Annotated in this window: 49 protein-coding genes and 2 rRNA genes (2 of these 51 only partly in view); 22 read left to right on the top strand and 29 right to left on the bottom strand. The window is 66.2% G+C overall.

From position 1 onward, the window contains the following. From AC23D6_RS01950 to AC23D6_RS01940, 3 genes are all read right to left on the bottom strand, one after another. Nucleotides 1-574: the 5' portion of a hypothetical protein gene (locus tag AC23D6_RS01950; RefSeq protein WP_487751165.1), read on the bottom strand. It extends 767 nt beyond the left edge of the window; only the first 574 of its 1,341 coding nucleotides appear in the window; the start codon lies at nt 572-574; the stop codon falls past the left edge of the window. Nucleotides 575-622: 48 nt separating this feature from the next. Continuing rightward, entirely contained in the window at nt 623-2,923 is a 2,301-nt protein-coding gene (locus AC23D6_RS01945) for a CHAT domain-containing protein (RefSeq protein ID WP_487751164.1), read from the bottom strand. A gap of 975 nt (nt 2,924-3,898) precedes the next feature. After that, nucleotides 3,899-4,852, bottom strand: a complete 954-nt coding sequence (locus AC23D6_RS01940) for a caspase family protein (protein ID WP_487751163.1) — start codon at nt 4,850-4,852, stop codon at nt 3,899-3,901. A 908-nt stretch (nt 4,853-5,760) separates the two neighbouring features. Here AC23D6_RS01940 and AC23D6_RS01935 point away from each other — a divergent pair. The 3 genes from AC23D6_RS01935 to AC23D6_RS01925 all read left to right on the top strand — a co-directional run bounded on the left by AC23D6_RS01935 (nt 5,761) and on the right by AC23D6_RS01925 (nt 8,340). Then, a complete protein-coding gene (locus AC23D6_RS01935) occupies nt 5,761-6,732 on the top strand; it encodes a hypothetical protein (protein WP_487751162.1) in 972 nt (323 codons plus the stop codon). Nucleotides 6,733-6,789: 57 nt separating this feature from the next. Continuing rightward, complete coding sequence (locus AC23D6_RS01930; RefSeq protein WP_487751161.1) at nt 6,790-7,695, top strand: hypothetical protein; 906 nt, start codon at nt 6,790-6,792, stop codon at nt 7,693-7,695. Between the two features lie 153 nt (nt 7,696-7,848). Beyond that, on the top strand, nt 7,849-8,340 hold the full coding sequence (locus tag AC23D6_RS01925) for a hypothetical protein (RefSeq protein ID WP_487751160.1): 492 nt from the start codon (nt 7,849-7,851) through the stop codon (nt 8,338-8,340). Nucleotides 8,341-8,522: 182 nt separating this feature from the next. Here the strand turns inward: AC23D6_RS01925 and mdoH are convergent, their stop codons facing one another. The 4 genes from mdoH to dtd form a co-directional block, all read right to left on the bottom strand. Further along, complete coding sequence (gene mdoH / locus AC23D6_RS01920) at nt 8,523-10,490, bottom strand: glucans biosynthesis glucosyltransferase MdoH (RefSeq protein WP_487751159.1); 1,968 nt, start codon at nt 10,488-10,490, stop codon at nt 8,523-8,525. A gap of 2 nt (nt 10,491-10,492) precedes the next feature. Next, nucleotides 10,493-12,037, bottom strand: a complete 1,545-nt coding sequence (locus AC23D6_RS01915) for an OpgD/OpgG family glucan biosynthesis protein (RefSeq protein WP_487751158.1) — start codon at nt 12,035-12,037, stop codon at nt 10,493-10,495. A 140-nt stretch (nt 12,038-12,177) separates the two neighbouring features. Further along, a complete protein-coding gene (gene rpoD, locus AC23D6_RS01910) occupies nt 12,178-14,031 on the bottom strand; it encodes an RNA polymerase sigma factor RpoD (protein WP_487751157.1) in 1,854 nt (617 codons plus the stop codon). 99 nt (nt 14,032-14,130) lie between these two features. Then, the gene (gene dtd / locus AC23D6_RS01905; protein WP_487751156.1) at nt 14,131-14,571 is read right to left on the bottom strand and encodes a D-aminoacyl-tRNA deacylase; all 441 of its coding nucleotides are present in this window, start codon (nt 14,569-14,571) and stop codon (nt 14,131-14,133) included. Nucleotides 14,572-14,665: 94 nt separating this feature from the next. Here dtd and AC23D6_RS01900 point away from each other — a divergent pair, with 94 nt between their 5' ends. From AC23D6_RS01900 to AC23D6_RS01885, 4 genes are read left to right on the top strand one after another with little or no spacing between them, the layout of a single operon-like run. Continuing rightward, nucleotides 14,666-15,565, top strand: coding sequence for a lauroyl acyltransferase (locus AC23D6_RS01900; RefSeq protein ID WP_487751155.1), 900 nt, complete (start codon nt 14,666-14,668; stop codon nt 15,563-15,565). A 30-nt stretch (nt 15,566-15,595) separates the two neighbouring features. Further along, nucleotides 15,596-17,047, top strand: coding sequence for an SEL1-like repeat protein (locus AC23D6_RS01895; protein WP_487751154.1), 1,452 nt, complete (start codon nt 15,596-15,598; stop codon nt 17,045-17,047). After that, entirely contained in the window at nt 17,047-17,547 is a 501-nt protein-coding gene (locus AC23D6_RS01890) for a PH domain-containing protein (RefSeq protein ID WP_487751153.1), read from the top strand. Before AC23D6_RS01895 ends, AC23D6_RS01890 begins: the two co-directional genes overlap by 1 nt. Beyond that, nucleotides 17,547-19,076 carry a PH domain-containing protein gene (locus tag AC23D6_RS01885; protein ID WP_487751152.1) on the top strand — a complete coding sequence of 510 codons (1,530 nt, stop codon included), beginning with the start codon at nt 17,547-17,549 and terminating at the stop codon, nt 19,074-19,076. Before AC23D6_RS01890 ends, AC23D6_RS01885 begins: the two co-directional genes overlap by 1 nt. A 40-nt stretch (nt 19,077-19,116) precedes the next feature. Here AC23D6_RS01885 and AC23D6_RS01880 read toward each other — a convergent pair whose 3' ends face one another. The 7 genes from AC23D6_RS01880 to def form a co-directional block, all read right to left on the bottom strand. Then, nucleotides 19,117-20,145 (bottom strand): CDP-glycerol glycerophosphotransferase family protein, encoded by a 1,029-nt coding sequence (locus tag AC23D6_RS01880; protein WP_487751151.1) that lies wholly within the window; start codon nt 20,143-20,145, stop codon nt 19,117-19,119. Continuing rightward, nucleotides 20,145-20,960 (bottom strand): glycosyltransferase family 2 protein, encoded by an 816-nt coding sequence (locus tag AC23D6_RS01875; RefSeq protein WP_487751150.1) that lies wholly within the window; start codon nt 20,958-20,960, stop codon nt 20,145-20,147. Before AC23D6_RS01875 ends, AC23D6_RS01880 begins: the two co-directional genes overlap by 1 nt. 66 nt (nt 20,961-21,026) lie before the next feature. Then, a complete protein-coding gene (locus AC23D6_RS01870; protein ID WP_487751149.1) occupies nt 21,027-22,094 on the bottom strand; it encodes a glycosyltransferase in 1,068 nt (355 codons plus the stop codon). A gap of 116 nt (nt 22,095-22,210) precedes the next feature. After that, a complete protein-coding gene (locus AC23D6_RS01865) occupies nt 22,211-23,494 on the bottom strand; it encodes an O-antigen ligase family protein (RefSeq protein ID WP_487751148.1) in 1,284 nt (427 codons plus the stop codon). A 180-nt stretch (nt 23,495-23,674) separates the two neighbouring features. Beyond that, complete coding sequence (gene rsmB / locus AC23D6_RS01860) at nt 23,675-24,970, bottom strand: 16S rRNA (cytosine(967)-C(5))-methyltransferase RsmB (RefSeq protein ID WP_487751147.1); 1,296 nt, start codon at nt 24,968-24,970, stop codon at nt 23,675-23,677. Beyond that, nucleotides 24,967-25,887 (bottom strand): methionyl-tRNA formyltransferase, encoded by a 921-nt coding sequence (gene fmt / locus AC23D6_RS01855; RefSeq protein ID WP_487751146.1) that lies wholly within the window; start codon nt 25,885-25,887, stop codon nt 24,967-24,969. Before fmt ends, rsmB begins: the two co-directional genes overlap by 4 nt. Nucleotides 25,888-25,958: 71 nt before the next feature. Continuing rightward, nucleotides 25,959-26,471, bottom strand: coding sequence for a peptide deformylase (gene def / locus AC23D6_RS01850; RefSeq protein ID WP_487751145.1), 513 nt, complete (start codon nt 26,469-26,471; stop codon nt 25,959-25,961). Between the two features lie 132 nt (nt 26,472-26,603). On the opposite strand from def, the gene AC23D6_RS01845 reads away from it, so the two are divergent. The 10 genes from AC23D6_RS01845 (at nt 26,604) to AC23D6_RS01800 (ending at nt 36,988) form a co-directional block, all read left to right on the top strand. Further along, nucleotides 26,604-27,728: a LysM peptidoglycan-binding domain-containing protein gene (locus tag AC23D6_RS01845; protein WP_487751144.1), complete on the top strand. Its 1,125-nt coding sequence runs from the start codon at nt 26,604-26,606 to the stop codon at nt 27,726-27,728. A gap of 78 nt (nt 27,729-27,806) precedes the next feature. After that, complete coding sequence (dprA, locus tag AC23D6_RS01840) at nt 27,807-28,982, top strand: DNA-processing protein DprA (RefSeq protein ID WP_487751143.1); 1,176 nt, start codon at nt 27,807-27,809, stop codon at nt 28,980-28,982. Next, complete coding sequence (locus AC23D6_RS01835; RefSeq protein WP_093488439.1) at nt 28,979-29,452, top strand: DUF494 family protein; 474 nt, start codon at nt 28,979-28,981, stop codon at nt 29,450-29,452. Before dprA ends, AC23D6_RS01835 begins: the two co-directional genes overlap by 4 nt. A gap of 27 nt (nt 29,453-29,479) precedes the next feature. Further along, nucleotides 29,480-30,205, top strand: coding sequence for a GYF domain-containing protein (locus tag AC23D6_RS01830; RefSeq protein ID WP_487751142.1), 726 nt, complete (start codon nt 29,480-29,482; stop codon nt 30,203-30,205). 50 nt (nt 30,206-30,255) lie between these two features. Then, entirely contained in the window at nt 30,256-31,158 is a 903-nt protein-coding gene (locus AC23D6_RS01825) for an RDD family protein (RefSeq protein ID WP_487751141.1), read from the top strand. 61 nt (nt 31,159-31,219) lie between these two features. Beyond that, nucleotides 31,220-32,251 carry an RDD family protein gene (locus tag AC23D6_RS01820; RefSeq protein ID WP_487751140.1) on the top strand — a complete coding sequence of 344 codons (1,032 nt, stop codon included), beginning with the start codon at nt 31,220-31,222 and terminating at the stop codon, nt 32,249-32,251. Nucleotides 32,252-32,460: 209 nt separating this feature from the next. Next, entirely contained in the window at nt 32,461-34,974 is a 2,514-nt protein-coding gene (locus AC23D6_RS01815) for a DNA topoisomerase I (RefSeq protein WP_487751139.1), read from the top strand. 20 nt (nt 34,975-34,994) lie between these two features. After that, entirely contained in the window at nt 34,995-35,558 is a 564-nt protein-coding gene (gene tsaC / locus AC23D6_RS01810) for an L-threonylcarbamoyladenylate synthase type 1 TsaC (RefSeq protein ID WP_487751138.1), read from the top strand. 60 nt (nt 35,559-35,618) lie between these two features. Then, nucleotides 35,619-36,350 carry a DUF4124 domain-containing protein gene (locus tag AC23D6_RS01805; protein WP_487751137.1) on the top strand — a complete coding sequence of 244 codons (732 nt, stop codon included), beginning with the start codon at nt 35,619-35,621 and terminating at the stop codon, nt 36,348-36,350. Continuing rightward, complete coding sequence (locus AC23D6_RS01800; RefSeq protein WP_487751136.1) at nt 36,347-36,988, top strand: DUF4124 domain-containing protein; 642 nt, start codon at nt 36,347-36,349, stop codon at nt 36,986-36,988. Before AC23D6_RS01805 ends, AC23D6_RS01800 begins: the two co-directional genes overlap by 4 nt. An 11-nt stretch (nt 36,989-36,999) precedes the next feature. On the opposite strand, the gene AC23D6_RS01795 is transcribed toward AC23D6_RS01800, so the two are convergent. Continuing rightward, nucleotides 37,000-38,055 carry a type 1 glutamine amidotransferase domain-containing protein gene (locus AC23D6_RS01795; RefSeq protein ID WP_487751135.1) on the bottom strand — a complete coding sequence of 352 codons (1,056 nt, stop codon included), beginning with the start codon at nt 38,053-38,055 and terminating at the stop codon, nt 37,000-37,002. A 62-nt stretch (nt 38,056-38,117) separates the two neighbouring features. Next, complete coding sequence (locus AC23D6_RS01790; protein WP_487751134.1) at nt 38,118-38,894, bottom strand: SDR family oxidoreductase; 777 nt, start codon at nt 38,892-38,894, stop codon at nt 38,118-38,120. A gap of 58 nt (nt 38,895-38,952) precedes the next feature. Between AC23D6_RS01790 and AC23D6_RS01785 the strand changes: the two genes are divergently transcribed. Continuing rightward, the gene (locus tag AC23D6_RS01785; RefSeq protein WP_487751133.1) at nt 38,953-39,213 is read left to right on the top strand and encodes a hypothetical protein; all 261 of its coding nucleotides are present in this window, start codon (nt 38,953-38,955) and stop codon (nt 39,211-39,213) included. Nucleotides 39,214-39,216: 3 nt separating this feature from the next. Here the strand turns inward: AC23D6_RS01785 and AC23D6_RS01780 are convergent, their stop codons facing one another. From AC23D6_RS01780 to AC23D6_RS01765, 4 genes are all read right to left on the bottom strand, one after another. Then, entirely contained in the window at nt 39,217-39,603 is a 387-nt protein-coding gene (locus tag AC23D6_RS01780; RefSeq protein WP_487751132.1) for a hypothetical protein, read from the bottom strand. A 33-nt stretch (nt 39,604-39,636) separates the two neighbouring features. Next, complete coding sequence (locus AC23D6_RS01775; RefSeq protein ID WP_487751131.1) at nt 39,637-40,077, bottom strand: hypothetical protein; 441 nt, start codon at nt 40,075-40,077, stop codon at nt 39,637-39,639. A gap of 129 nt (nt 40,078-40,206) precedes the next feature. Further along, entirely contained in the window at nt 40,207-42,111 is a 1,905-nt protein-coding gene (gene sppA, locus AC23D6_RS01770; RefSeq protein WP_487751130.1) for a signal peptide peptidase SppA, read from the bottom strand. A gap of 63 nt (nt 42,112-42,174) precedes the next feature. After that, entirely contained in the window at nt 42,175-43,560 is a 1,386-nt protein-coding gene (locus tag AC23D6_RS01765) for an MATE family efflux transporter (protein ID WP_487751129.1), read from the bottom strand. A 102-nt stretch (nt 43,561-43,662) separates the two neighbouring features. Here AC23D6_RS01765 and AC23D6_RS01760 point away from each other — a divergent pair, with 102 nt between their 5' ends. Beyond that, a complete protein-coding gene (locus tag AC23D6_RS01760; protein WP_487751128.1) occupies nt 43,663-44,892 on the top strand; it encodes a DUF3667 domain-containing protein in 1,230 nt (409 codons plus the stop codon). Nucleotides 44,893-44,896: 4 nt separating this feature from the next. On the opposite strand, the gene AC23D6_RS01755 is transcribed toward AC23D6_RS01760, so the two are convergent. Both AC23D6_RS01755 and AC23D6_RS01750 read right to left on the bottom strand, forming a co-directional pair. Beyond that, complete coding sequence (locus tag AC23D6_RS01755) at nt 44,897-46,363, bottom strand: hypothetical protein (RefSeq protein WP_487751127.1); 1,467 nt, start codon at nt 46,361-46,363, stop codon at nt 44,897-44,899. A gap of 139 nt (nt 46,364-46,502) precedes the next feature. After that, nucleotides 46,503-46,661, bottom strand: a complete 159-nt coding sequence (locus AC23D6_RS01750) for a hypothetical protein (protein WP_487751126.1) — start codon at nt 46,659-46,661, stop codon at nt 46,503-46,505. Nucleotides 46,662-46,810: 149 nt separating this feature from the next. Here AC23D6_RS01750 and AC23D6_RS01745 point away from each other — a divergent pair, with 149 nt between their 5' ends. Genes AC23D6_RS01745 through AC23D6_RS01735 form a run of 3 tightly spaced genes read left to right on the top strand, consistent with a single transcriptional unit; the run spans nt 46,811 to nt 51,637 of the window. Next, nucleotides 46,811-48,994, top strand: a complete 2,184-nt coding sequence (locus tag AC23D6_RS01745; protein ID WP_487751125.1) for a primosomal protein N' — start codon at nt 46,811-46,813, stop codon at nt 48,992-48,994. Next, nucleotides 48,994-50,313 carry an MFS transporter gene (locus AC23D6_RS01740; RefSeq protein ID WP_487751124.1) on the top strand — a complete coding sequence of 440 codons (1,320 nt, stop codon included), beginning with the start codon at nt 48,994-48,996 and terminating at the stop codon, nt 50,311-50,313. Before AC23D6_RS01745 ends, AC23D6_RS01740 begins: the two co-directional genes overlap by 1 nt. 4 nt (nt 50,314-50,317) lie before the next feature. Beyond that, nucleotides 50,318-51,637, top strand: a complete 1,320-nt coding sequence (locus AC23D6_RS01735) for an NAD(P)/FAD-dependent oxidoreductase (protein ID WP_487751123.1) — start codon at nt 50,318-50,320, stop codon at nt 51,635-51,637. Here AC23D6_RS01735 and AC23D6_RS01730 read toward each other — a convergent pair. The 7 genes from AC23D6_RS01730 to AC23D6_RS01700 all read right to left on the bottom strand — a co-directional run. Beyond that, on the bottom strand, nt 51,610-52,083 hold the full coding sequence (locus AC23D6_RS01730) for a DUF1203 domain-containing protein (RefSeq protein ID WP_487751122.1): 474 nt from the start codon (nt 52,081-52,083) through the stop codon (nt 51,610-51,612). The genes AC23D6_RS01735 and AC23D6_RS01730 overlap by 28 nt on opposite strands. 72 nt (nt 52,084-52,155) lie before the next feature. Further along, nucleotides 52,156-53,547: a hypothetical protein gene (locus AC23D6_RS01725; protein WP_487751121.1), complete on the bottom strand. Its 1,392-nt coding sequence runs from the start codon at nt 53,545-53,547 to the stop codon at nt 52,156-52,158. 175 nt (nt 53,548-53,722) lie between these two features. After that, nucleotides 53,723-54,601: an RNA polymerase sigma factor RpoH gene (rpoH, locus tag AC23D6_RS01720; RefSeq protein WP_487751120.1), complete on the bottom strand. Its 879-nt coding sequence runs from the start codon at nt 54,599-54,601 to the stop codon at nt 53,723-53,725. Between the two features lie 176 nt (nt 54,602-54,777). Continuing rightward, the gene (locus AC23D6_RS01715; RefSeq protein WP_487751119.1) at nt 54,778-55,620 is read right to left on the bottom strand and encodes a metal-dependent hydrolase; all 843 of its coding nucleotides are present in this window, start codon (nt 55,618-55,620) and stop codon (nt 54,778-54,780) included. A gap of 102 nt (nt 55,621-55,722) precedes the next feature. Further along, entirely contained in the window at nt 55,723-56,955 is a 1,233-nt protein-coding gene (locus tag AC23D6_RS01710) for a dipeptidase (RefSeq protein WP_487751118.1), read from the bottom strand. Between the two features lie 92 nt (nt 56,956-57,047). Then, nucleotides 57,048-57,162: ribosomal RNA gene (rrf, locus tag AC23D6_RS01705) — 5S ribosomal RNA — on the bottom strand. A 126-nt stretch (nt 57,163-57,288) separates the two neighbouring features. Further along, nucleotides 57,289-57,428: ribosomal RNA gene (locus tag AC23D6_RS01700) — 23S ribosomal RNA — on the bottom strand (it continues 2,739 nt past the right edge of the window).

The raw sequence follows: 57,428 nt of genomic DNA, 5'->3' as shown, positions 1-57,428 counted from the left end.
CCTCCTCGGACCATCTACCCGCGGCCTTAGCAAGCTTCTCATAGGCCGCGACTACGAGTGGATCAAGCTCTGGGGGCAACTTGGTCGCCTCAGACGCTGAGTTCACAATCTCCGTGACGGCGTCACGCATGTCTTCGCCTTCAACGCCGAGCGCGTTGACGTACCAATCGATGGTTGTTTTGGCATCATCACCGTCGGGCGCTCCGCCCAACAGCCCGGCATCCGCTTCGTCCTCGCCTTCGCTTTCGTCACCCCACGCCTGACTAGGCCAGTGCAAGCCGACGAGAAGTGGCTTATAGCCCGGCACGAGCGCCCTGACCTTATCTCGGTTCGGGGCACTGGAAGCAGCAATCCAGAGCCAATTCTCACTCTGCTTTATTCCCGCCTTCCTATCGCCTTTCCAGCCATGGCATACCAGATATACATCAGTGACAGGATCAGCCTCTTCCTTCAGCGCATCCAGAACCGTCGCAATTCCATTACCGTCATCTTGTTTGCGCTCTTTTCCTTCTTCATCAAAGCAAATGAAGTGATACTCGATCTCCACCCCGTCCTTATCGAACTTTTTCAGCATGCTCCTTCTCCTTGGTGTTTCGATTAGTCAACCAGGTTGAGTGCTTGCCTATGCAGCCTCTTCTCGTGCCACCAACGTGTCTGCATTGCAGTGAAGTCCGTACAACAAACCTAAGCCGTTGCCGTGATTGTTGACGAAGTGTTGTCGCATCTTGAGCATCACGGTACCGATATCATCGTTTCCGGTCAGAAAGTCGGTAAAGAATCGCTTAGCCCATTCCTCCGCAAACATCGCCGGCACTTTGCACTCGGTGCCAATCACACCGCGCGCCCCCTTGCCGATGAAGTAGGAGACGAAGCCACCATAGAATCCAGAGCTAATTGCGCCTGACTCACACGCATTGATGAACACCAGCGGCGCGCCCGTGAACTGAAACTTCGAAGGGGCGTATCGATTCAGATGATTCAGCGATACGGACTTGTCACCGGTGAAGGTGAAAGTTGAAGCTCCTGGGCCCGACACCGTGTTCAGTCCTACCGTATCGGCGTGGCAGTACATGTAGAAGATCTGGTCATCACCTGGTGCGCCCAGCGCCGTCACCACGTCTGTATCCGAACCACGCTGGACAAAGCGCATCTTCGGCGCTTGCTTCGCTATCGCGTCAAGATGAGCAATTTGACGCGTGACGGCTCCGTTCTTGTCCAGATCCCAGTTGACATTTAGGCTCATCGAAAGTCCCGTGGGTCCCTCGAGAATGTCCGGGTCGCAGCGGAATCCGGAGTTCTTCAATGGTGTTTGCTCGATGACGCAACGCATGCCAAGGAACCGCTCCCAACTGAAGCTCGCTGGATCAAGAGGATCCTGCGGATAGAGCATTCCCCAGGGAACTGTGAATAGCTCCGCGTTCACCTGGACGCGCACGCTTCGGCCTCTGTTAGCTTCCTCGATGAGCCAGTTCCCGAATGCGCGACACTGATCACTGGCGAGATCATTTAGGAAGATGTTGTAGAACAGTGTCTGTCCTGCCTCGGCCAGCATCGCCAGCGATGCTTTCTCAATCGCAGGGGGAATCGTGATAAGCGACTGAAAGGGGTAAGTCTGGGTCGTTTTCGCAGGCGCAGTGTCAACCATCCTCACTACTGCCAGTAGCGTATTCCGCGCCACCTCGACCATGTGATCTAACTGAGGCGTGGTCAGCTTGATATCAAACTTGCTGGCATAGTCGCCGCAAGCATTGACCGTGTAGTAGCCGTTCTCTGGCTCAATGATGAGCATGACATCGCGCCGTATGCCGCGCGGGGGAAAGACCAAGGTTTGTCTTAGTGCGGTGACAGTGGCTGTCTCGGCCGTCCCAACATCGATCGAGATGTCAAGCCGCTGAACCAGATTGTTGTCACGATGAATGATGGCCGCCAGCTTGATCGGACCATCCTTCTGTGGCGTGATCTGAAATACGGCCGCGCCAATCGACAGGCCATCTTTACGAACGTAGAGCTTCTGCCGTTGGACATTGAACTCCCAGGCATCCTGGTCGTCCGAGAGGAGCTCTACAACAAGCTCGAAATCGGCTTTGCCAGATACTAGGTTGGGGTCTGCCGGCGTGCTTATCAGCGCACCCGGACTTTGAGTCTTCACAGACTCAATTGCGATCTCGAGGTTGTAAGTATTTCCTTTCTCCAGTGGCTCAGGGAACCTGTGGTTCTTGAGCGAAGCATTGATCCAACGCTCGTGCTCAGTCCCCTCCTTCGCATCTGGCGGCGGATGTGCCCCGGTACCCCCTCCTAGCAGGTCCTCCTCTAGCTCAGTTCCCACCGCCTCCTCTTCAGTACTCTCGGGAGGTTCCACTTGGGGTGCAGACTCCGCAGGTGGTGTAGCCTCCTCAAGCACTTCATAGTCGAAGTCCTCCGAGAACAAAGGGCTGCCGCCTCCGCCGCCTCTCGGTATCTCTATTCCTTCCTCGACATCTTCCTGCGCTTCACCAACCTCAGTTCCTCGGCTGAAGAGTTTGTCATCGGGGAGTGAGAACTCTCCGCCGGATGAACCTCCACGATCGCCCGCTGACTTGCGCTCCCAGACTTCAACTACAGAGTCTTCCGTTAGCACCACCAGGCGACGGTTGCGCGGAAGTGTCATTGTCCGCGATATCATCCGTTCCCCTTCCTTGAAGATTCGTGAAGACGGCTCAAGGTTTAGCAGTTGGATGACATCGGTGACGGTAAGTCCATCCCAATCGAGTGCTCGCAACATCTCTAGGCGCTCAAGATCGACTAGATAGATGTGTCCCTCATGTTCAAAGCATACGACCTCATTCTTTTCGCGAAGGTCTCGAACGACATGTCGAAAGCTATCGCTACCCTTTAGAGAGAATGACGATGCGAACTTACGTACACGCAACCATTCCTCAGTCATGTCTCCACTCCTTCGATGGTCTCAGTCGCCTGGCCTGACGGCCCCTATAAGCGACAACGCCGGCTTGCCATTGCAACGGCCAAGCGCTACGAGAAGCATTCTCGGGGGTGTATTGACTACCTAAGTGCATGATTTTCAATGCACTTGCTTACGCAAGAGCCGACGCTTCAAGCGGGCACCGTCACAGGTAAATCCGCTTACCACTAAGAGTGCCCAAGGTTTATGCGGGCCCTCGCCGTCCGCTGCAATCAATTGCATGAGCTCAGATCAGGGCGGCATTGCTAGCCGGGCTTGGCGCTCCTAGCGATAGTAGGGCGTACTGAGCAACGCGAAACGCACGCTGATCACGATGGAGCTTCTCCAGTGCGCCGCCGTCGCACTCAATCCTTTGCGGGCATGTCCCGATCTAGCTATATGCTAAATGAGGGACCTATCGCGATAGCGCATCAACGATGAGATGGCACCTGAGGGCGCGACCGAGAGGCAGGCATTCTCATGCGCCTCGCTTTGTCGACACTTTCCTCCTGGACGTGTCGATGTGTACGATGGGTCGCCGGAGGCTAACCGCATACGCGACGATGTCCGCCGTCCCACCGAACCCTATACTAGGCTCGCCATCCCATACCGTGATCATGAGCTCTGAGTGATCTACGATCCATCTGCCTGCCTCGTAGAATGCGCGCTCACCAATGCAAGGAAGTAGGAGCTCGATAACTTGGCTCTTGGCCTTGAGCGCCTGGTACCGCGCAGAGCTCTCACCACTAAATTCGGAATCGTAGCTGGCATACGGTATTACCGCCCTGAAGTTGTCCCCTCTCGCAAGCATCTCCTCAGCAAATATCTGGTCAGATCCTATAGCCAGACTGCTATAGCCGATCGCCGTAGGTTCGAACTCATTGAGTGTCTTTCTTATTTCATTGCGCACCCAGGACCACTCGATGCCGGGACGGAATTGATGCCCAGTGAACCCAACTTTCATATCTTGTGCGCGTGTATCGCGCTCCAGTAAAAGCGGCCCAGCGGAGTCAGTTTGCAGCTCTTTTTCTGCATGGCGGCGTAGTACATGTGATCGGTGTCGATAGGTACGAGCAACCTAGCTGCCCGATACAACTGGAGTACGGAAAAGATCTCCTCTTTAACCAGGTCGTGCGGTTCGGCCGTAGGTTCGTGTTCCGGGCCTAGGCGCAACTCGCTATAGGGCGTAGGAAAGAAATCGATCATCCTACGCAGCTTCTCATCGGAGATGGCCCAGCCCGCACGACGTAGTGGTGATATCTCACCTAAGCTTGCGAGCAACAGTGGTCGAGAGCTCCAGTTGCTGAGTACCTCACAAACATAGGCGTAGATGGAGGGCACTGTGACAAAGCCTCTGACATCTGCGGCACCACCCTCGAGCGCTTCGCAGACTCGCGTGGTGAAAACACCGCGCCCCCCGGATTCTTTGGCAGCTTGTCTCGGTCGACATGCCGCAAGAATGGAGACGCCCTCGCGTACCGCGACAGCTCCTTCTCTCGTCAGCTCATTGAGAATGGCGCCTGAGTAGCAGCAATCCAAGATGATGATTACTTCGCGCGCAGGCGATCTATTGGCCATGCCGACGAGATCCGCCATCGGAAGCCCTGGATCACCCGGCTGGCATTCACCTGTCATCAGCGCCGCCGCCGTGCCATCGTGGGAACCGTGGCCCGCAAAGTAGACCACTGCGGATGTGACCTTCTCGCGCTCCAAGTGATCTCTAAGCTTCGCCTTGAGAGTTCTTAGATCTAAGGCAGGTCGCGTGTTAGAGGTGAGAATCGCGCAAGTGTAATTGGGATCACCATTGCTGTTATTGAGTAGCAACCTGTGCATTTCCAAGGCATCTGCGATACACCCCGAGAGATCGCCCAGGTGAGGATAGCGATCAAGTCCTATCGCCAGGCCCATTCGCATAGATCCGCTCCTTGTATGGAAATGTTGGACCGTCTAGCGCACCTGCTAAAGAGCGGTGAGGATAGCGGCGTTTCTCCACAATCCATTGACACGTTCTTGCTGACAGCGTGCCCAACTCTGGCTCCCATGTAGGCACGCATAGCCACCCGAACATCCTCTCAGGCAGTAGCAATCGTTTGCCCAAAGAGGCGCTTCCGGCAACAAGGCCTCACAGTCCCCAATCAGTACTTCAGCTAACCTCGACGGACCAGCAAGGACGACGCCCACATACTCATCCGGCATAGTCCACGCAACAAGTTACAAGGTTCAAGCTCATTCACTACCGCCCCCCATAGCCGAGGCCCTGCCATTCCTGGCGGTCGCCCGCCAGACGGCGGCCCCAATGGCATCGACCCCCATCTGAGCGATTAATTCTACTAAATGGTCTAGCGTCGAGCATGAGGGCTCCTGCCGCTCGTCGGACAGGTCAGCGCTCGGCGCCAGCATCCCTCTCGCCTTGCTGACGGATCCCAGAGCTAACACTACCGTCCGGGTGACAGGAGGCTGTCCGCACCATCGTCACAAGCGCGCGAACGCAGCGGGACGCCCTACTCCAGGTGCCTGCACAACTGCGCCGACCGTACGATGAAGTGTCTCGACTAGCGGCAGACCCCGCGGACAAGGCTTGCTCAGAAGGGCATCTCTACGCAGCACAGATCGTTCCACAATCTATCGCCGGCTATGAAGCAAGCGCGTATGTAGTCCCTAAAGGCAAGCTCCATGAAGCAGTAAGCGAGCGATTGCCGTTCGCCGACATCCCCAAGCGGGTAAATGCGAGTACTTGCTATGTCGCCAGCGACGCTGGCCACTACGCGAAGTTATCTGTCCTATGCCCTGTTAGCTTGCCGTTGGGACAGCTGAGGTGTCCCATGAAGCCGATTGAAGTCTTCTTCTCCAGCCTACTAAAGAGTGGAGCGCCCGGGCGCGGCCCGCTCACCGCCGACGAACTATGGGGGCACGATCTTGAGCATCCCTCAGATGTCCAGGAGGAAGATATTTGGAGCCAAGCGCCGGCCTACATCTGGCCCACAGCTGTGGTGCTTGCAGTCTACCTGGTGTGGCGGAGCGATGGACTTCTCGTCATCGCTGCAGCGAGGCTTATCTGGTACCTATCGCTGTACTGCCCAGCGATGCTCGAGCAGCACAACTTCTATCGCTTTAGCCGGCCAGACCTCTTCATAGGTTGGAACTACAGTGCGATCGAGAACGATAAGACACTTCCAGTTTCGCCTTTAGGCGGACGCCTGATCGAACGCATGAAGCCCGTTTGGGGCGGCGTCGTAGTCATACCCCTCGCAAACATCCAGTTTCTAGAGAACTTCCTGCAACAAGTCACGGGGAATAGAGGTGTGTTCATGCCCTGCCTGCTCGTGAGAAGCCCACAATGGCAGCCTGCGGTCCGCTGGATCATCGAGCAAGTGCGTGCAGCTGTCTTTGAGATATCGGAGGAAGGCAAAGCCAGCCTCCAATGGGAGATCAACCAGGCGATAGCCGTCCTGGGCCAGGATCATGTTCTTCTTGTTAGAGAAGGATCAGGTGGCTATACCGTCACGACCGCAAGTGGGCAACAGCTCGAACGACCCGCCGCTATCGACCGCCTTCCTTATGAAGTGGAAGTAGGGTCACACGAAGAAGCTCTCATGACGATCGTCGGATGGTGCGCCGAGAATCTTTACACTCCGCGACGTGAAATCAACAGAACGTGGCGCTGGTACAAGCTGTATGACCGCGAGCGGGTAGTGCTCTGGATAATCCGGCTAGCCTGCCTGCTTGCGACTGCAATCGGCTTAGGCCTGATCATCATCGACCTATGGAAAGCGATTAGCGCTCGCCTGCTTTAGAGATGCGCGACTGCCAATAGATTAGTCCTCTCTTGGTTATAGACGCTGGGTCATCCCATGCTCCTTTGGAAGAAGTTGTTTCTCATCATGATGCTGGCAAGCTTGCCCGTCAGCATTCTTATTAAGGCGTACTTCGGATTTACTCCGATCGCCATGTTCTTCATCTGGATACTCTGGAACGCAGGAGTCACCTATTGGGCTGTCTTTCGTGCCGAGAGCATATGGAGCTTCTTCTGCTGTTGGACAACAGGAAGCGTCTTCCTTCGGCTACTTAGCCCGTTGATCAACAAGATCGAACTCGATGTTAGACAAGCCTTCCGAAACGCGAGGGCCGAGCAGATAGGAAATGGTGAGTCCGGAGCCTTCGTCCTCTTCCTTCGCCCATTCGCTGTCGACGACAAGCTTGGCCTTCTTGGCGTCTCTGCCAAATGGGGAGGCGCCGATCTTGAGAGCCTGATCGGTTACGCAAGCAAACCTGTTGGCAGCCTGATCGCTTTCGGCCGCGAAGACGACTGCTTCGGAGCGGGACGCTTGGAGGCAGGAGAAGAAGGTTGGTACTACAAGTTCATTTCCCTTGCGAATCGCGCGCGCCTGATCGTTGTGATCCCCTCTGCCAACAAGGGCACCGCAGATGAGATACGGTGGATCATCGGTGACTCGGCTCTCGAGAAGACCATCTTCGTCATGCCCCCGACCACGCAGCTCAACTTCCTTGAGCATGAACATAGCGCAGGCAATACTCGGACCTACGCCGATCAGTGGAAGGATGCCACGACGGTATACCTGGCATCCGATCTAGATCTACCGCCTTACAACGAGAACGGCGCGCTCTTCATGATCGATCATGACAGACGCGTGGCCGATCTCCTCAATTTACGAAGTGGCACGCTCATGTCTCGCTGGGCGATGCGGAGATACTTCGTGCGCGCTCGTAAGCGATACACTAGAGACCTCATCGAGTAAGAAAGCGATCACATTGGCGTCCAGACCACTTTGGACGCATCCATACTTGCATACGCGGGCGATCGGATTCGTTGGGGCACGATCCCGCTGAATGACTGATCCATCAGATCTTGTGCGGCTAAAGACCGGAGTAAGAAAGCCGATAGTCCGGTTATGCAACCGACCCTTCCCGTTCCAACCGATAGCCTGTACAAGTTTGCGGCGCTTTTTGGCCTCGTACTTCTCGTAACCTCAGTCATCGCTTTCAACACCAGCTACAACAACACTCATGCCGAGTTGACTTCTCTCGCCCAAAAGTACATCGATATCGAGTTGAAGCAGGGTACGGCCGCACGTCAGATGCGACGTCTTCTCGACACACAGATAGAAATAGCGGACTCGAATAGAGACTTCCGCGCGTACTTCATCGCTCTCACTCTTGCGATTGGAACGCTTTCGTCAGGGTGGGGATTCTTCATGTGGCACAGACTCCAACCTCTTCGAGATGAGCTCTTAGAGCTTGAGGTGCTACTCGCACGGAAGGAGGTCTACGGAGACACCAAACCGCGGGCGTTCACGCCCAGAGAGCCCTCACTCACGCCGAGGCCACAGGCGGAAGATCTGAGAAAATCAGATCACCATCAGCAACGCACGCCGGGTAACTAGCATGCTGCACACGCGAAGAGTAAGCGGCCGTAGCGTGTGTAGTTTGTGTGTAATCGTGCCGGAAACATCGGCCAACTAGAGGCAACTCAAGGAAATGGCCCGTTAGCCTAAAGGCTTGTTTTTACGGCGCTTTCCAAAAAGAGCGAAGATGATGCAAATCGGGGAAACAACGCTTCCCCGGATTATGAGTCCTCTGCTCTAACCATTGAGCTATAGGCCCGCTGCGCCGGGATTGTACCGGACAGGGCCTGATCGGTCGTGGCGTCGGCGGGTGCGCCGCGCAACTGCAGGGCGCGGGCGAGGACCTCCGGCGGCGCGGACTCTTCGGGAATGCGCAGCCATCCGTGCTTGCGCAGGGACTGGCCCACGGCGGGCGACGAGGTCAGCACGTTGATGGGTACGGACAACACCATGCCCAACACCACAGGCGCCATCCAGGCGGCGAGTGCGGGCGAAACCAGGTAAGCCAGCACGCCACTCAAGACACCGAACATCGTCAGCCCCGCGTAACGGCGCACGAGACTGCCCAGCGGCACGCTGCCGTCGTCTCGACGTTGCGTCTCCCATCCCGAATCGCGGCCCGCCAACACTTCCGCCACGCCACGCGACTGCACATACATCGTGACAGGCGCCATCAGCGCGGCCAGCACGGTCTCCAGCATGGCACTACCGAGGATGCGGAGCGCGCCTCCGCACTGCCTGCGCAATTCGGGTTGCAGCAGCGTAGCCGCACACCCCATCACCTTGGGCGCAAGCAGCACCGCCATCGTGAAATAGAAGACCCACAGGAAGCGCTCCGGGTCGCCACCGCGCCAGTACAACGCGGGCGTGAAGCCATCCAGGTGCGGCTGCGACAGCGAGAAGCCCGCCTGCTGCAATGGGATCGCCAGCCCCGCCAGCATCAGCATCGCCCACATCGGGGCGGTGAAGTAGTGGCCGATGCCCACCAGCAAATGCATGCGACTCACCCAGTGCAGCCCGCGCGCCGGTAGCACCGCGCCATGCTGCAGGTTGCCTTGGCACCAGCGGCGGTCGCGCACGAGCATGTCGGTCAGCGACGGCGGCCCTTCCTCGTAGCTGCCCGACAAGCCCGGCACCATGTGTACCGCCCAGGCGCCACGACGCAACAACGCAGCCTCGACGAAGTCGTGGCTCAGCACCGCACCGGCGAAGGGCTTGCCGCCGCCGAGATGCGGCAGGCCGGCGTGCGCGGCAAAGGCCGCCGTTCGGATCAGCGCGTTGTGGCCCCAGTAGTTGCCCTCGGCGCCGTGCCACCACGCCACGCCCTGGGCGACGACCGGGCCGTATACCCGGCCGGCGAACTGCTGCATCCGCGCGAAGAAGGTACGCCCGTTGACGATCATCGGCAGCGTCTGCACGAGGGCGAGCTGCGGATGCCGTTCCATTGCGGATGAAAGCCGCACCAGCGTGTCGCCGGTCATCAGGCTGTCGGCATCGAGGATCAGCATGTGCGGGTACGCGCCGCCGAAACGACGCACCCACTCGGCGATGTTGCCGGCCTTGCGCTCGGTGTTCTTGTCGCGGCGCCGGTAGTACACACGCGCTCCGGTACCCAGCCGGCGCACGAGCTGCGCGAACGCACGCACCTCCTCACGGGCGATATCCGGCTTGGTGGTGTCGCTGAGCACGAAGAAATCGAAGCGATCGAGCTGCCCGGTGGCGGCCAGCGATTCGTGCATGGCCTGCAGGCCTGCGAGCAGACGGTCCGGATCTTCGTTGTAGGTGGGCAACAACAAGGCCGTACGCGATGCCAGCACCGGCAATGGCGCATCCGGATCGATACCCAGTGGCATCGCGCGGCGCGACACCACCTGGACGAATCCGGCCAGCGCGCTCGAGAACGCCAGTGCGATCCATGCGAAGAGCGCCACGAACAGCACCAGCACCACGCCCTCCAGCATGTCGATGCCTTCGCCCCGCAACACCCACCAGACCTGGTAGGTCGCCAGCAGCGTGAGCAACGCTGCGCCTCCGATCACGACCGCGCGCCGCGCGCTGATGTCGTCGGGCGACGTAGGCAGGGCACGCGAACACGCCGTGCCGCGGCCCAGGTCCTGTACAGGCATGGCCAGGGGCGACTCGGAAGGCAGCCACGCCTGGCGTGTCGTGGTGTCGTGGGTGTCGCTCATGGTCAGGTGCTCCAGCGGTACAGCCAGGTTTCGGACAGCGGCGCGTGCCCCTCCAGCACGCGCGCATGCAGTTCGACATCGCGCCATTCGGCGCTGTCGGTATTCGGGCGGAACTCGAAGCTCAAGCGCCAGCCCTGCGTCTCCGGATTCGGATACACCACGGCGCCGGTCACTTCCCCGCGACTTGCCCACACATCGGGCACCAGCGTCGCGTCGCGCGGCAGCGACGCCAGGCGACCGCCATCGAGGTCGATGACGACAAGCCGGCGCGCCGGATCGGGCGCGGCGCCGATGCGGGTATCGCTGACCACGGCAAGCGCCGGTTGCCAGGCATGCTTGTCGCACCAGTGCATGCGGTAGTCGAAGCGGTACTCCCTGCCGGCGCGCAACGGTTGCTCGGGCCGCCAGAACGCCACGATGTTGTCGTGGTATTCGTCGCCGGTCGGAATTTCCACCAGCGTCACCGCGCCCTTGCCCCAGCGACCGCGCGGCTCGATCCACAGGCTGGGGCGCTGGTGGTAGCGCGCTTCGATGTCCGCGTAGTCGCCGAAGCCGCGTTTGCGCTGCATCAGCCCGAAGCCGCGCGGATGCGTGTCCATGAAGGCGCTGGCCTGCACGCGCGGGGGATTGCTCAGCGGACGCCAGATCTGTTCGCCGTGGCCGTTGAAGATCGCCAGTCCATCGGAGTCGTGCACGGCGGGGCGGTAGTCGTCGGTGCCCACGCGGTCGCCGGCGTCGAACTCGAACATGCTGGTGAGCGGTGCGATGCCGGCGCGGGTGAGCTCGACGCGCGGATACAGGCGCGACTGCACGTCGATGACGGTTTCGGTGCCGGGCTTGATGTCGAAGCGGAACGCACCGGCCACGCTCGGGCTGTCTAGCAGCGCGTGCACGACCAGATGATCCGCGCCTGGCGCGGGTTGTTCGACCCAGAACGCACGGAAGATCGGGAACTCCTCCGCACCCGCGTCGCCACTGCCCAAGGCCAAGCCGCGCGCGGACAAGCCGTACGCGTGGCCCTTGCCCAGCGCGCGGAAATAGCTGGCGCCGAGGAAGGCGATCAGTTCGTCATAGACGTCCGGCCGGTTGAGTGGCGTGTGCACGCGGAAGCCGGCAAAGCCGAGATCGCTGCCGAGTTCGGGCTTCGTGCCCGGCGGGAACGAGAACAGGTCGGGTGCGTAGGCGATCGGCGTCGCGCGGCCATCATCCACGCGATACAGCTCGACCCGCTGCTTGAACAGGAAGCCGCGATGGAACATCTGCAGCCGGAACGGCAGACCTTCCTTGCGCCAGATCGCCTGCTGCGGATCGAAGCGCAGGTCGCGGTAGGCGTCGTAACCGGTGTCCAGCGAGGCGGGCAGGCTTTCATCGGGCGCGCGATACGGTCGACGCGCCAGCTCGCGGGCCAGTCCTGGAACCGTTTCCATCGTGAAGCGTGTCGAACTCGTGGCGCCAACCGCCGTTGTCGTTGCCTGCGCCAGCACGCGGGGCACGCTGCCCAGCAGTGCGATGGCGAGCGCGCTCTTGAGTGCGTCGCGTCGTTGCACGCGGTTCTCTGACCGTGGTGATGGCGTCAGTGTAGTGAACGCGATGTGAGGGCCATGACAAGAACCGCGCGTTCCATGCGCACCAAAAAGAAACGCGGCCCCGAAGGGCCGCGCCTGGAGGGGCACCAATGCGGCTTGCGTCAGTCGATATCGAGGAAGCTGCGCAGCTGTTCCGAACGCGATGGGTGGCGCAGCTTGCGCAGCGCCTTGGCCTCGATCTGGCGGATGCGCTCGCGCGTGACGTCGAACTGCTTGCCGACCTCTTCCAGCGTGTGGTCGGTGTTCATGTCGATGCCGAAGCGCATGCGCAGCACCTTGGCTTCCCGCGGCGTCAGGCCGGCCAGCACGTCGCGGACGGTTTCCTGCAGGTTGATGTTGGTGGTGTTCTCGATCGGGGACTCCACGTTGGTGTCCTCGATGAAGTCGCCCAGATGGGAGTCTTCATCGTCGCCGATCGGGGTTTCCATGGAGATCGGTTCCTTCGCGATCTTCATCACCTTGCGGATCTTGTCCTCGGGCATGTCCATTTCCTTGGCCAGCTCCTCCGGCGTGGCCTCGCGACCGTACTGCTGGAGCATCTGGCGGGAAATGCGGTTGAGCTTGTTGATCGTCTCGATCATGTGCACCGGGATGCGGATGGTGCGCGCCTGGTCGGCGATCGAGCGGGTGATCGCCTGGCGGATCCACCAGGTGGCGTAGGTCGAGAACTTGTAACCGCGACGGTATTCGAACTTGTCGACCGCCTTCATCAGGCCGATGTTGCCTTCCTGGATCAGGTCGAGGAACTGCAGGCCGCGGTTGGTGTACTTCTTTGCGATGGAGATCACCAGGCGCAGGTTCGCCTCGACCATCTCCTTCTTCGCCTTGCGCGCCTTGGCCTCGCCATAGGCCATCGCACGGCTGATTTCCTTGATGTCGGCCAGGGTCAGGTGCATCGCCTGTTCGACGGCGATGGTGGCTTCCTGTTCGGCGACGATCTGGTCCTTGACGTCGCGCAGGCCCGAGGACCACTTCTGCTTGCGCTTCAGCACCTCGTCCACCCAGCCCAGGTTGGTCTGGTTACCTTCCCACGCGCGCAAGAACTCCTTGCGCGGCATCTTGGCGACGTTGGCGCACAGGTGCAGCACGCGGCGCTCGTGGTCCTTGATCTGCGCCATCACTTCGCGCAGCTTCCTGACCAGCGTGTCGGTCAGCGGCAGCGGCAGCTTCAGGGTCACGAAGGTCTCGGCCAGTTCGCCACGCAGCTTGGCGACGGCCTTGTTCTCGGGACCGTTCTTGGCATACGACTTCTTGAACTTGGCGTAGCCGTCGGCCAGCACCTGCATGCGGCGCGCGACCTCTTCCGGATCCGGACCGGTCGGCGCGGCTTCCTCGGCGACGTCGTCGCCGCTGTCCTCGTCGTCGTCCTCGTCCGCGGTCGCATCGGCGGCGTCTTCGGCGACCGGCACTTCCTCGGCGGGCTCTTCGATATCGTTGAACCCGACCACGACTTCGGCCAGGCGCTTCTTGCCCGCCTTGTGCAGTTCGTAGTCTTCCAGCAGCAGTTCGATCGACCACGGGAAGTTGCCGAGCGACGCCTGCACCTGGGACAGGCCTTCCTCGATGCGCTTGGCGATGGCGATTTCGCCTTCGCGGGTCAGCAGCTCCACAGTGCCCATCTCGCGCATGTACATGCGCACGGGGTCGGTGGTGCGGCCGCCCTCGGTATCCAGCGACGTCAGCGCGGCGGCGGCTTCTTCGGCAGCGGTTTCGTCGACTTCACGGTTGCCGGTGTTGCCATCGGCGAGCAACAGGGTTTCGGCGTCCGGCGCCACCTCATGGACATCGATGCCCATGCCGTTGATCATGCCGATGATGTCCTCGATCTGCTCCGGATCGACCAGGTCGTCCGGCAGGTGATCGTTGACTTCGGCGTAAGTCAGATAGCCCTGCTCCAGGCCCTTGCTGATCAAGAGCTTGATGTCGGACTGCTGGGCAGGACGTTCGTTGGCCATGGAGGTTGCGCCACCGGGAGGTGAGGAAGGGAGAACCCCGTATTATACCAGCCCGGACCGGGTTGGGCTCCTGAACCCGCCATTGACAAGGGAAGAACGTCATGGCCGAAGCAGGAAGGTCACGGGCCCGTCGTTGACGAGGCTGACGATCATATGGGCACCGAAACGCCCGGTTTCCACCCTTCCCGCGTGCTTTTCACGACACATCGCAACCAGTCGGTTGAAGCCCTGTTCAGCCTCGTCAGGCGGGGCGGCGGAGGTGAAGCTGGGTCGCATGCCCGAACGGGTATCCGCCGCCAGCGTGAACTGGCTCACCAGCAGCAAGCCGCCGCCGGTATCGGTCAGCGACCGGTTCATCCGGCCCGACGCGTCCGCGAAAACCCGGTAACCCAGCAGGCGCTCGGCCATGCGCGCGATCTGCGCCTCGCCATCACCGGGCTCCATGCCCACCAACGCCAGAAGGCCGCCCTCGATGGCGCCGACGACCTCACCCTCCACGGTGACCGACGCGGAGGCGACGCGCTGGATCAGGGACAGCATGGGCGGGGCTCCGGGGATGGAGCGACAGGATAGCCGCAGCTCGGACGCCCCTGGGCGTCGCGGACGCGTCGTCCCGGTTGGCTACACTGCCCTGATGAAACCGGACACCCTCGCCTCCCTCGGCTACCACGCCGCTGCATTCGTGGGCCGCCTGCCCTGGTCCTGGCTGCGCGCCCTGGGCGACGCGATGGCCTGGGCCTGGCGGCGGTTCGACGCCCGCGAAAGCCGGGTGGCACGCCGCAATCTCGAGATCGCCTTCCCGGACCTGCTGCCCGGTCAACGCATGGACCTGCACGACGCCATCCTGCGCACGACCTCTCGCCAGGCGCTGGAAACCCTCCGCTTCTGGACCCGCCCGCCTGCCGAGAACCTGGCGCTGCTGCGCGAACGCCATGGCGAAGCGCTGTACGACGCGGCCCTGGCCAGTGGCAAGGGCGTGATCGTGGCGGCGCCGCACTTCGGCAATTGGGAACTGCTCAACCAGTGGCTGGCCTCGCGCGGCCCCATCGCGATCGTCTACCGCCCACCGGAATCCGCCGCCGGCGACGCGTTCCTGCTGCGCGTGCGTGGCGCGGACAACATCCGCCAGGTGCGCGCGGAAGGCCCGGCCGTGCGGCAGCTCTGGAAGGTGCTCAAGGACGGCGGCGCGGTCGGCATCCTCCCCGATCAGCAACCGAAGGCCGGCGATGGCGAATTCGCCCCCTTCTTCGGCACGCAGGCACTGACGATGACGTTGGTGTCGCGCTTGGCCGAACGCACGGGCGCCACCGTGCTGTTCGCCTGGTGCGAGCGGATCGGCCCGGGCCCGGACTTCGCACTGCACGTGGAGCCGGCGCCGCCGGCGATCGCGGACCCCGACCCCATCGTGGCGGTGACCGCGCTCAACCAGGCGGTCGAGCGCATCGCGCGGCGCGATCCCGCGCAGTACCAGTGGACCTACAAACGCTATACCCTGCGGCCTGAGGGCAGCGGCGAGGACAATCCCTACCGCTGAAGGGGATCCACGACGGGGGATGCGATGCACATGCGCAAGTGGCTGACAGGACTGTTGGCGGGGTGGCTTGTGGTTCCGGCGCTGGCGGCCCAGGACCCGGCCACAATGAACGCGGTATCGCGGGCGTGGGACCGCTATGCCGAACTGAGCAGCCAGGAGAAGGCCGAAAGCGTCGACCTGCTGGCCACCTCCAGCCTGGTCCACTTCGGCTTCCTGCGCGACATGGCGCTGTACGCCTCGCCGGAACAGCTCCGCCGCCTGCCGAGCGGCGACCGCATCACGGTCTACCTGTTGCGCGCCACCCAGCAACCCGACGCGCTCAAGGCGATGGACAACCGCGCGGTGGCAACGCTGTGCATGGTCGAGGGCTGGTCCGGCGTGGAAGCCGGCAACGAAGACCGGCCCATCCTGTCGCTGTCCAATGTCACGGTGATCGACGACTTGGCCGTGGGCGAGATCGCGCCGCCGACCGAAACCCAGTTCCAGTTCGGCCCCATCCTGGTCCGCGAGGCTGGGCAATGGCGCTACCAGTACGAATCCCTGATGCCCGACGTGTCGGCCTATATGGACCAGGCCTTCAAGCAGGGCGGGCTCGGCGAGGTCCGCAGCATGGAGATGGCGCTGGCCGGCATGCTGGAAGACGAGGCGCCGAGCCTGGCACTGCTGGATCGCACGCCGCTGGACGATGCGGCCATGCGTACACGCCTCAACGAAGCCTGGCCGGACTACGCCGCGCCCTTCCGTTCACGCCTGCGCGCGGTGCGCAGCAAGGCCGAGGCGGGCGACGCGTTCGCGCAGTTCGTCATCGGCGCATTGCAGTACGGCGGCGGCATGGCGCAATTCGTGCCGAAGAACACCGCCGAGGGGCTCACGTGGCTTGAAAAAGCGAGCGAAGGCGGACATGGACAGGCCGCCTGGCTCGCTTCCATGGCGATCACCGAGGAAGGCCGGTATTCCGACGATGCCATGCAGCGCGCGCTGCCCCACCTCAAACGCGCCGCGGCGCAGGGCGCGGAACCGCAGGCCCTGTTGGCCATGGCCCAATACCATCATGACGGCCTGGCCGGCATGCCGCGCGATTGTCATCAGGCCGAGGAATGGGCCGCGCGTGCGGAAGAGGCCGGCGCGAAACAGGCCCGCAACGAGCGCGTGTGGATCCTCGCCACCTGCCCCGTTCCGGGCCAGCGCGAGGCCGCACGTGCACTGGAGCTGGCGCAGTTCATGATCCAGCGCAAGGACGAGCTCGACTGGCACGAGCTGGATACCGTGGCATCCGCACTGGCGGCCAACGGCGATTTCGCGGGGGCGGTGCAGTTCCAGACGCTCGCGGTGGAAAAGATGACCGCCGACGGGGAGGTGTCCAAGGACGCCCGCGGCGCCATCCAGAAGCGGATGAAGGCGCGCCTCGCCCACTATCGCAAGGGGCGCGATTACGTGCTGGACTACCGTGCCATCGACGAGATGCGAGCGAGCAGGCTTTGATGCAGACAGAACACGATTTCGCCGCTGGACCTCCTTCGTCCTTGTGGCAGGCGCTGCCCTCTCGCGGCGCGTGGCTCGCTGCACTGGGCGGTGCCGCACTGTTGTTCCCCCTGGCCTTCCCGGCCTTCCTGATCGCACGTAGTACGGATCTGGTATCGCCCTGGGTGGCGGTACCCGTCGCGGCGGTCGCCGGCGCCCTGCTCGGCGCGTGGGTGGCCGTCAGGCGCCACCGTCGTACGCGCTGGCGCCTCGATGACCAGGGGCTGGCCGTGCGCCGCGGCAACTGGTGGCAGAGCGAAACGCACGTGCCGATCTCCCGGGTGCAGCATCTGGACCTCAAGCGCGGACCGCTGGAACGCAGCGCGCGCTTGTCGACGCTGGTGGTGCATACCGCGGGCACGCGGATGGCGGCGGTCTCGATCTCCGGCCTGGACGTGGACGACGCCGAACGCCTGCGCGAACGCCTGGCCACCCAGGTGGATCACGACGACGCGCTGTGATGGACGACGTCGCCGTGGATGCTTCCTTGCCCGAACGCCGACTGCATCCGTGGTCGTGGCTGTTCGTGCTGCTGCAACAACTCAAGCAGTTCATCTTCCCGCTCATCGCGTTGCTCGTGTTCGGCGCGCGCCAACGCGACGACGGTGACTTCTGGGTTGCGATGTCCCCCGTCATCGGCATGGCGGTGCTGGTGGTCCTGGCCATCCTGCAGTACTTCACCTACCGCTATGTCATCGGCCGCGACGGCCTGACGGTGCGAGAAGGCCTGCTGCACCGCTCGCGGCGCGAGATCCCGTTCTCCCGCATCCACAACGTGGTCGTGCACCAGTCGCTGCTGCACCGTCTGTTCGGGGTCGCGGAAGTGCGGCTGGAATCCGCCGGCGGGCAGAAACCGGAAGCGCAGATGCGCGTGCTGGGCCTGCGCGACGCCTTGGCGCTGGAGGACCTCGTGCGCCACCAGGCCCGCGGGCCTGCTGTGGCGAACGATGCCTCGCCGAAAACCGCCGCGGAGAGGGGCGACGCCACCTTGCTGTCGCTGTCCACGGCGGACGTGATCCGGCTGGGGCTGATTTCCAACCGCGGGATGATTGTCGTCGCGGCCGGCTTCGGTGCTGCTTGGCAGATCCTGCCGGAGCGGATGATCGAGCAGTTCTTCCGCCAAGGCGCGAAGCAGGCCTTCGGCTATGCCGAACAACTGCACCTGGGTTGGCTGGCCGGCGCGGCCGGCGTTGCGGCGCTGGTACTGCTGGCCCTCGGCTTGGTCCGTGTGCTGTCGGTGGTGCTGGCGCTGCTGCAGTTCCACGGGTTTCGGCTGAGCGAGGACGCGCGCCGGCTGATGGTTGAACGTGGGCTCCTCGCGCGCTTGCGCACCAGCGTCGCGCGTCGGCGCATCCAGGCCTGGACGCTGCACGAGGGCGTGCTGCACCGGTGGTTCGGCCGCCGCTCGCTGCGCATCGACACGGCGGTGGCCGAACGGGCCGGGCAACAGGACCAGCGCGCCCTGAAGGATCTGGCACCGATCGCGACGCCCGAGATCTGCGATGCATTGATCGGCCATCTGATGCCGCAGGCCGTATGGCCGCGCGCGGACTGGCAGCCCGTCGCCGCCTCCGCCCGCTGGCGCCTGTTGCTGCCCACCCTGGCGTGGCTGTTGCCTGTGACCGCGATGGCCGCGTGGCACCTGGGTCCCTGGGCATGGTGCGCTCTCGCCTGGCTGCCTGCGGCCGCCTACGCGGCGCACCGGCAATCGTCACGGATGGGCTGGTCGCTGGACGACCGTCTGGTCGCCGTCCGCAGTGGCTGGTGGTCGCGCTACTGGCGCTTCGCCGAGATCGACAAGCTGCAGGCGCTGCGCCTGTCGCGTTCGCCGCTGGATCACGCCTGCGGCACGGCCTCGTTGTGGCTGGATACCGCCGGTGCGAGCGGCATCGCAGCGCCGCTCGCGCTGCGCTTCGTGCCCGAAGCCGAGGCGCGCGCCACGTTCGAACGTCTCTCGCTGGCCCTGGCGCGCCGCCGCCTGCGCTGGTGATCGTCGCGCGTCTGCCGGCAGGGCCGGACGCGCGGCTTTCTTACGCCGGGCCCCAATAGCCGATGCGCTTGCGGATCTTGAGCTTGCGCCACAGGTTCATCGGCTTGGGGCGCGGGTTGCGCGCGCCGCCCGCGATGAAGGCGTCGATGGCATCCAATACGCGTTCGCTGGAACGGCCATCGCGGTAAGGATGGATGCTGTCGGCATAGGCCACGATCGCTTCCATCAGTTCGGGCGGACGCGACAGCGCGCGGCGGATCGCCGGCTCGAACTGCGCCGGATCGTCGATGTCGATCAGCTGCGGGCCGGGACGGCGGTTCTTGAAGGTCACCACCGGCTTGTGGGTCAGCAGGAACTCGTTGAGCGCGGACGACGTATCCGAGCACATCATGTCCACCTGCGGGAACAATTCGAGGATGTTGTCGTCGTCGGCGAAGCGCAGGTGCTCGTTCTCCAGCGCACGGAACTTCGCCACGGTGGCCGGATCCATCTTCGGGTGGAAGGTGACGATCCACTTCCATTCACCGGTGCGCGAGAGCCGCTTCACCTCTTCGTACAACGTTTCGGCCGCGCTCCACGAGGGCGAGAAGGTCGAGTGGTAGAGGATGACGGGCGGCTGGCGCACGGGCGGCACGCCGCCGGCGATCTCCTTCATGAAGGGATCGATCTTCGGCCAGCCGGTCTCGATGACGCTGAAATGACCCACCTTGTCGGCAATGGCCTGGAACTGCGCCGTGTCGCGAGGCCCGGTGGTGCAGTACAGGTCGAAGAATCCGCGGATATAGATATGGCGGGGCTTGCCTGCATCGAAGCCGTGGAAGGTCTCGACCTTTACGCCCGGAAAGAAATGCGGCACGGCGTTGCTGCCGGTGATCACCGCGATGGCGTTCCAGCGACGGACGTCCTCGGTGGTAGTCAGCAGCGTCTCGTCCGGCCGCAGGTCCTCGGCGCCGGGACCGTCGAAGAACCACGCGGCCTCGCCGCCACGCGCGCGGATGGCCTCCTGCACCGGACGCAGGATGGCCAACGCATAGCGCTCGGAGCCATAAAGGAGGTAATGCTTGGCCATCAGTGTTCGAGTCCGTGTTGGGCGAGCTTGGCGTGCGCGGCATCGATGGACGCGGGGTTGCGCTGCATCTCGTAGTACCGCATGCGCTTGTAGGCGGCGTAGCTGGCCGCCGTCTGCGCGATGATGAAGCCGCGCCAGCCGTCCAGGCAGGCCAGGCGCAGCACGTAGTCCTTGAAGAAGGCCGACAGGTAGACCAGCGGCGTGAGCCACATCCGCACCGGGCGCCGCTTGTCGCGCCAGTCCAGCGCTTTGAGTTCGCTGTAGCGCAGCACCTTCAACTGCTTGTGCACCAGACTGGGATTGTCGGCATGATTGAACGGCGCCTTGAACTCGGCCGCGGGGCCGTCGAAGCGCAGCGATTCGTGCACGCGTGCATCGGTCCAGCGCGCGCGTCCCCGGTGGTAGACCCTTGCCATCCGCTCGCCCACCATCGGCCTGTACCAGCGCATGGGCGCGCCCATCAACCAGGTCCTGCGGCGCAGCCACGCCCCGGACTTCTCCGACGCCATCAGCCCGGGCAGCCCGCGCTGCAGGTCCGCGGCCAGTTCGGGTGAAAGGAACTCGTCCGCATCCAGCACCAGGATCCAGTCATGCGCGGCGTGGCCGCTGGCGACGTTGCGCTGGGGACCGAAGCCGAGCCAGTCCTGATGGACGACACGGGCGCCGTGGGCACGCGCGATGGCGAGGGTGTCATCGGTGCTTCCGCTGTCCACGATCAGCTTGTCCGCGGCGAATGGCACGCTATCGAGGCAGCGGGCGATGTTCGACGCCTCGTTGTGGGTGATGACGACGAGGGAGATAGGCAGCGGGGACATGCCAAGATTCTACCCGCAGCGGCGACCATGCCTGCGCACACCGGAAGCGCGAAGGCGTTGCGTGAGCTAGGCCTGTGCCGCAGGCAGCGGGGCGTAGCCATCGCCCGAGGCTGGGCGCAGCTGTCGAGCCGCATCGACGGTGCCGGCACCCTCGATCATCGCCGCCACGGCCGTCGCCAGGCGCTCGCGGAAGGCGCGGTCGTTCTGCAAGTAGAAATCGCGGGCGGCGGTTTGCTTGGCCTCGATCTGCGCCGGATCCAGCGCCAGCGCCGCAGTCACCGCAGACTCCAGCGCCTCGGCTTCGACTAGGTAGCGCGTGGCCAGTTGCTGCTGGCCGGTCTGCGAGAACGGGATAAGGAGGCCGCGCTCGGCGGTCACCAGCTCGTTCATCGGTTCGGCATCGGTCGTCAGCACGATCGCGCCCACACTCAATGCCTCGACGATGTAGTGGCCGAAACCCTCGGTTTCGGATGGGCACAGGTGGAAGAGATTGGCGTTCTGGATCTCGCGCAGCTCGGCGTCGTCCAGGTAGTCGACGCGGTGCACGATGTTCGCCGCCTGCGGCCGGAAGTCGGCCATGCGCGGGTGCTGCACGACCGTCAGCAGCGGCCATTCGGGGTGACGGGCCCAGGTTTCGAGCACCAGCCGGGTGCGCTTGGCACTGCTGCGCCCGGCCAAGTGCAGAAAGGTGCGTTGGCGCGCCACGCCGGCCAGGAGGCGGTCGGTGCTGGTGAAGCCGACCGGCGCGACCTCGCAACCCTGCCGATGGAAGATGCCGGTGGCATGCGAAGTCTTGGTCAGCACGCGATCAACCCGCGGCAGGCGGCGCACGTCGCGCGGCAGGCACCACTCGGGGTTCGGGATGAAGGCGTTGCGCTCGGCGGCCCCGAAGAACTCCGGAGTGATGTGCTCGAGCATCAGGTTCAGGTCGAAGCGCTTGCGGCGCGCCAGGCGGCGGCCCGCGATCGCCGCACGCTGGACCCACGGACCGAACCATTTGCGCAGCTTGCCCCGCCCCCGTGCAGGCTGGATGGCAACCTGGAACCCTGCCTCGCGCAACGCCTGCTCGATCAGGCGCAAATCACGGCTCAAGCCGACACCGTTGTCCCAACCGATCAGGTTGACGTGGGGCATAAAGGGGCACTGCGTGGGGAAGCGCAGAGTGTAGAAACCGCTTGATGACTCAAATGTGAGAGAAGGCGCGCTATGTGAACGTGTTAGATCGGCATTTATAAATATGAACCGAAACTTCAGCTACGCTCCGGCGGCGCATCGGACGCCGGACCGGGCGCCAGCGCGCTCCCCAGCAAGAGACCTACGATGACCACGTAAGCACTGGAGCTGAGTGCGTGCGAAAACATCGATTGCGTGAGCCCGGAGATGAGGTACACCCCCACCAGCATCGCGGCGGTCCAGGCGGGTCCCACGGGGACGTCCGGTTTCGATCGACGCAGCTGCCGGGAGGCGATCAGCAGGGGCACGCCATACAACACCAGGAGGGCGACGATCCCACCCACGCCCATGGTCGCGCCCCATTGGGCGAGGTCGTTATGCGCATGCTCGAGGCTGCAAAAATGCCGCGACGCCTGCTGGCAGTAGGGGCTGGCATCGACGCGCTGCGCGAAGCCGCCCACCCCCACGCCTACCAGTGGAGCGGATCTGAAGGCCTCCCAGGCCACCGCCAACAGCCCCATGCGCGCGCTGATGGGCTGGTCGACCTGGTCGTTCGCGTAACCCGATACGTCCGCGTGCACCTTGTCGAGCCGGAACTGCGTGGACAGCCAGGGCACCGTCCACAATGCCACGCACACGGCCGCGAAGATGCCCGCCACCATCGCCAGGCGATGCCACCGGCGCCGGGGAGCACCACCGACGAAGAGCATCAGCAGGATGAGCCCCAGGCCGGGCAGTACGCCCCGGCTGCCGCTCAGGGTGATCGCCACCACGGACAGGGCCACCGCGATGGCCAGCAGCAACTGCATCGAAAAGCCCGTCCGGACGGGGCGGGCGAACACGACGACCACCAGCAGGACCAGCACGGCATTGGCGAATACGATGGGGTTGGCATCGCCGCCCGCACGCGGCGCGCCCGACCACGCTTCGGCGACCGACAAGGCGAAGGCCAGCAGCAGACCGACCAGTGCCCCGTACCACAGGCACGAAATACGGATGCGGGTTACCCAGGCCAGCCACGCGCACCAAGGCAGCAGCAGGCATCGCGAAGGGTAATCGAGCACAGAAAGATCGGCCCCGCTGGTCCACATGGAAAGCGCGGATACCGCAAGCACGACGAGCGCGGCGCACGCCAGTCCCAGCACGGCACGCGGAACCCGGTCGCGACCGGAACGCCGGACATCCGGCAACGCCACAAGCGTGGCGACCACCATCGCCGCGGCGAAGACGGAAAGTCCCTTGGGCACGACCAGCAAGGCTGTGGCACTGAAGCCGGCGAACCACGCGAGTGCGCGCGCGACCTCCTGTCGACGATGGCTCCTGACCTGCATGACCTCGGATTCTGCGTAGTGCGACGGCACGTTCAATGATGCGGCCAGATCGGGAGATCCCGAGTCTGCGCCTTTCGCCCCACTCAGACGTCAAGCGTCGGTGAAGCTACGGTGACAGCGCATCGGTCCCCAGTATCGCCGATCCGCCCGTCCAGCATGTCGCGCGCTGTCACATAGCGGTGACGAGGGTGTCATCCGTTGCCATCGCGCTTACGCCTTCCGCAGGACCGCGTAGAAGAACCCGTCCATGTCGCTCTCGCCGGGGAGGCGTTGCCGTCCACCCCCGTTTTCGCGTCCCCAGGCGTCATCGAGCGGTTCGATCGCGGCGTCGGAGTGGCGGCCGATGAAGGCGTCCACCTGTCGCGCATTCTCCGCCCGGAGGATCGAGCAGGTGGTGTAGACCAGGCGCCCCCCCGGCCGTAGCACCTGCCACGCCGCGTCCAGCAAGCGCGCCTGCAGGCGTGTCAGGGCGTCCAGATCCTCTGCACGACGATGCAGGAGAACATCAGGCTGTCGGCGCACGATGCCGGTGGCCGAGCACGGCGCATCGAGCATCACGGCGTCGAACGGCTCACCCTCCCACCATGCGGCCGGGTCGGCCGCATCCGCGGCCCTCACCTCCGCGCGCAGGCCTACCCGCTGCAGCGTCTCCTGCACGCGCTGCAGCCGACGCGCATCCACATCCAGCGCCAGCAGGCGACGGGTCGGATCGCGCTCCAGCAGGTGCGCGGACTTGCCACCGGGCGCGGCGCACATGTCCAGCACGCGCGCAGCAGGGGGAAGCCCGTCCAGCAGATCGGCGGCGCGTTGCGCCGCCCCATCCTGCACGGACACATCGCCCTGCGCGAAACCGGGCAGCGTGGTCGCCGCCAGCGGTTCGCGCAGCACGAGGGCGTCCGGCAGGCGCTCGGGCGCTTCGGCCAGAAGGCCGATGTCGGCAAGGCGCTGCATGTAAGCACCGCGACTGCCGCGCTGACGATTGACCCGCAGCCACAAGGGCGCTTCGCGCAGGCTTTCGGCGAACACGGCGTCCGCCTGTGACGGCCAGTCCCTCCTCACGTGGCCACGCAGCCAGGCCGGCCACACCGCCTCGGGTGCCGCGTCGGGCAAACCATCCCGCTGGGCACGGCGCAACAGGGCGTTCACCAGCTTGTCCTGGTGGGGGCGTCCGAGCACGCGCACCGCTTCCACGGTTGCCGACACCGAGGCGTGTGCCGGCAGTTCCAGCACGACCAGTTGCGCGAAGCCCACGTGCAGCAGCGCCTTGAGTTCGTTATCGCGAGGACCCAGCGGGCGAGGCATCCATTGGGCCAGCGCGGCATCGCATCGCGCCCGCGCGCGCAGCACCGCGAAGCAGATCGCCTCCAGCAGCGCGCGGTCGCGCATGTCCTCGATTTTCAGCAGGGTGGCCGCGAGTTCGGCCTTGAGCGAGCGGCCGCGGTGCATCACCGCATCGATCACGCGGGTGGCCAGCACCCGGACCGCCACGCCGGCCTGTCCGCTCACGGCGTCACCAGGTCGCGCCGGGCGTTGAGGTAGTCGGCCGCGGTGATCGCCTTGCCGCCCTCGCGCTGGACCACGCGCAGACGCAGCACGCCCTGCCCACAGGCGACATCCAGGCCCTGACGGCCCGCCGACAACAGGGTGCCGGGGGCGGCATCGTGGGCCTGGTCCACGGCCACCGCCCCATGGATGCGCAGCCGCTCACCGGCCAGTTGCGCCTCGGCGATCGGCCACGGGTTGAAGGCCCGCACCTTGCGGGCCAATACGGCGGCGGACTGAGTCCAGTCGAGTCGCGCTTCGGCCTTGTCGAGCTTGTGCGCATACGCCACCCCTTCGTCGGGTTGCGGATGCGGCGGCAAGCGGACCCCGGCGCGCAGCAGGCCCAGGGCATCGCGAAGCACCTGAGCCCCGAGATCGGCCAAACGGTCGTGCAGCTGGCCGCCGGTCTCTTCCGGTCCGATGTCCAAGCTCTGCGCCAGCAGCACCGGACCGGTGTCCAGGCCGGCCGCCATCTGCATCAGGCAGACGCCGGTCTCCTCGTCGCCGGCCTCGATCGCGCGCTGGATCGGCGCTGCGCCCCGCCAGCGCGGCAGCAGCGAAGCGTGCACGTTCCAGCAGCCGTACTGCGGGATATCGAGCACCGCCTGCGGCAGGATCAGGCCGTAGGCCACGACGATCATGACGTCGGGCTGCAATTCGCGCAGCGCGTCCTGGGTGGACTTCTTCTTCACCGACAGCGGCTGCAGCACGGGGATGCCGCGCTGGATCGCCTCCAGCTTCACCGGCGACGGCGTCAGCCCGCGGCCGCGACCGGCCGGACGGTCGGGTTGCGTGTAGACGGCCACCACTTCATGGTGGGCATGCGCCGCGTGCAGGCTGGGCACGGCGAAGGCCGGCGTGCCGGCGAAGACGATTCTCATGGAGCGTGTTCCCGAAGAGGAGGGACGGAACGGTCGGGGCGGGGCCCGCGCGTCCCGTCTCCGCGGTCGCGTCAGGCGACGTGCTTGCGCTGCTTGGCCAGCTTCTTGCGCACCATCTCGCGCTTGAGCGGCGAGAGGTAATCGACGAACAGCTTGCCGTCCAGGTGGTCCATCTCGTGCTGGATGCAGACCGCCAGCAGGCCGTCGGCGCGCAGTTCCCGCGGCTGCCCCTGGCGGTCTAGGAAACGCACGGTGATGGCATCGGCGCGGGTGACGTCGGCGAAGATGCCGGGCACCGACAGGCACCCTTCCTGGTAGACCTGTTCGCCCACCTGTTCGCTCAGCTCGGGATTGATGAAGACCTGCGGCTGGTTCTTCTCTTCGCTGACGTCGATGACCATGAAGCGCTGGTGCACGTCCACCTGGCTGGCGGCCAGGCCGATGCCCGGCGCGTCGTACATGGTTTCGAACATGTCATCGAGCAGGCGCTGGAATTCGGGGGTCGTCACGCTTCCGGCGTCGACCGGCACCGCCTTGGTCCGCAGGCGGGGGTCGGGGAATTCGAGGATGGGGAGCAGGGCCATGGTACGTCTCGAGATGGGGGTGCCTGCGGAATCCGGCAAGGCCTCACGAATTCTAACAAGGGCGCTTGCGTTGCGCCGGGTTTTCTGGACTATAGTGCTGACCACCTGTCGGGGAATCAGGTAGATACCGCCATGTTTAAATGTTTTCGTACGGTTTTCGCCGTCGCGGTGCTGACCGTCGGCACCTACGCGGCTGCCGCCGAGATGGCGGGAAGCCATCCTGATACCTATGTGGTCAAGCGTGGCGACACGCTGTGGGACATTTCCGCGCGCTTCCTGAAGAAACCGTGGCTATGGCCGGAGATCTGGCAGGCCAACCCGCAGATCCAGAACCCGCACCTGATCTACCCGGGCGATGTCATCAGTCTGGCCTACCTCGATCGCGTGGCCGTGCAGCCGGGCGCACGGCAGGAAGCGCCGCTGAACGCGATCCCGCTGAAGGACATCGAGCCCTTCCTGAAGGACCGCCGTGTCGTCGACAGCTTCGAGGGACTGCCGCACGTGGCCGGCCTGGACGAGGACCGCCTGCGCAGCTCCGGTGGCCACAACATCTACGTGCGCGGCCTGGACGGCGCACAGCCCGGCCAGCGCTTCGCCATCGTCCGCCCGACTGCGCGTTTCACCGACAACCCGCGCTCGCAGGATCTCGATTTCCGCGGCAAGACGATCCGTGGCGAAGTCGACATGTGGAAGGAAGTCATCGAGCAGACCGGCAAGGGTGAGTTCCTGGGCTACGAGCTGGCGAAGGTCAACCTGGCCACCTTCACGCGTGGCGTGGTTCCTGGCACCGAGGTCAGCACGCTGCTGGTGGATATCGGCGGCATGGAAGTCCGGGTGGGCGACCGCCTGATCCCGGTCGATGCGCAGCCGTACGACCTGCACTTCTTCCCGCATCCGCCGGCGACCGATCCGGCCGGCAAGCTGCGCGTGCTCGCGGTGGCCGATGCACTGACCTCGGGCGGTCCGCGCGATGTGATCGCGATTTCGGGCGGCCGCCTCGACGGCGTCGACAACGGCACCGTGTTCTCGATCTGGCGCAACGGCAGCCACACCGCCAACCGCATGGCGTACCCGGAGTCCTCGCGCATCAGCGAATCGCCGAAGTCCGGCGCCGGCCGCGTCTCGCTGCCCGACGAATACGCCAGCCACGCGATGGTGTTCCGCACCTTCGACAAGGTCAGCTATGCGCTGGTCATGGAAGGCGTGGAGGCAACCCGCGTGGGCTATGAGCTGAAGCACCCCGACGCGACCTACTGACCCGCGTCGGGCAACTCCTACGCTTCACCGCGACGGCGCCTTAGGGCGCCGTCGTCGTTGGGTGCCTACCCTTGGCGGATGCCACTCGACGACACCCTCGCTCTGGCCCGGCTGGTCCTGGCCAGTGGCCCTGTCCTGCCCCGGCGGCGTCTGCTGGGAACGCATGGCGGGCCCGCCGCGGCCCTCGCCGCAGGCGCCACCGCGTGGCGCGACGTCGGCCTGTCGGCGGCCCAGATCGGCGCCCTCCAGGCGACCGAAGCCGACGGCCTGGCGCGCCTGCGCGCGTGGTTGCACGTGCCGGGGCACCACCTGATCGGCTGGCACGACGCGGATTACCCGGCACCCCTCCGCCGCAGCGCCAGCCCGCCGCTCGCGCTCTTCGTCGAAGGCGATCCTGGCCTGCTCTGGCGGCCGACCGTGGCGGTCGTCGGCAGCCGCTCGCCGACCCAGGGCGGGCGCGAGAACGCCCAACGGTTCGCCCGGGCCCTTGCGTCGACCGGGATCGTCATCGCCAGCGGCATGGCGCGCGGCATCGATGCCGCCGCCCATGAGGCCACACTTGCCGCACCCGGGGGCGCCACCGTCGCGGTAGTGGGCACCGGCACGGACCTGGCCTATCCCCCACACCATGACGACCTGCGCCAGCGCATCGCCACCCGCGGCGCGGTCGTCAGCGAACATCCGCCCGGCACCCCCGCATTGCGCAGCCACTTCCCCGCCCGCAACCGGATCCTCGCCGGGCTGGCGCTGGGTACGCTGGTGGTGGAGGCCGCGGAGCGTTCCGGCGCCCTGATCACGGCGCGCCTGGCGGCCGAGGCAGGCCGGGAGGTGTTTGCCGTTCCCGGTTCCATCCACAACCCGATGGCGCGCGGCTGCCACCGCCTGATCCGCGATGGCGCGGCGCTGGTCGAAAGCGCCGAGGATGTCATCGGCGCCCTGGCGCCCCTGGCCGCCGACCTGGCGAACGCCCTGCGCGAACGCCTCGGCGAAACTGAATGGGGACCCCCGGCCGGCACGGGCAGCGCGCCGCGTACGTTGGCGCCTGACTACCAGAGATTGTGGGACGCGCTCGGCCACGACCCAACAGGTATGGATCAGCTCGTCTCACGCGCCGGATTGACGGCCGCGGAACTGTCCTCCATGCTGCTGGTCATGGAACTGGACGGCTTAGTAACGGCGGAACACGGCCGATACCAGAGAAAGACCGGTTTCTTCACCTCCACAGCGTCAACGACGCAGGCCGAGGGGCAATGAAAGAGAGCATCCTGGACGTACTGCTGTACCTGTTCGAACACTACTTCACCGAAGACGCGGACCCCGTCCGCGACCGCGACTCTCTCCAGAACGGCCTGATCCAGGCCGGTTTCAGCCCCACCGAGATCAGCAAAGCCTTCGACTGGCTCGACGCCCTGGCCGACCAACGGCCCAGTGCGGCGAACCCCCGCGTGGGCGGCCCCACCCGCGTATTCCATGGTCCGGAGCTGGAAAAGCTGGACGTGGAATGCCGCGGCTTCCTGCTCTTCCTGGAGCAGCACGGCGTGCTCGACGCGGACCAGCGTGAGCTGGTCCTAGACCGTGCGATGGCGCTGGACCAGGACGAGCTGGACCTGGACGACCTGAAGTGGGTCGTGCTGATGGTGCTGTTCAACCAGCCCGGGTCCGAAGCCGCCTACGCGTGGATGGAAACCCAGATGTTTGCCGACGAGCCCGAACCGGTACACTGAGACGTCGGTACCGCTTCTGGGGGAAGCATGTCGGGTTGGTATTACGCCGACCGGAACCGTGAACAGCACGGTCCGGTGACGGCGGACGAATTGGGGACACACTACCGCGACGGCCGCATCACGCTGGACAGCCTGGTGTGGCGCGAAGGCCTGCCGCAATGGCGTCCGTTGCGCGATCTCGCGGACGAACTTGGCCTGCACCCGGCCATCGAGGAGACGCCGACGACGCCACTGCCGCCGCCGGTACCTCCGACCCTCACGCCGTCGCGCCCCGCCGCGCCGCGCTCCATCCCGGCACCAGCCCCGAAACAGGGCATGTCCGGCGGCAAGATCGCGCTGATCGTGGCGGCGGTGATGGTGGTGCCGTGCCTCGGCATCGCCGGCATCCTCGCCGCGATCGCGATCCCCGCCTATCAGGACTACATGCTGCGCACCAAGGTCGTGCAGGCGGTCAGCGAAAGCCAGGCGCTGAAGGCCGAGGTGCAGGAATTCCACATCAGCCAGGGCCGTTGCCCGAGCAACGGCGAGGCCACCTTCGGCACGCCGGAGAGCTACGCCAGTACCCACGTCACGCGCGCCACCATCGGCGAGTTCGACGACGGCACGTGCGGGTTCGAACTGGAGTTCCGCAACATCGGCCACACCGCCATCGATGGCCGCAAGCTCTGGTGGGACCTGGGCAGCGACCACACCGAATGGCACTGCTCGTCCGAAGTGGACGACAAGTGGCTGCCGATGGAGTGCCGCGGCTGACATCGTCAGCGCGGCGACGCGGGCCGCGCACCTGACAGGGGAACAACCGAATGACGCACTGGTACTACGCCGACGCCGGGGGGCAGCGGCACGGGCCGTTCACGGCCGACGAGCTCGCCGCGCACGCGCGCAACGGCCGCCTCACCGCGACATCGCTGGTCTGGCGCGACGGCCTGGACGACTGGCAACCGTTCGGCGACTTCGCCTCCGAACTCGATGTCCCGGTCACGGCGCTGCCGCCGTCGGAACCTGTCTTGGAAGAGGCGCCGGATCCGGCGCACGTGCCGTATGCGCCGCCCAGCGCGCAGTTGACCGCGACGCACGCCTTCGTCACCGGTGGGCGCATCGTGCAGGCCGGCCTGTGGAAGCGCTTTGCGGCCTCCTTCATCGACAACATCGTCACCACCGTCATCAGTTACGCGCTGATCATCCCGCTGATGATGCTCGGCGTCGGCGTGATGGGGGCCGGCGGCAACGACAATCCCATGGCGGCCGGCGCGGGCGTGGCGGTCATCCTGGCGATGTATCCGATCCTGATCCTCGCACCCTGCGTGTACTTCGGCTGGATGCAGTCTTCGTCGATGCAGGCCAGCCTGGGCAAGCTGGCGGTCGGCATCAAGGTGGTGCGGACCAGCGGCGATCGCGCCGGGTTCTGGCGCAACTTTCTGCGCGCACTCGCCTACGTGGTGTTCAGCGCGGTCACTTGCGGCCTGGGCGTGCTGATCTCGGCGCTGATGGTGGCGTTCACCGAGCGCAAGCAAGCGCTGCACGACATGATGTGCGACACGCTGGTGGTCGACAAATGGGCGTTCACCGCGCATCCGGAACGCCAGCGCGAAGAGCTCGGCACGGTGACCACCGTGATCCTGGTGCTCGCGGCGGTCGTGATCGTCGGTGCCATCGCGATGTATGCGGTGATGGGCGCCATGGTGCTCGGCAACCTGCCTTCGTAATGTCCCGCAGTCCTTCCACCTTTACTCCTCCAGCGCGGGATTCTTTCCGCAGGCACGTCCCATGACCCAGTGGTACTACGTCGATCCGCAACACCAGCGCCAGGGCCCCGTCACCGCGGACGCCATCGCCCACCTCTACCGCTCCGGCGCACTCACGCTCGCCTCGCTGGCCTGGCGCGAGGGCATGCCGCAATGGACGCCCCTGGGCGAAATCGCAACGGAGCTCGGCATCGCCGATCCAGCACCGGTCAACGCGCCGGCGGCCCCGCCGACGCCGCCCGCACCGCTGGCCGTCGAAACCGAAACTCCCGCCGAGCGCCCGCTCACCGGACGCGCGGTGTTCACCGCCAGCGAACCCACCTACACGCAGTACACGCCGCCGCACGCCAGCCAGTCCGAGGCCGTCGCGGCCGCCGCCATGGCGGCGCGTCCTGTCGCGCCGGCGATGGACGGCGGCGCATCCTCGCCGTACGCCGCGCCGCGTGCGGAGATCGGCGGCTACGCCAGCACGCCGGTGTACGAGGGCCACGTGGTCTACGCCGGTTTCTGGAAGCGCGTGGCGGCCAGCATCATCGACGCATTCGCCATCGGTATCCCGGTCGCGATCGTGGCCATGATCGTCGGCGGCTTGTCCGGTGCCGGCAGCGCATTCGGCTCCCAGGCGTTCAATCCGCTGGAAACGATCACCTCCTACCTGCTCACCGCGGTGGCTTACGCCTGGTTCCACTCCACCGCAGGCCTGACCGCCACGCCGGGCAAGCTCGCGATCGGCATCAAGGTGGTCCGGACCGATGGCGAGCGGATCAGCTTCCTGCGCGGGTTCGGGCGCTACTGGGCGTACCTGCTCAGCGGCCTGCTGCTCTGCATCGGCCTGATCATGGCCGCCTTCACCGAGCGCAAGCAGGGTCTGCACGACCTGATCTGCGACACTCTGGTGGTCGACAAGTGGGCCTTCACCTCGCAGCCAGAGCGCCAGCGCGACGAGCTGGGCACGGTGGCCTTGGTGGTGCTGATCCTCGGCGGCCTGCTGCTCGTGGGCGCCTTCATCCTGATGGTGGTGGGCTTCGCGGCCCTGGCCTCGATGGGCCGGTGAGCGCCGGTCCGGGGCGCGACCCGGTTCACGGAACCCGCCCCCCGCACGCCGGTTTCGCTTGACACGCCGGGTGCGGGCGTGATTCCACTATAAATAGGAAATCTGAACGCCCGGGGCGCCCGCCCCGGGCGTCCGCTTCTCTGGCGCCCGTGTTTGGGCCACCCTAGCCGGCCCCGGACGGCCCCCTCGAATCCCCCGAATCCCCTGACATGCCCAAGCACCTGCTCATCGTCGAGTCGCCCGCCAAGGCCAAGACGATCAACAAATACCTCGGCAAGGACTTCACCGTCCTGGCGTCCTACGGCCACGTCCGGGACCTGGTGCCGAAGGAAGGTGCGGTGGATCCGGAGAACGGATTCGCGATGCGGTACGACCTGATCGACAAGAACGAGAAGCATGTCGACGCCATCGCCAAGGCGGCCAAGGGCGCCGACGACATCTTCCTGGCGACCGACCCGGACCGCGAAGGCGAAGCGATCAGCTGGCACATCGCGGAGATCCTCAAGGAGCGCGGGCTGCTGAAGGACAAGCCGCTGCACCGCGTGGTGTTCACCGAAATCACCCCACGCGCGATCAAGGAAGCGATGAACCAACCGCGCCAGATCGCCGGCGACCTGGTCGACGCGCAGCAGGCGCGTCGCGCGCTGGACTACCTGGTCGGCTTCAACCTCTCGCCGGTGTTGTGGCGCAAGGTCCAGCGCGGCCTGTCCGCGGGCCGCGTGCAGTCGCCGGCGCTGCGCATGATCGTCGAGCGCGAGGAAGAGATCGAAGCCTTCGTCGCGCGCGAGTACTGGAGCATCGAAGCCGAGTGCGCGCATCCGCGCCAGGCCTTCACCGCCAAGCTGACCAAGCTGGACGGGCAGAAGTTCGAACAGTTCACCGTCACCGATGGCGATACCGCCGAAGCCGCGCGCCTGCGCATCCAGCAGGCCGCGCAGGGCACGCTGCATGTCACCGACGTGGCCAGCAAGGAGCGCAAGCGCCGCCCGGCACCGCCGTTCACCACCTCGACGTTGCAACAGGAAGCGTCGCGCAAACTCGGCTTCACCACCCGCAAGACCATGCAGGTCGCGCAGAAGCTGTACGAAGGCGTGAACATCGGCGACGAGGAAGGCACCGTCGGCCTGATCAGCTACATGCGTACCGACTCGGTGAGTCTGTCGGCGGAAGCACTGACCGAGATCCGTGATGTCATCGCGCGCGACTTCGGCACCCAGGCGTTGCCGGACAAACCCAACGTCTACCAGACCAAGTCGAAGAACGCGCAGGAAGCGCACGAGGCCGTGCGCCCGACCAGCGCGCTGCGCACGCCGTCGCAGGTCGCGCGCTACCTCAGCGACGACGAGCGCAAGCTCTACGATCTGATCTGGAAGCGCGCCGTGGCCTGCCAGATGGTGCCGGCCACGCTGAACACCGTCAGCGTGGATCTGGCCGCGGGCAGCCAGCACAGCTTCCGCGCCAGCGGCACGACCGTGGTGGATCCAGGCTTCCTCGCCGTGTACGAGGAAGGCAAGGACCAGAAGAATGCCGAGGACGAGGACGAAGGCCGCAAGCTGCCGCCGATGAAGCCGGGCGACACGGTGCCGCTCGACCGCATCCACGCCGACCAGCACTTCACGCAGCCGCCGCCGCGCTTCACCGAAGCCGCGCTGGTCAAGGCGCTGGAGGAGTACGGCATCGGCCGTCCTTCCACCTATGCCTCCATCATCCAGACGCTGATTTTCCGCAAGTATGTGGAAATGGAAGGCCGCGCGTTCAAGCCCAGCGACGTGGGCCGCGCGGTGAGCAAGTTCCTGTCCGGCCACTTCACGCAGTACGTCGACTACGACTTCACCGCCAAGCTGGAGGACGAGCTCGACGCCGTCTCCCGCGGCGAGGAGGAGTGGGTGCCGCTGATGGAGAAATTCTGGGGCCCGTTCAAGGAACTGGTCGACGAGAAGGCCGAGAGCGTCGACCGCAGCGAAGCCACCGGCGCGCGCGAGCTGGGCACCGACCCCAAATCCGGCAAGCCGGTCAGCGTGCGCCTGGGCCGCTACGGGCCGTACGCGCAGATCGGCGACAAGGACACCGACGAGAAGCTGGAGTTCGCCTCGCTGCGGCCCGGCCAATCGATGCACACCATCACCCTGGAAGACGCGCTGGAGCTGTTCAAGCTGCCGCGCAAGCTGGGCCAGGACAAGGGCGAAGAGGTCAGCGTCGGCATCGGCCGCTTCGGTCCGTTCGCCAAGCGCGGCAGCACCTACGCCTCGCTGAAGAAGGAAGACGACCCGTACACGATCGATCTGGCGCGTGCGGTGTTCCTGATCGAAGAGAAGGAAGAGATCGCACGCAACCGCATCATCAAGGAATTCGACGGCAGCGACATCCAGGTGCTGAACGGCCGGTTCGGCCCGTACATCAGCGACGGCAAGCTCAACGGCAAGATCCCGAAGGACCGCGAACCGGCGTCGCTGACGTTGGAGGACGTGCAGAAGCTGCTGGAGGAAACCGGCAAGCCTGCGCGCCGAGGCTTCGGCGCCAAGAAGGCCGCCGCCAAGAAGGCCCCGGCGAAATCGGCGGTGAAGAAAGAAGCTGCACCGAAGACGACGGCGGCCAAGAAGGCGCCGGCCAAGAAGGCCGCGAAGAAGACCACCAAGAAGACAGCGGCGAAGAAGACGGCGACCAAGCAGGTGGCGAAGAAGACCACCGCCAAGGTCGCCGCCGGAGACGACGCACCCTTCTGACCCCACACGACGCACGCGCCATGCCCATCGAAAGGACTATCGAGGAAGCCGCCGAGGTGATCCGCAGCGGCGGGATCGTCGCCTACCCCACCGAAGCGGTGTGGGGCCTGGGATGCGATCCCTTCGACGAAGGCGCCGTGCACCGCCTGCTGGCGATCAAGCAGCGGCCGGTCGAGAAGGGGCTGATCCTGATCGCGGCCACGCTCGAGCAGCTCAAGCCACTGATCGACGTCGCCGCTGTGCCCACCGACCGCCTTACCGAGGTGCTCTCCAGCTGGCCGGGCCCGCACACCTGGGTGATGCCCGCCACTGCGCAGGCGCCCCGTTGGATCACCGGCCAGCATCGCGGCATCGCCGTGCGCGTCAGCGGCCATCCGACTGTCGTCGGCCTGTGCCAGGCCTATGGCGGCGCGTTGGTATCTACCAGCGCGAACCTGAGCGGCCAACCGGCCGTCAGCACTTACGACGCGCTGGATCCGGCCCTGCTCACGCGCGTGGACGCCGCCGTGACCGGACAGACGGGCGGCCTCGCCCGCCCCACCGCCATCCGCGACGCACTGACCGGCCAAGCGCTGCGTGAATGACCGGCGGCCGTTCACCGCGCCCGACTTTCCATCCCCTGCCCGCGCGCGCACCATGGCGGCATGCCGCGCCCTGCCCTGCTCCTGCTGCCGGTCTTCCTGATCCCCACCCTGTCCTTCGCGCAGGCGGCAACGCCGGCGGTCGTCCCTGCGGAGGTCACGATCTACCGCTGCACGAGCGCCGGCGGCGCACTGACCATCCGCGATTCCCCCTGCCTGAAGGGTGAGAAGCAGGACGTCCGCACCATGCAGCGTCCACGCGACCCGACGCCGGCCACACGCCCGGTGGCCGCGCCCCCGGCGCCCGTCGCTCCGGTCGCGAATACGTCCGTGCAGGTGGTGTACATCACGCCGCCCCGCCCCATGTACGAGTGCGTGACGCCCGAGGGCGAGACCTACACCAGCGACGACGGCGAGGGGAATCCGCGCTGGGTGCCGTACTGGTCGACGGGCTATCCGGTGGTGCCGCGGAACGGCTACACGGGTTCGGCCAGCCTGTCGGGCAACGTGTCGATCGGCAACGGCACACTCTCGTTCCAGAGCGGCGATCCCCTTCCGCCCCGCCCCCATCCGCCGCGTCCCGGCCACGGCGGTGCGGGATACGTCCCGGGCGGCATCTGGATCCGCGACACCTGCCACGTGTTGCCGCAGGCGGACGTCTGCGCGCGGCTCTCGGACCGTCGCTACGAGATCCTGCGCCGCTACGGCAGCGCGATGCCGAGCGAACGCCGCACGCTAGACTTGGAACAGCGCAGCATCGACGCGCGCATCGCCAACGACTGCCGGAATCCATGAGCCGCACCGCCCGTTCCCTCGCCCGCCGCCTCTTGCTCGCTGCCTGTTGCGGCGGCGTCCCGTTCGCCACGCAAGCCGCGGAAGTCGTCATCTACCGCTGCACCGATGCCAACGGTGCGCTGACGCTGCAGAATGCGCCGTGCCCGAAAGGCACGAAACAAGAACAACGCACGATGCAGGGCGTGAACACAGTGCCGATGGCCCCCGCCACGCCTGCGGCGCAACCCCCTGCGGCACGACCCGCTGCGACGACGCCGAAACCGGCACCGCAGGCGCCCGATGCACCGCCGCCGCGCGCCGCCGATGCGCCGCGGTTGCCGCCGCCGGTGCTCTTCCAGTGCACGACCCACGACAAGGACACCTACGTCACCGAAGACAGTGAGCCGGCGTCGCGCTGCGTCGCGCTGCGCACCACCGGCCTGGACGGCAATCCGCAGACAGGCGCCGGCCAAGCCTGCGAAGTGGTACGCGATACCTGCGCGCGCGTACCCGATGGCGGCCTGTGCGATGCCTGGAAGAAGCGCCGCGACGAAACCGAAGTGGCCTACCGGTTCGCGCGCCGGGAGAATGTCGAGAAGAACCGCGCCGAGTACGAGCGCGTGGCGCGCATCCTTTCCGAAAGCAGCTGCGCGAACTAGCTCCCGCCTGCTCAGCCCCGCGCCAGCGTCTGGAAATGCCAGGCCTCACCCAGACGCCCCTGCATGCCGGCCACCAGCGCATGCATCAGCAACAGGCGCTTGTCCGCGTCGGGCAGGGCGGCCCGTAGCACACGCGCCGCGTCCATGCCCTCCCGGTGATAGGCCGCCAGGACGCGTACCGCCTGTTCGTCCGGCCCCGGCGCGCGCGCGATGGGCGCATGACCGAGCGCCCGCACCATGGCCTCCGCCGTCGACCATGTCGACCATGGGTTCTGGCCGGTGACGATGCGGCCATCGACCACCGTGTTGTCCAGGTACATGGGCCCTTCGACGTAACGGGCGCCTTTCTCGACCAATCGATCCTGCAGCAGATAGGGAAAGCGCAGGCGGGCGTCCTTGATCAGGAACAGTTCCTCGTCGTTGCTGAAGGCAGCGACGCGACGCCCGCGCAGCAGCGGAGTTCCGTCGTCCAGCGTCACCTCCAGCAAGGCGGCCGGACCATGGCAGACCGCGCCGATCACGCCACCCGACGCGTACACCGTGCGCACGATGCGCTGCAGGTCGGGATCGTCGGGGAAATCGAACATCGTGCCCTTGCCGCCGACGAAGTACACCGCCGCGTACCGCGCGGGATCGATCGATCGCAGCGTCAGGCTGGCCTCGAGCTTCCTGCGCGCCTCGGCATCGTTGAGGAACGCGTAGTCGGCGGCCACCGCATCCTCGTCATCCAGCCGCATCGGCGGCGATCCGCCCTGCGGACTGGCGATGTCCACCTCGTAACCGTTGGCACGGAAGATGTAGTAGGCCCGCGCGAGTTCGCTCAGCTCGAAGCCCGCCTTCTTCTGTCCATCCGGGAAGTACTCCGTACTGGTCACCACCGCGAGGATCCTGCCGCGCGTCGCCGGCATCGCCCCGCGCATGAACGCCAGGTCCGCCACCGTGCTGCTCGCGCGTGCCGGGGGCTGGCTGTCCAGGTCCAGCGTGCGAACGCAGGCGAAGCCGCCGATGCCCACGAGCAGGACAAACGCCCCGCCCACCATTGCGATCCGCTTGATCCATCGCCTCATGTCCGTGCCCTCTCTACTTCGAAGGGTCCACGCTATCGGCCATGCATCAAACGAACGTCAATTCAGAACCCGTAACGCAGGAATCCGCCATCCACCGCGATGCACTCACCGGTGATGTAACTGGCGGCGGGCAGGCACAGGAAGCCGACGGCGGCGGCAACCTCTTCCGGTTCGCCGATGCGGCGCATCGGCGTGCGTGCGATCACTTCGTCGTAGTAATCCGGGTCCGAGAGAGGTCCGGAGGTGCGGCGCGTGCGGATGTACCACGGCGCCACGGCATTCACGCGTACGCCGTCCTCGGCCCATTCCGCGGCCAGGTTGCGGGTCAGCTGGTGCAGCGCGGCCTTGGTCATGCCGTAGGGCGCGCCGCTTCGCACTGCGGTGATGCCCGACACGCTGCCGACGTTGACGATGCTGGAGGCCGCGTGCCGCGTGAGCAGCGGGTGCGCGTAACGCGAGAGCTCGAAGGCGGAAAACAGGTTGGTCTCGAAGATCCCGCGCCACTCGTCTTCGGTGTAGTCCACCGCGGCGCGGGTGACGTTGCCGCCGGCGTTGTTGACGAGGATGTTCAGGCCATCGGCGTGGTCTTCGGCCCAGTCGAGGATCGCGCGACGGTCTTCGTCATCGGCGACGTCGGCGGCGAGCATGCTGATCTCACGCTCGGGGAACTCCTCGGCCAGATCCTGGCGCGCGTCCTGCAGCGCGTCCGCATCGCGCGCGACCATCAGCACGTCGGCGCCGAAGCCCAGCAGTTCGCGCGTGATCGCCAGCCCGATGCCCGCGCTGGCGCCGGTCACCAGGGCCAGTTGTCCCTCCAGTCGCCACCGGTTCGCCGCCACGTGCGTCTCCTTCGTCGTTCGGCGTAGCATAGCGCCACGTCACACGAGGATCGTCGCCATGCCCGGGATCCGCTTCGCCCTGCTCGCTTCGCTCGCCCTGATGATCGCGGCCTGCCGCGCACCGGAGCCGCCGCCGACCGACGAACCGCCGGAGCCGCAGGCTACCGCGGCAACGACGACGCCCAGCGGCACCGAACTCCGCGATGCCATGCAGGCACCCATCCAGAAAGCCGGGGCTGTGGAAGCGCAGGTGCAAGCCGCGGCCGATCGCACGAACGCCGCCGAAGCCGAAGCGACCGGCGACGCCAGCGCGCCCTGAGGCTCAGCCTTCGCCGTCCGCGGCGAATTCCACCCAGCGCCACTGCCCGTCGACGCGCCCGAAATAGAACAGGTAGGGCGCGCACGCCAGCACGTAGCGATCGTCTTCGCGCAGCGGCGGCGCTGTGCGCAGGCAACGCCGGATGTCTGACGTCAGCAAGGCGGGCACCACCACCCGGGTCATGCCCTCGCGGTCGTGTCCGCGGCCTTCGTACAGGAACGGCAGCTGGGTCATCCTTGCGACGCTGTCGGCCTCATGGGCAGTGAGGGCGTCGCGCCAGCGCGCAAGGAACGCGGCGAATTCCTTATCGGTCTCCGTCGCCTGCGCTGGGGCGATGACGCTGGCCAATGCCAACAGGAGGGCGATGCCGATCCTTCTTACCCCACTCATTCTGGCGCCCCCTCGCATGCCCCCGGCGGGTTCTCAGCCGCGCAGGCGCGCGGCCAGCTCGGCAGGCGCAGCGCGACCCACGTCGTCCAGACCTTCGCAGACGGGCGCGGGCGCGTGTCCCACGGGCGGTGCAGCGCCCGGCATGTCGCACACGCGGGGCGCGGAGGCATCACGCGTAGTGCTGACCACCCGCTGCAAACGTCCGTCCTGGAACCACAGCGTGGCCCAGCGCCACGGCGTGGGATCCACGTCCATCACCCACAGCGTCTTGCAACCGGTGTAGTCGTCCGGCAACTCGGCGTTGCGCGGATGCACCAGCGTGAAGCCGCCGGGCGTCGCCACCAGCCCCGCATCGTCCGGCGCTGTCGCATGCGTGCACGAAGGCAGCTCCGGCAGGCCGGGTTGTGCGGCGTGCGCCGCCTGCATGCTCGCCAGCGCGACCAGCGCCATCGCACCCCATACCCTGCATTTCATGCGGTTCCGACTCCTGATCGATGCCGCATACAACGCGGATTGCGCGGGTGCCGGCCATCGCGCGGCACAAACGACACGGGCCGCCCGGTTGACCGGGCGGCCCGTGGGGTCACGCGATGTCGGTGGCGATCAGAACCCGCAGAAGCAATACGCCAGCGTCTTCACCGGCGCGCCATTGCGATCGTTCACGGCCTCGTCGACGAAGCGCAGCTGCGCTTCCATCTCCGGCAGGCTGTGCGCCAGCAGTGCGCGGGCGAAGTCGGAATCCTTCAGCCAGGCCGCGCCCAAACGGGTACCCGCCAGGCCCGACATGAACTGCGAGAACGGCGACGCGGCCTTTTCGATATAGCGCACGCGGTAGCCCTCGGCATCGGTGAGCTTGGCGCGCTTGGCGGCATCGGCCAGCGCGGCATCCAGGCCTGCCAACTCGTCCACCAGACCGCGCTCCTTGGCCTGCGCCCCGCTCCACACGCGACCACGCGCCACGGCATCGATGTCCTCGACGGGCTTCTTGCGCGCATCGGCGACCTTGCCGGTGAAATCCGCATAACCCTTGTCGATCACCGACTGGATCACCTGGCCGACGGCCGGGTCCAGCGGGCGGGTGATGTCGAACGCGCCAGCGAAGCGCGTGGTGCCCACGCCGTCGGTGCGCACGCCGATCTTCTCCAGCGTGCGCGGCACGGTGGGGATCATGCCAAAGATGCCGATCGACCCGGTGATCGTGGACGGATCGGCGTAGATGCGGTCGGCGTTCATGCTGATCCAGTAGCCGCCCGACGCCGCCAGGTCACCCATCGAGACCACCACGGGCTTGCCGGCCTTCTTCAGCTCGGCCACCTCACGGCGGATCTGCTCGGAAGCGAACACGCCGCCGCCGGGCGAATCCACGCGCAGCACCACGGCCTTCACGTCCTCGTCGTCGCGCGCCTCGCGCAGCAGTGCCGAGGTGGACAGACCACCCACGCGGCCGGCCGGCTGGTCGCCGTCGGTGATCTCGCCTTCGGCCACGACCACGGCGACCTGCGGACGCTTGTCGAGCGGATTGCGCTTGGCGTCGATCTGGGTCAGGTAACCGGCCAGGCCGATGGCGCGGAAGCCCGTCTCGGAGTCCTCATCGGCGACGCCGCGCTCGATCAGCAGGTTCTCGACTTCTTCCTGCGTCTTCAGACCGTCGACCAGTTTCTGCTGCAGCGCGTACTTGGCCAGATCGCCACCGGCGGCGGCGACACCTTCGGGCAGCGTGTCGATGCCGGCAGCCAACGCTTCGGGCGTGGTCTTGCGGACCTTGGCGATGTCGGCGAGCAGGCGCTGCCACACGTCGTTCATCCAGTACAGGTCGGCTTCCTTGGCTTCCTTCGATGCGGCATCGAGCACGTACGGTTCGGCGGCCGACTTGTACTCGCCCACCTTGAACAGATGCACGTCCACGCCCAGCTTGTCCTGCAAGCCCTCGCGGTAGTACTGGCGGTAGCGGCCCAGGCCCTCGAGCACCAGGCTGCCCATCGGATCGATGTAGACCTCGTTGGCCTGTGCGGCCAGCAGGTACTGCGTCTGGCTGAGGTTCTCGCCGAAGGCGACGATCTGCTTGCCCGAGGCGCGGAACTTCGCGAGCGCCGCGGCCACTTCGCGCAGCGACGCGTAACCGGTGGGCTCCAACTGGTCCACGCGCAGCAGCATGCGCTCGATCTTCTCGTCCTTCTGCGCCGCCTCGATGGCGCGCAACAGATCGCGCAACTGCACCTCCTCGCCGCTCTTGTCGCCCAGCGCCTTGGCCAGCGCGCGGGTGGCGGGATCGGCGGTGAACTGCTCCACCAGGCGGCCTTCCGGCGCCAGCACGAACGTCGTGCGTTCCATCAGCGGCTTCACCCCGCCACTGCCGGCGGCGATGATGAAGACGATGAAGATCAGGAACAGCAACCCGAAGAAGATCAGGTTCAGGACCAGCTTGCGGGTGAAATTCATCACGTCCCACAGCCCCACGAAGAACGTGGCGACCGGGCTGCGGCGAGGTGCGGGTGCGACTTGGCTCATGGAAGACTCCGGGAAACTGGGACCACTGTAGCGTGTGCCCGCGGGGCTTTCATGCCCCGTTGGTCACCGTGTCGCTGGCAGGGGGGCCTGCGCCCGCGCCACATGGCGCCGGCTGCTGCGCTCGAACCGCCAGCCCAGCAGCACCGCGGCGGCCGTCAGGCCCACGATCAGGCCCGCCCACATGCCCTGCGGCCCCCAACCCAGGCCCAGGCCCAGCCCGGCCCCCAGCGGCATGCCCAGGCCCCAGTACGACACCACCGCCAGCCACATCGGCACGCGCGTGTCCTTCAGCCCGCGCAAGGCACCGGCGGACAGTACCTGGATGCCGTCGGGGAACTGGAACGCCGCCGCGAACAGCAGCAGCGTGCCCGCCAGCGCCGCCACGGCCAGGTCGTCGGTGTACAGCGCCACCACCAGGTCGTGGCCCAGCAACAGGAACAGGGCCGACATGGCCTGCGTCGCCAGCACGATCACGTAGCCCGCATGCGCCGCCCGGCGGATGCCCAGCGCATCGCCGGAGCCCACCGCATGGCCCACGCGCACCGTCGTCGCCTCGGCCACGCCCATGGGCACCATGAAGCACAGCGCCGAGACGTTGATGGCGATCTGGTGCGCTGCGGCCGGCGTGGCGCCCAGGCGCGCGATCAGCAGCGCGGTGACGATGAAGAGGCTGCCCTCCATCAGCACGGTGATGCCGATCGGCAGGCCGGTGCGCAGCAGTTGCAGGATCGGCACGCGGCGCGGCGGTTCGAAGTGCGCGAACAGGTGCAGGTCGGCGAATCGCTTCGAACGCCAGAGATAGAGCGCGAACGCGATCGCCTGCAACCACATCGTCAGCGCCGACGCGATGCCCAGGCCGCCGGCGCCCAGCTCCGGGAAGCCCAGCTTGCCGAACGTCAGTACGTAGCCCGCCGGCGCCAGCACCAGCAGGCCGCCGAAGCCGAGGATCATCGTCGGCAGCGTCCAGTGCGTGCCCTCGCTGAGGTAGCGCATGCAGAAATAGAACGTCAGCGCCGGCACGCCCCAGCGGATCCCGTGCAGGAACGCGGTCGCGCCCGGAATGATGTCCGCGGCGATGCCGAACCGCGCCAGTGCATAAGGTGCCGCGCTGAGGAAGGCGAACATCAGCAGGCCCAGGCCCAGCGACAGCCACAGCGCCTGGCGGAACAGCGGCGCGATCTCGCCACGCCGGTTCGCCCCGTCCAGCTGGGACACGGAAGCCGTCAGCGAGATCAGCGTGCCGATCGGCACCATCATCGGTAGCCACAGCAGGGCCGTGCCTACAGTGACCGCCGCCAGCGTCTGGGTGGCGTGGTGGCCGGCGATGACGTTGTCGACGAAGCCGATCAGGCCGGTGGAGACATGGCCGAGCACCAGCGGCAGCGCAAGCGAGGCCGTCGCACGCACTTCCTGGCCGAAGCGCGGGGTCGGGGAAACAGAGAGGGACATGAGGGGCAACCGCCGGACTACGGTCGCGCGGTCGCGCGCTGGCACCGGGTCACGGGAGGCCGGTATCTTACCCGCTCGCCACCCGCACCGTCCGAACGCCCCATGACTTCATCGCACGAAGCAGACGCCGTGCACGCCCGCGCGTGCGAGAACTGCAAGACGCCGCTGCAGGGCGGGTTCTGCCACCAGTGCGGACAGAACGCGCACAACCCGCTGCGCAGCTTCGGGCATGCGGTGGAGGAGGTGTTCGAGTCGTTCTGGCACCTGGATGGCCGCATCTTCCGCACGCTGCGCACGCTGCTCTCGCCGGGAAAGCTGGCCAACGCCTATCTGGCCGGCCACCGCGCGCCGTTCGTGGCGCCGCTGCGCCTGTTCGTCATCCTCAGCGTGCTGACGTTCTTCGTTGCCAAGTTCACCGTGCACTTGGGCGAAGTAGCGATGCCCACGCCACCGCCGGCCGTCGCGGGCGCCGACGACGCACGCCCCAACCTGATGGCCGACCCGGATGCCGGCGGCGTCGACTTCAGCCGATTGAAGACGGTCGACGAGGTAGTGGCCCTGCGCGACAAGACAGTGGAAGACCTGGCCTCGGTGCGCGCCAGCATGCCCGCCGGCTTCGGATTCATGCGCGAGCGCGTGGAGAATAATCTGTTCTCCACGCAGCGGCGCGCTCGCGCGCGTATTGCGGAACTGCAGCCCGACCACCCGGCGCTGGCCAAGCCCGATCGCTTCCCGGAAGGCCAGCCGCTTCCCGACGCACCCACCGGCTCGCTGATCACGGTCGGCGACAAGCCTTTCGATGCGAAGACGAACCCAGTCAAAGTCGGCTGGCTGCCAGACTTCGCCAACGCGTGGCTCAACAAGAAGCTGGCGCGCGGCGAGCAGAACATCCCGCGCATCCAGGAGGATCCGGAGCACTTCAAGAACGTGCTGATCGGCTCGGTGCCGTCGGCGCTGTTCGTCCTTGTGCCCTTGTTCGCACTGTTGCTGAAGATCTTTTACATCGAAACCCGGCGCGTGTACCTGGAGCATCTGGTCGTTGCGCTCTATAGCCACGCCTACCTGTGCCTGTGCATCCTGGCGATGTGCATCTGTTCGGCCATCAGCGGGCTGCTGCCTGCCTCCGCGTGGTGGGGACGCCTGCCGCTGGGGCTGGCCCAGATGCTGTTGTTCTTCTGGATGCCGGTTTACCTGTTCTGGATGCAGCAGCGCGTTTATCGCCAGCACTGGGTCTTCACCGCCATCAAGTTCTGCGTGCTGGGCACGCTCTATTTCATGATGCTGGTGACGGCGATCGTTTTCCTCGCCCTGACCACCTGGGTCAACGCCTGAGGCCTCAGCGCTCGCGACGCGCGTGCAACCAAGCTGCGCGTTCGCCGGCAGGGACCCTGACCAAATCATGGCGAAAGCGGTCGCGTTCCTGCGGCGGAATGCGCTGCGTAAGCGCGGCCAGGTCGTCCAGCGCATCCGCATCGAGCTGGCGCAGCAACGCCAGCAGCGGTTCGCGCTCGCGCTCCGGCACGTAGGCGAACATCGGCTGCAGGCGCGGCCACACCGCGCCTAGCGCAGGTCCCAGGCGCCAGCCGCGATGCTCCATGTCATCCAGCGCGGCAAAACGCGCGCGCAATGCCTGTTGCGCGTCGGCAGGCTGCGCTGCGAAGTCGCGCGCCGCCGCTCGCAAGCGCGCACGGTCCACCTCGTCCAGCGACAACCACGCCGCATAGTCGGCATGCTGGCGCGCGCGCGCTGCCAGCGTGAGCGCTTCCCACGGTTGCGGCGCTTCGGGAGCCGCGGCCACCGGGGCGGACGGCGCGTCGGCACTGTCATCGCCCTGGGTGGGCGACGAAGACTCGGGCGCGACCTCCGCCGTGGCGGCGACGGCGCGCTGCACGACGTACCACGCCAGGAAATCCGCGTCCGGTACCAGCGTGGTCGCTTCGGGATCCGCGCGCAGCGCCGCGTCGCGATCCGTGCGCGCCGCTTGGTCCACGTCGAAACGCGCCGCGGGCGGCTCGGCCGGCGGCAGGGCTTCCTGGAGGATCTCGGGATCGGTCAGGGTGGCGGTGGCGGCGCCGGCCGCCGGCGCCGGCGCGGCGGGCTGCAGGAAGTCCGCCCACGGCGCACCGGGCCACCATGTCGCCGCCAGCGCGGCGGCCATCGACACTAGGACCAGAACCACCCAGGGCCACCGACGGACTGGCCTGGAGACGGCCGATGTCGTGGTGGGCGCCGCGGCGACCCTGGCGGGCGGCGGTGGCCTGGTGCCCGCCAATGCCTCGTCGCGCAGGCGGGCCAGCCGCGCCAGACGTTCGGGCGGCACGTCGCGCAGCTGGGCCTGGACCGCCTCGGCCAGTCGACGCCAGGCATCGGCATCGGGCCGTCCGGCCGCATCGCGCGGACAGGCACGGGTCAGGGCCGCGCGATAGTCCTCGACGGACTGGCCCAGCACGCCGGCTGCCTCATCTTCCTGCAGCCCCCCCGCGAGCCGCAGCAGCAGCGCGGCACGGTCGGACGGGGCGATGCCGGCGAGCGGTTGCAGCGCGGGCGCGCGCTGCGCCGCCGGGGAGTCGGATCTCAATGGCGGGGTGGCAACCAGCAGGCTCCAGAAGCGCGCCGGCCACGCGGCCATGGGCAGTTCGGCCGCATGGGCGCGGAACGCCCGCAGCGCCGCCGCCAGCGCGACGTCGCCCCGTTCGGGGTCGCCACACTGAAGCGCGGCGAAGACCGCACCCCGTCGTTCGCAGCCGCGGACGAAAGCGGCCAAGGCGGCGGGCGGGGGGTTGGACGGGGTATTCGGGGCCATGCAGAAACCGGGGTCTGACGGATCGATCATAGACAGCCTGCGCGGCCGTATGGACGCTTGACAGCGCGCAAGAACCTGCTCTCTTCGGCGGCACAAGGGTTTCGACGAAAAAACGTTGTGCACAGCGGTCATCTAACCGTCACGCGACCCCGCAGGCATCATCCCGGTGGCCATGTTTCAGCTGGGTTTCACGCACAACTATCTGATATTTAAAGAGATATTGGCGATGGCGTTTTTTTCGCCAACCTGACTGTAAGGCTTGCAGGGACGTCGTCGCGCCGTGAAGCATCAGCGCCATGCACAGATTTATCCACAGCTGATGTGGATAAACCCAATTCTCCTTGGCGGATCGGCACTTGCGTGCATTTCGTCAAGAAATTGGCAGGACAACGGTGCAACTGCACGCTCCCCCTGACCTCGCCCGGGCAGCCCGATAAACTGCGTCCGATGCCTTCCTCCCCTGTCCTGCGGATCGTCCTGCCGGTGCCCCTGCCGCGCGCATTCGACTACCTGCCGCCGCCCGGCCACGCCGCCTCGGCAGCAGACATCGGCAAGCGTGTGCGGGTGCCGTTCGGCAACCGCGAACTGGTGGGCGTGGTCGCCTCGGCCGAGCCCCCCACCGACGACCTGCCCGACCTGCGCGAGGCGCTGGCCGTGCTGGACGACGCCCCCCTGATGCAGGGAGAGCTGCTGGAGTCGCTGCAGTGGCTGGCCCGCTATACCCACGCCCCGCTCGGCGAAGTCTTCGCCACCGCGCTGCCCGCCGCCCTGCGCCAGGGCGAGCCGCTGCCCGACACGCACGCCTGGCGGTGGCGGCTGACCGACGCCGGGCTGGTCCAGCGCGACCGCCTACGCAGCGGTAGCCGCCCGCGTCGCCTGGCCGACCTGCTGGCAGCGACGCCCCTGCACGAGGACGTGCTGGACCTGCACCTGGAGGAAGGCCGTGCGACGGCGCGGGCCCTGGCCAAGCGCGGACTCGCCGAGCGCGTCGCCGTGCCGGCCACGACGCCAGTACCCGTCCCGCGCGCAGGCCCGCGCCTCAACGCGCAGCAGCGCGAGGCCGCCGATGCGATCGTCGCGTCGCAGGGCTTCGCCGCGCTGCTCCTCGACGGCGTGACCGGCAGCGGCAAGACCGAGGTCTACCTGCAGGCCATCGCGGATTGCCTGGCGCGTGGGCGGCAGGCGCTGGTGCTGGTCCCCGAGATCGGCCTGACCCCGCAGACGCTGTCGCGCTTCCGCGATCGCCTGGGCGTACCGGTGCACGCGCTGCACTCCGGCCTCAACGATGGCGAACGCGCCCGCACCTGGGCCGCCTGCCTGCGCGGCGAAGCGCGGGTGGTGGTCGGCACGCGTTCGGCGGTGTTCACGCCGCTGCCGGAGGCCGGCCTGATCGTCGTCGATGAGGAGCACGACGGCAGCTACAAGCAGCAGGACGGCATCCGCTACCACGCGCGCGATTTCGCGCTGGTGCGCGGCAAGGCGCTGGACGTGCCGGTGGTGCTTGGCAGCGCCACCCCGTCGCTGGAAACGCTGCACAACGCGCGCAGTGCCCGCTACGCACACCTGCGACTGTCGCAGCGCGCCGGTGAGGCGCAGCCCCCCAGCGTGCGCGTGCTGGACATGCGCAAGCGTCCGCAGCAGGCGGGGCTGCTCGCCGACACCCTGCATGCGTTGCGGCAGGCCGTCGACGCGGGCGGCCAGGCGCTGGTGTTCAAGAACCGGCGCGGCTACGCGCCCGTGCTGCTCTGCCATGACTGCGGCTGGAGTGCGCACTGCAAGCGTTGCGATGCCTCGATGACCGTCCACGCCAGCGGCAAGCGCCTGCAGTGCCACCACTGCGGGGCACGCCAGCAGTCGCCGCCGGCCTGCCCGGACTGCGGCGGACTGGCGCTGCAACCGCAGGGCATCGGCACCGAGCGGCTCGAAGAGCTGCTTGTCGAAACCTTCCAGGACGTGCCGGTGCTGCGCGTTGACCGCAGCACCACGCAGAAACGCGACGGCCTGGCGCAGCAGCTGGCGAAGCTGGGCGAGGCTCCGGGCATCCTCGTCGGCACGCAGATCCTCGCCAAGGGCCACGACCTGCCGCACCTCACCCGCGTGGCCGTGGTGGGGGTGGACGAAGGCCTGTTCTCCACCGATTTCCGTGCCACCGAAAAACTCGCGCAACAGCTCATCCAGGTCGCCGGCCGTGCCGGACGTGCCGGCAAGCGCGGCGACGTCTGGCTGCAGACGCACCATCCCGACCATCCCCTGCTGGACACGCTCATCAACGGCGGCTACCACGCCTTCGCCGACGCCGAACTGGAACAGCGACGCATGGCGGGCTTCCCGCCATTCGCGCACCTGGCCCTGCTACGCGCGGAAGCCCAGCACGTCGACGCCGCGCACCAGTTCCTACAAGCTGCCAAGCAGGCCCTGCGCGTGCACGACGCAACGCTGGAACTGCATGGCCCGCTGCCCGCGCCGATGCCACGCCGCGCGGGATTGCACCGTGTGCAGTTGCTGCTCTCCTCACCCGAGCGGCGCACGCTGCATCGCGCGCTCGACCTCGCCCTCCCGCAGATCTATGCGCTGCCCGAAGCTCGCCGCACGCGCTGGTCGCTCGACGTGGACCCGGTGGACCTCTACTGATGACGCCCACGCCGCCCGAAGCGATGACCCCCGCCCGCCGCCTGCGCAGCATCTTCAGCGGCTCGGTCGGCAACCTGGTGGAATGGTACGACTGGTACGTCTATGCGGCCTTCTCGCTGTACTTCGCCGAGGTGTTCTTCCCAGGCGGCGACCGCACCAGCCAGTTGCTGAAGACCGCGGCCATCTTCGCGGTCGGCTTCCTGATGCGCCCGCTGGGCGGCTGGCTGCTCGGCCGCTATGCCGACCGCCATGGCCGCAAGCGCGCGTTGATGCTGTCGGTGGTGATGATGTGCGCGGGCTCCCTGATCATCGCGTGCACGCCGGGCTACGCCAGCATCGGTGTCGCGGCACCGGTGCTGCTGGTGCTGGCCCGTCTGCTGCAGGGCCTGAGCGTCGGCGGCGAATATGGCGCATCGGCAACCTACCTGAGCGAAATGGCCACGCGCGCGCATCGTGGGTTCTGGTCCAGCTTCCAGTACGTCACCCTGGTGATGGGTCACCTGGTTGCGCTTGCCGTGCTGATCGCGCTGCAGCGCGTCTTCCTCAGCGACGAACAGCTACGCGCATGGGGTTGGCGGATTCCGTTCGCGATCGGCGCCGTGGCTGCGCTCGTCGCCTTGTGGCTGCGCCGGAACATGGTGGAAACCGACTCCTTCGAGCGCAGCGGACGCGATGCGGGTGCCTCCCGGCAGCGGACACAGGGCACGCTGCGCGCGCTGATGCAGCATCCGCGCGCGGTGCTCAGCGTCGTCGGCCTGACGATGGGCGGCACGCTGGCCTTCTATACGTACACGACCTATGTGCACAAGTTCCTCGTCAACAGCGCCGGCATGGCTGCCGAGACGGCCAGCCTGATCAACGCGTCCACGCTGTTCGTCTACATGCTGCTGCAGCCCGTTGTCGGCGCGCTGTCCGACCGCATCGGCCGGCGCCGCATCCTGATCGCCTTCGGCGTGCTCGGCACGCTGTTTACCGTGCCGATCCTCAGCCAGCTACAGGAAGTGCGGAGCGCCACCGAGGCCTTCTGGCTGGTGATGGCGGCGCTGGTCATCGTGAGCGGCTACACCGCGATCAACGCGGTGGTGAAGGCGGAACTGTTTCCCGTCGAGATCCGCGCCCTCGGCGTGGGGCTGCCCTACGCGCTCACCGTCGCCATCTTCGGGGGCACTGCGGACATGGTGGCGCTGTGGTTCAAGCAGGCGGGGATCGAGACCGGATTCTACTGGTACGTCAGCGCCTGCATCGCGTGTTCCTTGCTGGTGTACCTGTGGATGCCCGACACCCGGCGCACCTCGCTGATCGACCGCGACGCGTACTGACGGCATGCGACAATCGCCCGCGGTGACAGGAGACCCGCGCATGCAGGCAGCACTTCCCCACGTCGTCATCGTCGGCGGCGGCTTCGGTGGCCTCTGGGCCACGCGCGCGCTGGCGAGCGCCCCGGTCCGGATCACCCTGATCGATCGCCACAATCACCACCTCTTCCAGCCGCTGCTGTACCAGGTGGCGACCGCCGGTCTTTCCGCACCCGACATCGCCGCGCCGTTGCGGCACATCCTGCGCAAGCAGAAGAACGTCGAAGTCCGGCTGGCCGACGTCGCTTCGATCGCTCCGCACGACAAACAGGTGGTACTGGCCGATGGCAGCGTGCTCGCTTTCGACCATCTGTTGCTGGCCACCGGCGCGACGCATGCGTACTTCGGCCACGACGAATGGGCCGAGCATGCGCCGGGATTGAAGACGCTCGACGACGCGTTGCGTCTGCGCCGCCACCTGCTGCTCGCGTTCGAGCGCGCCGAGGCCGAGACCGATCCGGCGAAGCGCGCAGCCTGGCTCAGCTTCGCCGTCGTCGGCGGCGGCCCGACCGGCGTCGAACTGGCCGGCACGCTGGCCGAGATCGCGCGGCACACGCTGAAGAACGAGTTCCGCCACATCGATCCCTCGCAGGCGCGCGTCCGCCTGGTGGAGGCCGGCCCGCGCGTGCTGGCGTCGTTCCCCGAAGCCCTGTCGGAAAAAGCACGCCTGCAGTTGGAAAAGCTGGGCGTGGAGGTGGCGACCGGCACCCCCGTCAGCCACATCGACAGCGAAGGCTACCGCCTCGGCGAGCACTTCGTGCCGGCCAAAACAGTGGTGTGGGCGGCCGGCGTGGCCGCGTCCCCGCTGGCGCGCTCGCTCGGCGTGCCGCTGGACCGCGCCGGACGCGTGCCGGTGCAGCCCGACCTGAGCGTGCCCGGCTATCCGGACATTTTCGTGGCCGGCGATCTGGCCTCGCTCAGCACCGACAGCCGTCCGGTACCGGGGGTCGCTCCCGCAGCGAAACAGATGGGCGACCACGTGGCGAAGGTACTGCGCGCGCGGCTGTCGGGCGGCCCTTCACCGCCCGCGTTCCGCTACCGCGACTACGGCAACCTGGCCACGATCGGACGCATGGCGGCGGTGGTCGACTTCGGGCGGTTGAAGTTCTCCGGCCTGCTCGCGTGGTGGTTCTGGCTCACCGCGCACGTGTTCTTCCTCATCGGCTTCCGCAACCGGCTCGTCGTGCTGTTGAACTGGTTCTGGGCGTACTGGAGCTATCAACGCGGTGCCCGGATCATCCTGGGCCGCGACGACGACGCTCAGTCGGGATCCACGCGCGCCGCGTAGCAACCCGGGCGTGCATTGTGGATGTGCAGGTAGGCCACGCCGGGCATCGCCAGCAATCGCTTGAGCTCAGGCTTGGCGTCCTCGCCCTGGACGACTTCGGCGCCGCGCATCATGCCGTCGCTGTCGTATGCACGCAGCGACAGCAGCCGGTGCAGGAAGGCGAAAGGCAGCGCGTCATGGAAGCGTGCCGGCGCGTGACGCGCGGCCGCTTCGCGCACATAGATGGGGCCGCTGGAGCGATAGGGAGCAGCGACGTCGTGATGCTCCCAGGGAAGCAGCAGCAGCGTCTCGCCCTGCTTGGCGTCTTCCAGCGAGAGGCGACACGGAAAGCCGCGGTCGGCGTCGGCGACGACGCGACGGATGTTCCGTGCCGCCAGCGCGGCGGCGTCGAGTGCGAACAGCGGCAGGAAAGGCGCGGGGGATAGACCCTGGATCACGAACGACATGGCACCACTCCAATGGACGTGATGCCATGTTCGCGCCGTGCCTGCTGGCTCGCTATCCGGATCTTGCGCGCGTCACTCCGTGGCCAGCGAATGGCGCTGGCCATCCGCCATGACCAGCACACCGTCGCCGATGCGCTCGTTATCGGCGTCGACGGTGATGAACTCGGCCTCGAGTCGACCGGCGCCCTTGCTGCCCTTCAGGTCGAAAATGTAGCGCTCGCCTTCGGCCGCCCATGACGCCTCGCGATCGAACGCCGCTTCGCGGATGTCGCCGATGTAGCGCCTCACCACCGGATGCACCTGCATGGCGGCGTTGGCCTGCAGGACGAAAATGCCGTCCTGCCGCGCGAAGGTTTCGGGAATCTCGGCCGCGTCGGCGGTTTCAGTTTCGGTGTCGTGATTGCCTTCGCCCGGGAATGGCGCTTCGCCTGCAAAGGGGAGCTCGCGACCATCGTCCAGCGTCAGCACGCCCTTGCCCATTCGCTCGGTGTCCGCATCGACGGTGATGAATGCCGCCTGCAGGCGACCGCGGCCCTTGTCGCCCGCGACCGCGAAGACGAATTCGTCCGCCCCTTCGGCTTCAGCGCTTGCGGCCAAGTCGAGTTCGAACGTCGACAACGTGCCGATATGCTGCTGCACCAACGGATAGCGCTGCGCGGCGACGCGCGCCTGGCGGGTGAAGATGTTGTCCTGCATGCCGCCGAACAAAGATTCCGTGTCCTCATCGGATTCGTCCGCGCTGCGCGGCTCACCCTCGAACGGCAGGCGGCGTCCGTCCTGCAGGGTCAGCACGCCCTTGCCCAGGCGTTCGGTCTCGGCGCTGACGGTGATGAAATCCGCTTCCAGCGTTCCGCGCCCCTTGCTGCCCGCAAGGTCGAACACGAACGTGTTCATGCCCAACGCCGCGCCGGTCGCCTCGGCGTCCAGCACGAAGGTCTCGATCTGGCCGATGTGCTGCTGCACCAGTGGATACCGCTGCGCGGCCTCGCGCGCCTGACGGGTGAAGATGTCCTTGCCTTCCTGAAGCATCGCCTCGTCGTCTTGGCCATGATCATGGCCGGCTTCCGCGGCCAAGACCTCGGCATTGCCCTCGATGGCATGCTCGGTCCCGTCGGCCATCACCAACATGCCGGGGCCGAGCACTTCTTCGGTAGGACTGACCGTGATGAAGCGGGCGGTGACGCGACCCTTGCCGCGGCTGCCTTCCACGTCGAACACCAGTACGTCGGGGCCAGGTTCGTCCATGCTTGCCGCTTCATCCAGCGTCACGCTGCGGATCGCCCCAAGATGCTTGGCCACGACCGGGTCCACCTGCATCGCTGCACGCGCCTGCGCGTCGTATTCCTCGCGGTCGATGCCGAAGGTGATGCGCCCCTGTGCGTCGGATGCCTTCGCCTCGTCTGCGCCACCCGCCGCGGCGTGTGCTGCCGCCATGGTAAGCGTGCCGACGATGAGCCACGCCATGCCCACGATCCAACGCTCCTGTCTCCCCCACCGCATGCCCTACTCCTGTTGGTATCGTCGTCCGGTCCGGACCGCGGCGTAGTGGATCACACTTTCAACGACGGACGCATCCGCGAAAACGGAAGAGGCCCCTTGCGGGGCCTCCGGGGTGCAGCGTGATGGTGGGCTGCCCGCGTCAGGCAGCGAACAACGCCTTCATTTTCTTCAGCGCATTGGCTTCCACCTGGCGCACGCGCTCGGCGGAAATGCCGTATTCGTCCGCGAGCTCCTGCAGCGTCACCTTGCTTTCGCTGTCCAGCCAGCGACGCTTGATGATGTCGCGCGAACGCTCGTCCAGGCCCGCCAAGCCTTCGCGCAGCAGTTCGAGTTGGTTGTCTTCGCTGTCCGCGCGCTCGTAGGCCTGCGACGGGTCCTCATCGTGCGCGACCAGGTAGCTGGCCGGCGACGGCGGCGCGTGGTCGTCGTCCTCGTCGGACGGGGCGTCAAAGCCGATATCGCGGCCCGACAGACGCGCTTCCATCTCGAGCACTTCGCGCTCGGACACATTGAGGTCCTTGGCGACCGCGCTGACTTCTTCCGCATTCATCCAGCCCAGGCGGGTCTTGGACTTGCGCAGGTTGAAGAACAACTTGCGTTGCGCCTTGGTCGTGGCGACCTTGACGATGCGCCAGTTCTTGAGGATGAACTCGTGCATCTCGGCACGAATCCAGTGCACGGCGAAGCTCACCAAGCGCACGCCCATGTCCGGGTCGAAGCGCTTCACCGCCTTCATCAGGCCGATGTTGCCTTCCTGGATCAGGTCGCCCAGCGGGAGGCCGTACCCGTTGTAGCCGCGCGCCACGTGCACGACGAAGCGCAGGTGCGAATGCACCAGCTCGCGCGCGGCATCGAGGTCTTCGTTCTCGCGGTAACGGTTGGCAAGCTCGCGCTCGTCTTCCACCGTCAGCACGGGAATCTGGTGCACGGCGCTGATGTAGGCGTCGAGCGAACCCAGGGCGCTGGGGATCGGGAGGTTGTTGGGGACCAGGGCGGTAGTGGGGGTCATCTGGCTCATGGGCAAGGATGTTAGCAGTCGGGGGGTTCGACTGCTAACCGCATGGGAAGTTCCCTTTGTCCCACTGATGCAAACAATCATCCGGCAGCAAAACGCCAAGAAAATTATATTTCGTTTCAATTATTTAGCGAAGACAAGGGGCGGCGCCGCAGACCAGGCACGCAGGCAGCGGGCATTCATTCAGCTTTGTCACCCATGGCGACGATCACCGCTGGACGGGCCGCCACCTGCCGGGCCAGGACGCCCGCGGCGAGCGCATCGCCGTCTAGTTGCGCCGGATGGAAGCCGGGTCGCAGGTAGTTCCAAAGATGCTTCAGTGTGCGACTCCCCATTCTGTGGCCGGCACCGAAGTGCGCGACCGCCTGACGGAGGGTGTCCCGACGCCACAGCAGTCGATCCTGGGCCAGCAGCGCGACGGCCAGCCCCGTCATCAGCAGGTAGAACAGCACCGTCGTCGTCAGTGCCCCCGCCAAGCGGACGACGTAGCGCGGGGCGACCGCCTGCAGCAGATCGAATGCCACCGCGCGATGTTCGATCTCTTCCGCGAAGTGCCACTCCATCAGATCGCGCACCCGCGGATCGGCATCCGCGAGGATGGCTTGAGACAGGAATTCGTAACCCAGATAAGCATTGATATGTTCGACGCAGCTGACGAGCGATGCGCGCAACCACACAGGGCCCCAGCGATCCATCGTCCTGAAGATCGCGCGATCGACGACACGCTCGAAGCCACGGTACGCGTAACCTTGGGCATCAAGGTTGTCCCAGTAACGCTTGTGCGCCACCCCATGCTGCGCTTCCTGGCGGATGAAGGCCTGGCATCGTGCACGCAGCACCGGATCCGTGATCCGCGACTGGCAGGCGTTCAACGTCCGGATGTAGAAAGCCTCGTTCGCGGGCACAAGCACGGTATACGCATTCAGCAGCGAAGAAACGACCTCGTTGCCTGGCAACCAGTGTTGGGGGATGTCACCTGGCAGCGCCTCTACGAAGCGACGGGGCGTGATCGATTCGTCCATGAGTCCAACTCCCGGTCAAACGACAGGCACCACCTCTTTACGTCCGCGATCACATAGCCGCGGTGCCGGGCGTCGGCACGACGCGCGGATGCAGACGTGCGGTCAGTCAGCCGCGCTCGGTGCTGCGACCGCCCGGGCATCACGCAGCACTCTCAACAGGTTGCCACCCCAGATCTTGCGGATGTCGTCTTCGCTGTAACCCGCAGCGAGCAGGCGCTGGGTGATCAGCGGCAGCGCACTGACATCTTCCATCCCGACGACACCGCCACCCCCATCCCAGTCCGCCCCGATGCCGACGTGATCCACGCCCGCGATCTTGATGATGTGGAGCAGATGCGCCATATAGTCCTCGAACGTTGCTCGCTTTACGGGATAGCGCGCCTCGATGGCTCTTCTCTCGCGCAGATAGGAGGGCGCGGCGTCCACGGAAAGCCGGCTTTCCGGCCCGAATTTCTCTGAGAGCGCCTTTAACGCCGCTTCGCGCTCGGGGCGCTTGGGTATATCGGTGAGGTAGCCGCCAAACGCATTCACGTGGATCACTCCACCTTTCTCGGCCAGGCGCCGGATGCGCGCGTCGTCGATATTGCGCGGATGGTCGAACACCGCGTCGGCGCTCGTATGCGACAGGACGATCGGCGCGCGTGAGAGCGCGAGAAGCTGATCGAACACGGCATCGCTCGCGTGGGAGGCGTCCAGCACAATGCCCAACCGGTTCGCCTCGGCGACCAGCGCCTTGCCGGCCGGACTCAGGCCACCCCATTCGGCGCCCTTCGCGTCGGTGGACGAATCGCCGAAGTCGTTGTTCAACACATGGGTGATACCCAACATGCGCAGACCCAGCGTGTGGTACGCGACGAGCAGGCTGGGATCGGCTGCGAGGGGCGCAGCGTTCTCCATGCTGATGAACGACACGCGCTTGCCCGCCGTCGCGATGCGCAGCGCGTCGTCGGGCGTCAATGCGAGCTCCATGGAGTCGGAATTGGAAGCGAGCATCTCGCGGATCGCCACCAGCCGCTCAAGACCATGGTTGCGGGCAGCCTGTTTGCCGGCGTCGTCACGCGTGCCTTGCGCGGTATAGATCACCCAGAAACCACCATCCAGGCCACCCGACTTCATACGTGGCAGATCAACCTGCGAAAGATCGCCCTCGTGCGCGTGGTCATCCGCGATATCCCACCCTGGACGGGCGAGATTGGCGGGCGTGTCCAGATGGGTGTCCAGCACGATGGCTGCGTCGTGCACGCGACGCGCCTCGGTCGAAACGGCCTCTGCAGCCGCAACGGCAGGACAAGCACAGCCGAGAAGAATTGCGCAGACCAGCCCGGATCGCTTCATGCAGCGCCTCTGAGGTGAGATGAAGAACGATTGTTGGCGAAACCGGGGCAATAAAAAACCCCCGTCCTTGTGGACGGGGGTTTGGGTAAAGCCCCTGGCGATGACCTACTCTTGCATGGCTTAAGCCACACTACCATCGGCGCGGCTGCGTTTCACTTCCGTGTTCGGGATGGGAACGGGTGGGACCACAGCGCTAATTTCACCAGGGAGAGGGTTGGAGCGTCGCCATCCAAGGAACGGATTAAGGCGCCAATCTCTCATAGGGTCTTGTGACGTAGCGGGCATTGGATTTTCTCTGACGATATCGTCGAGTCCAAGGCCACTTGAGGTTATATGGTCAAGCCGCACGGATCATTAGTATCAGTTAGCTCAATGGGTTGCCCCACTTACACACCTGACCTATCAACCACCTAGTCTTGATGGTTCCTTTAGGGGGCTTGTGCCCCGGGAAGTCTCATCTTGAGGCGCGCTTC

This window comes from Pseudoxanthomonas sp. G3, from assembly GCF_057654715.1.
The sequence above is the reverse complement of the archived record's forward strand: the minus strand, read 5'-3'. Positions and strand labels throughout refer to the sequence as shown.

Excerpts from the sequence above, each read along its gene's own strand:
- AC23D6_RS01945 (WP_487751164.1), bottom strand. The coding sequence starts at position 2,923 with ATGACTGAGGAATGGTTGCGTGTACGTAAGTTCGCATCGTCATTCTCT.
- AC23D6_RS01940 (WP_487751163.1), bottom strand. The coding sequence starts at position 4,852 with ATGCGAATGGGCCTGGCGATAGGACTTGATCGCTATCCTCACCTGGGC.
- AC23D6_RS01935 (WP_487751162.1), top strand. The coding sequence starts at position 5,761 with ATGAAGCCGATTGAAGTCTTCTTCTCCAGCCTACTAAAGAGTGGAGCG.
- AC23D6_RS01930 (WP_487751161.1), top strand. The coding sequence starts at position 6,790 with ATGCTCCTTTGGAAGAAGTTGTTTCTCATCATGATGCTGGCAAGCTTG.
- AC23D6_RS01925 (WP_487751160.1), top strand. The coding sequence starts at position 7,849 with ATGCAACCGACCCTTCCCGTTCCAACCGATAGCCTGTACAAGTTTGCG.
- mdoH (WP_487751159.1), bottom strand. The coding sequence starts at position 10,490 with ATGAGCGACACCCACGACACCACGACACGCCAGGCGTGGCTGCCTTCC.
- rpoD (WP_487751157.1), bottom strand. The coding sequence starts at position 14,031 with ATGGCCAACGAACGTCCTGCCCAGCAGTCCGACATCAAGCTCTTGATC.
- dtd (WP_487751156.1), bottom strand. The coding sequence starts at position 14,571 with ATGCTGTCCCTGATCCAGCGCGTCGCCTCCGCGTCGGTCACCGTGGAG.
- AC23D6_RS01900 (WP_487751155.1), top strand. The coding sequence starts at position 14,666 with ATGAAACCGGACACCCTCGCCTCCCTCGGCTACCACGCCGCTGCATTC.
- AC23D6_RS01895 (WP_487751154.1), top strand. The coding sequence starts at position 15,596 with ATGCGCAAGTGGCTGACAGGACTGTTGGCGGGGTGGCTTGTGGTTCCG.
- AC23D6_RS01890 (WP_487751153.1), top strand. The coding sequence starts at position 17,047 with ATGCAGACAGAACACGATTTCGCCGCTGGACCTCCTTCGTCCTTGTGG.
- AC23D6_RS01885 (WP_487751152.1), top strand. The coding sequence starts at position 17,547 with ATGGACGACGTCGCCGTGGATGCTTCCTTGCCCGAACGCCGACTGCAT.
- AC23D6_RS01880 (WP_487751151.1), bottom strand. The coding sequence starts at position 20,145 with ATGGCCAAGCATTACCTCCTTTATGGCTCCGAGCGCTATGCGTTGGCC.
- AC23D6_RS01875 (WP_487751150.1), bottom strand. The coding sequence starts at position 20,960 with ATGTCCCCGCTGCCTATCTCCCTCGTCGTCATCACCCACAACGAGGCG.
- AC23D6_RS01870 (WP_487751149.1), bottom strand. The coding sequence starts at position 22,094 with ATGCCCCACGTCAACCTGATCGGTTGGGACAACGGTGTCGGCTTGAGC.
- fmt (WP_487751146.1), bottom strand. The coding sequence starts at position 25,887 with ATGAGAATCGTCTTCGCCGGCACGCCGGCCTTCGCCGTGCCCAGCCTG.
- def (WP_487751145.1), bottom strand. The coding sequence starts at position 26,471 with ATGGCCCTGCTCCCCATCCTCGAATTCCCCGACCCCCGCCTGCGGACC.
- AC23D6_RS01845 (WP_487751144.1), top strand. The coding sequence starts at position 26,604 with ATGTTTAAATGTTTTCGTACGGTTTTCGCCGTCGCGGTGCTGACCGTC.
- dprA (WP_487751143.1), top strand. The coding sequence starts at position 27,807 with ATGCCACTCGACGACACCCTCGCTCTGGCCCGGCTGGTCCTGGCCAGT.
- AC23D6_RS01835 (WP_093488439.1), top strand. The coding sequence starts at position 28,979 with ATGAAAGAGAGCATCCTGGACGTACTGCTGTACCTGTTCGAACACTAC.
- AC23D6_RS01830 (WP_487751142.1), top strand. The coding sequence starts at position 29,480 with ATGTCGGGTTGGTATTACGCCGACCGGAACCGTGAACAGCACGGTCCG.
- AC23D6_RS01825 (WP_487751141.1), top strand. The coding sequence starts at position 30,256 with ATGACGCACTGGTACTACGCCGACGCCGGGGGGCAGCGGCACGGGCCG.
- AC23D6_RS01820 (WP_487751140.1), top strand. The coding sequence starts at position 31,220 with ATGACCCAGTGGTACTACGTCGATCCGCAACACCAGCGCCAGGGCCCC.
- AC23D6_RS01815 (WP_487751139.1), top strand. The coding sequence starts at position 32,461 with ATGCCCAAGCACCTGCTCATCGTCGAGTCGCCCGCCAAGGCCAAGACG.
- tsaC (WP_487751138.1), top strand. The coding sequence starts at position 34,995 with ATGCCCATCGAAAGGACTATCGAGGAAGCCGCCGAGGTGATCCGCAGC.
- AC23D6_RS01805 (WP_487751137.1), top strand. The coding sequence starts at position 35,619 with ATGCCGCGCCCTGCCCTGCTCCTGCTGCCGGTCTTCCTGATCCCCACC.
- AC23D6_RS01800 (WP_487751136.1), top strand. The coding sequence starts at position 36,347 with ATGAGCCGCACCGCCCGTTCCCTCGCCCGCCGCCTCTTGCTCGCTGCC.
- AC23D6_RS01795 (WP_487751135.1), bottom strand. The coding sequence starts at position 38,055 with ATGAGGCGATGGATCAAGCGGATCGCAATGGTGGGCGGGGCGTTTGTC.
- AC23D6_RS01785 (WP_487751133.1), top strand. The coding sequence starts at position 38,953 with ATGCCCGGGATCCGCTTCGCCCTGCTCGCTTCGCTCGCCCTGATGATC.
- AC23D6_RS01780 (WP_487751132.1), bottom strand. The coding sequence starts at position 39,603 with ATGAGTGGGGTAAGAAGGATCGGCATCGCCCTCCTGTTGGCATTGGCC.
- AC23D6_RS01775 (WP_487751131.1), bottom strand. The coding sequence starts at position 40,077 with ATGAAATGCAGGGTATGGGGTGCGATGGCGCTGGTCGCGCTGGCGAGC.
- sppA (WP_487751130.1), bottom strand. The coding sequence starts at position 42,111 with ATGAGCCAAGTCGCACCCGCACCTCGCCGCAGCCCGGTCGCCACGTTC.
- AC23D6_RS01765 (WP_487751129.1), bottom strand. The coding sequence starts at position 43,560 with ATGTCCCTCTCTGTTTCCCCGACCCCGCGCTTCGGCCAGGAAGTGCGT.
- AC23D6_RS01760 (WP_487751128.1), top strand. The coding sequence starts at position 43,663 with ATGACTTCATCGCACGAAGCAGACGCCGTGCACGCCCGCGCGTGCGAG.
- AC23D6_RS01755 (WP_487751127.1), bottom strand. The coding sequence starts at position 46,363 with ATGGCCCCGAATACCCCGTCCAACCCCCCGCCCGCCGCCTTGGCCGCT.
- AC23D6_RS01750 (WP_487751126.1), bottom strand. The coding sequence starts at position 46,661 with ATGGCGCTGATGCTTCACGGCGCGACGACGTCCCTGCAAGCCTTACAG.
- AC23D6_RS01745 (WP_487751125.1), top strand. The coding sequence starts at position 46,811 with ATGCCTTCCTCCCCTGTCCTGCGGATCGTCCTGCCGGTGCCCCTGCCG.
- AC23D6_RS01740 (WP_487751124.1), top strand. The coding sequence starts at position 48,994 with ATGACGCCCACGCCGCCCGAAGCGATGACCCCCGCCCGCCGCCTGCGC.
- AC23D6_RS01735 (WP_487751123.1), top strand. The coding sequence starts at position 50,318 with ATGCGACAATCGCCCGCGGTGACAGGAGACCCGCGCATGCAGGCAGCA.
- AC23D6_RS01730 (WP_487751122.1), bottom strand. The coding sequence starts at position 52,083 with ATGTCGTTCGTGATCCAGGGTCTATCCCCCGCGCCTTTCCTGCCGCTG.
- AC23D6_RS01725 (WP_487751121.1), bottom strand. The coding sequence starts at position 53,547 with ATGGCGTGGCTCATCGTCGGCACGCTTACCATGGCGGCAGCACACGCC.
- rpoH (WP_487751120.1), bottom strand. The coding sequence starts at position 54,601 with ATGAGCCAGATGACCCCCACTACCGCCCTGGTCCCCAACAACCTCCCG.
- AC23D6_RS01715 (WP_487751119.1), bottom strand. The coding sequence starts at position 55,620 with ATGGACGAATCGATCACGCCCCGTCGCTTCGTAGAGGCGCTGCCAGGT.
- AC23D6_RS01710 (WP_487751118.1), bottom strand. The coding sequence starts at position 56,955 with ATGAAGCGATCCGGGCTGGTCTGCGCAATTCTTCTCGGCTGTGCTTGT.